Origin of the sequence: Bradyrhizobium sp. CW1 (genome assembly GCF_023100665.1) — a bacterium.
Taxonomy (GTDB): domain Bacteria; phylum Pseudomonadota; class Alphaproteobacteria; order Rhizobiales; family Xanthobacteraceae; genus Bradyrhizobium; species Bradyrhizobium canariense_D.
In genome coordinates, this window is record NZ_CP064684.1 from 280,369 (window position 1) to 338,039 (window position 57,671).

The window sequence follows — 57,671 nt, forward strand, 5'->3', positions numbered from 1 at the left end:
TCGGTCAGCTGTGTCTTGGTGGCGCGGTAGGAGATCCAGCTCTCCATCGCGCCGTTGACGGCAAGCACGAACACGACGAGGCCGACGAGAGAGACGACGTATTTGGCGAACAGGCCCTCGCGCAGAAACCGTGTCTTGTCGTTCGCTCCTGCCATCCCGATCCTCTCGCGCCGCCATCGGCGCCGGCGCTACGGGCCGCACGGACCCTGCGAGCCTTCTAGCACAATTTGGTCCCAGGGGACTGTGAAGGGACTGGTCAAGGGACGGCCGAGCACCCGGCGTGGTTACCGGCCTCGGTTACTCCCTTGGATGCTGGCAGGCGGAAGCATGGTGAATTGTCGCAGTCTCATCCGTTTGGAGGAAGCCGCGGCCGGGGACGCCGATGTAAGGGGATCGCCTTGGCAAGGGAGGGCTGGAGTCCAGCGCTTTGGTCCTGCAATCATCGATTAAAGAGCTGCCGCAGCACGTCGTTCATCGGCTGGCTGTCCTGCTGCGCCGCCGGCGGGTCCTCCAGGGCGGGGGACGCCGGCGAGGCTTGCGGCATCAGTGCGGATGGCGCTGCAGGCAGGCTGCGGCTGCGGCCGGTGGCAGTCCCGGTCCCGGTGCCGTTTCCCGCGCCACCGGAAAGTCCCTGCTGGATCAGATTGCCGAGCGCCTCCCCCAGGGGGCCGCCGAGCAAATTGTTCTGTCCGGCGGGCTGCTGGCTTTGCGGATTGGCAGTGCCGGCGGCATTACCGCCACCCGGCGCGGTGGCTCCCCCGAGACCAAGGCTGCCCAAAATATTGCCGAGCCCGGCCCCATCAGCGCCGAACAGCCCCCTGCCCATCTCGCGCAGCTTGGCATAGGCGGCGTCCGGATTGTCCAGCATGCCGGCCATGTCGGGATAGATTCGCGGCTGCGACCAGGTGCCCTGGATCATCACGGGAATGCCGAAGCCGACCGGCTCGGCGGCGCGGCCCTGGCCTTCGGTCGTCATCACCAGTTTCGGCTCGACGCGAAAGCCCATCATCTTGGTGTCGAGTGCGATCGTGCCGGCACCGGTCACGCGGACGAGCGGTCCGGTCAAGTTGAGATCGGTGGTCACCGCCTGGCCCTTGTCGATCCGGAACGACGCCGAGAGCTGCGACAAATCCGTGCTCTGCTCCCGACTGCTGTCTCCGTTTTCCTGCCAGCCGGACAGCGTGCCCGATGTCAGCGAGCGGATCATCTGTGCGACGTTGATGCCGCGAATGGCGCCGTCCTGGAAATTGACGAAGGCCGTGCCCTGCATGTTCGCCATCAGCGCGCGCTGGCTGCTGCCGGCGCTGCGCAGCGCGAGCTTGGCCTGCAGCTTGCCGTCGATCCGGTCGAATTCGGCGAGGCCCTGCAGCAGCGGCAGCGCGCGCACGCCGGCGAGGTCGGAATGCATGGCAAAGCTCGGCGCGCCGCTGGTCGCATCCAGGATCAATTCGCCCGTAACCTGGCCGCCATAGGCGCCGAGATTGGCGGTGCCGGCCTTCAGCACGCCGCCGGCGAGTTTTGCATCGACCGCCAGCGGCGCGAGGCGTGCCTCGCCGATCACCGCCTCATGCGCGGAGATCCTGATCTGCGCATCGACATAGTTGAGCCCGGAGACGTCGATCGGCGCATCGCTCCAGGGCTGCCCGGACGCGCCTTCCGGCGATTTCGCCAGCGGGATCGCGAGCCGCTGGAAGTCGAGATCGAGCTTGACGAGAGGCTTGCTCGCGATATCGACCGAGGCCCAGCCATTGAACGCGCCATCGCCGAGCGTGCCATTCAGGCCGTTGATCATCACGACATCGCCGCTCAGCCGCATCTCGGCATGGCCCGCGAGCCGGGACTTCAGCACGTCCGGCATGTCGATGGCGAAATCCACCGGAATGGTCGGTCGGTCGGCCGGCGGCGCTGGCGTGGTCGCCTTGATGTCGAATTTGGTCGGATGCTCGCCGACCCGTGCGGTGCCGGTGATGTTGAACTTGCGGTCGCGGCCGACGATCGCATCGGCATTGACGGCGCTGATGCGGCTCTCGACGCGATCGCGCACGCGCGCGAATGCGATCTCGCCATCGGTGACCTTGATGCGATCGATGGCGGCGCCGTCGAGATCGAGCGCGACCGGCTTCGACGTGCCGCCGGCATTCGGCAGGCGCTCACGCAGCAGCGGCTGGTAGAGCACGGGATGGGTGACGACGAGCTCGCTGATCTTCGGGCGGCCCGACCAGACGCTTGAGAGCGACATGTCGGCCCGCACGCTGTCGATGGACAGGCGCGTGATGCCGCTGCGGTCCTTGGGGTCGGCAAGCGTGAGGTCGTTCAGCGTCACGTTCAGCGTCGGCCACAAACTGATTCTAGTGGTGCCGTCGACCGACAGGCGATAGCCGGTCGCGCTCTCGACACGCGAGGCAATCGTCGAACTCAGGAAGCCCGAGGGGATCCCGACCACCAGCAGGAGTGCGATCACGATGACGATTGCGGCCACCGCCGCGCCGGCGAATTTCACGGCTCTCATATCGACTTTCCAGCGGCGGACGATCGGCGTCGAATCCGGCACATGACCGTCATTTGCACCCGTCCTTGGCTCCTGAGTTTATCCCGGGACGGGAAGCGGCTCCAAGCACGTAAAAATAGTCTGGGGGTGCTGCAAAGTTATGTGACTTATGGCACACTTCCCGGGCGCGGTTTTACGCGATCTTGATGTTGATGGTTCCAAGCGATTTGCCAACGAAATTCACAAGGATATTGAAATGAGCAAGCAGGCCGAATTTGCGGTCATCCTCAAGATGAATGCGATGTTCGCCGATCTCGGCGCAGACGAACTCCAGCGGCTGGCGAATCTCTGCCACACCCAGCATCTGGGGAATGGCGAGGTGCTGTTCCAGAAGGGCGACCCAGGCGATGCGCTGTTCGGCGTGCGCCGAGGCCAGGTCCGTATCGAGACCGGCGCCTCCGACGGCAGCCGCCTGACGCTGAACTTCATGGGGCCCGGCGACCTGTTCGGCGAGGTTGCGGTGCTGGATGGCCAGAGCCGCACTGCGGACGCCACCGCGGGCGAAGCCAGCGAGCTGTTCGTGCTGCGGCGCGAAGACTTTCTCGCCTTCCTCGAACGCGAGCCGAAAGTCGGGATCAAGATCATCGCGCTGCTCTGCCAGCGCATCCGCTGGCAGAGCGAGCGCATGGAAGAGTCCATGCTCCAGCCGCTGCCGGTTCGCCTCGCGCGGCGCCTCTGCGCGCTCGCCGCCGATTTCGGCTCGGAGGTGCACATCTCGCAGGAGCAACTCGGCGTCTTCGTCGGCGCCGCCCGCGAGAGCGTCAACCGCCAGCTTCAGGCCTGGCGCAAGGAAGCGATCCTCGATCTCCAGCGCGGCCGCATCCTGCTGCGGAACATGACCAAGCTGACGGCGATCGCGCGCAACGAGTAGGGGGGCCGTTAGGCTGGGTCGCTATCGGGGCGAAGGAGTTCGTCAGAAGAGTCTCAACTCGCGACCCACGCTTTAACGACCTCGATCGGCACAGCACGACCGGTACGTCTGAATGCCTGGTAGCGAAGACGATCCTCCGCTATGTCGGGTTCTCGGATGGCGCTCGCTGAACTGCCTCGTGTGCTTGACGCTGGTGCACATCTACTCCGCCGCAGGGTGCACGATGTTCTTCGGCCGCGGCCTCGCTTCGGCCGGCGCAGCTCCGTGATGACTTGCGCCCTCCGCATCTTCGCTGTGCACGACCAGCCGCTTGGCGAAGCGCCAGATCAGGGCGCCGAGATCGTCCATCACCATGAACATCGCGGGCACGAACACCAGCGACAGGATGGTCGAGAAGATCAGGCCACCGATCACCGCGAGCGCCATCGGCGAGCGGAACTCGCCGCCCGCGCCGACCGCGAGCGCGCTGGGCATCATGCCCGCGGCCATCGCGATCGTGGTCATCACGATCGGGCGAGCGCGTTTCATGCCTGCGTCGATCATGGCTTCTTCGCGCGGTGTGCCGGCGTGAATGGATTCGATGGCGAATTCCACCAGCATGATCGCGTTCTTGGTGACGATACCCATCAGCATCAGGATGCCGATCCACACCGGTGTCGTGAGCTGCTTGCCGGTGATCAGCAGGGCCGCGATCGCGCCGCCGATCGAGAGCGGCAGCGAGAACAGAATGGTGATCGGCTGCAGGAAGGTGCCGAACAGCAGCACCAGAACGGCGTAGACCATCATCAGGCCCGCCGTGATCGCGGTGGCAAAGCCTTCGGACAGTTCGTTCAGGCTTTCGGCGTCGCCGGAGGGGGAGACCTTCACGCCCTTCGGTCGGCTCTTCATGACCGGCAGATCGTAGATCTTCTTGGTGGCGTCGCCGAGCGCGGCGGAGCCGACGAGATCGGCCGCGACGGTCGCCTGTCGCTCGCGATCGTAACGGTTGATGCTGGTCGGACCCTGGTCGAGCTTGACGTCGGCGATGACGGACAGCGGCACGCCGCCCTTCTCGCCGTGCTCGCCGAGCGGCACGCGCAACTGTTCGAGCGTCTTCAGATTGCCGCGCGCGGCATCCTCGAGCTGCACTCGGATCGGCACCAGACGGTCGCCAACGTCGAACTTGGCAAGCGCGGGGCCGACGTCGCCGATGGTGGCGACGCGGATGGTCTGCGATAGGCTTTCGGTCGAGACGCCGAGCCGTGCGGCGAGATCGGCGCGCGGTTCGACGCGCAGCTCGGGCCGCTCCAGCGTGGTTTCCGAGATCACGTTGGAGATGGTGGGAATCCGCTTCATCTGCGTCGCGAGTTCGCTGGCGACGTTGTTGACGATGTTGGCGTCTGCGCCGGTCACGACCAGCGAGATGGCGCGCAGGCCGTTCTCGTCGAGGAACCAGAAGCGGATGTCTGGAATGTTCTCCAGCTCCTGGCTGATCGAGAATTCGAGCTCGCGCTGGGTGATGTCGCGGCTGTCCTTGGGCGTGTAATTGATGATCAAGGCGGCGCGCCGGACTTCCTGGGTCCCCGGTGGAACGCGGCCGCCGTCGACGAAGATGCTCTTCACCTCGGGCCGCTTGCGCAGGCGCGCCACGATGTCTTCGGTGACTTTTTCGGTGTAGGCGAGCTGCGTGCCCGGCGGCAGCTCGAGCGCAACCAACGAGCGCGAGCTGTCCTGCGCCGGCAGGAAACCCTGCGGCAGCAGCGTAATGCTCCAGATCGAGGCGGCGAAGACGCCGAAGCCGACCAGCACCGTAATGAAATAGTGCTTCACCGACCAGGCCACGAGCCTGTGATAGGACCGCAGCACGCGGCCGGGCGGCGGCTCTTGGTGATTGCTATGTTTGAGGAAGTAGGCGGCGAGCACCGGCGTGACGAAGCGCGCCGCGAGCAGCGAGAAGAACACCTGTACCGAGACGGTGATGCCGAACTGCTTGAAGAACTGTCCGGCGATGCCCGACATGAAGCTCGCGGGCGCGAAGATTGCGATGATCGTCAGCGAGATCGCGATCACCGCGAGGCCGATCTCGTCGGCGGCTTCCAGGGCGGCACGATAGGGCGACTTGCCCATGTTCATGTGCCTGACGATGTTCTCGATCTCGACGATGGCGTCGTCGACCAGAATACCCGTCGACAGCGTGATGGCGAGGAAGCTGACGAGGTTGAGCGAGAAGCCGAGCAGGTCCATCGCCCAGAATGCCGGGAAGATCGACAACGGCAGCGAGATCGCGGCGATGATGGTGGCGCGCAGGTCGCGCAGGAACAACAGCACGATGACGACGGCGAGGATGGCGCCTTCGAACAGGGTCGAGATCGCCGCGTGGTAATTGCCATTGGTATATTCGACCGAGGTGTCGATCACCTTCAGGTCGACGTCGGGATAAGTGGCCTTGAGCGTGTCGATGCGCTTCTGCACGGCCTCGGCGACCTTCACGTCGCTGGCACCCTTGGAGCGCTTGATGCCGAGCGCGACGATCGGCTCGCCGTTGAAGCGGGCGAAGGTACGGCGGTCTGCGATGGTGTCGGTGACGGTGCCGAGATCGTCGAGCCGGACCTCGCCGCCGCCGAACAGCGGAATCATGGTGCCGGCGAGATCGCTCAGCGTCTTGGCGCCGGCGAGGGTGCGGATCGCCTGGTCGTTCTTGCCGATCTCGGCGCGGCCGCCGGCGACGTCGACATTGGTGCCGCGCAGGCTCTGGCTGACGTTGACGGCCGTCAGCCCCATCGACTGCAGGCGGTCGGGATCGAGCGAGACCAGGATCTCGCGCTCGACACCGCCGATGCGCTCGACCTGGGCGACGCCGCGCACGCCTTGCAGCGCGCGCTTGACCACGTCGTCGACGAAATAGGAGAGCTGCTCCGGCGTCTTGCCGGGCGAGATCGCGGCATAGGTGACGATCGGCAGGCCGATGACATCGACGCGCTGGATCAGCGGCTCGGTGACGTTCTGCGGCAGGTTCGAGCGCACGCGCGTCACCGCGTCCTTGACGTCGTTGAGCGCGCGGTCGGTGTTGGTTTCCAGCGCGAACTGGATTGTCGTCACCGACAGGCCGTCGGTGATCTGCGAGGTGATGTGCCTGACCCCTTCGACACCGGAGACGGCGTCTTCAACCGTCTTGGTGACCTGGGATTCGAGCTCGGCGGGTGCCGCGCCGAACTGCGATACCGCGACCGAGATCACGGGAATGTCGGCCGAGGGTAGCCGCGTCACCGCGAGCTTGGTGAAGGACACCCAGCCGAGGATCAGGAGGATGATGGAAAATACGACCGACGGCAGCGGATTGCGGATCGACCATGCCGAGATATTGAGAGCCATCAGCGTACCCGCGTGCGATCGAGTTCATCAGCGAACATGGTCTTGATCTGGTCGCCGTCATGCAGCGAAGAGCCGGCGTCGGCGACGACGATCTCGCCGACATTGAGGCCTTCCAGGATTTCCGTCGCGCTGTCCGAAGACAGCCCGACCCGTACCTTGCGCGTCTCGACAATGTTGCTCTTGACGACCTGCACGGTGAGATGGTCGATCGCGGTCTTGGGAACCGCGACGCCGCAGCTTCGCTTGGCGTCGATCGAGGCGCGGGCGAACACGCCGACTTTCAGCGAGGGATTGTTGGTGACGCTGATGCGCACGCGGCCGAGCTGGGTGGCGCGATCGATTTCGGGCGCGACTAGCCTGACCCGCCCGATCAAATCGGGCGCGTCGTCGCGGCTGATGCGCACGGTCGCGCCGGAGCTGAGCTTGGCCATGTGCACCGCGGGCACCTGCGCGTCCAGTTCGATCTCGTTGTTGACGGCGATACGGAACATCGGGCCGGCCTGCGGCGAGGCCGGCGCGCCGACGATGGTGCGGACCTCGGTGACGAGGCCCGGCGCAGAGGCCTTCAGCGAGACCGGACCTTGCGGGCCGGGCCGCGGCGGCTGGCCCGGAATCTGGGGCGGTGCGGTCAGGCGCGCCAGCTCCTGATTGTCGGTGACGAGGGTGCCTTCGGTGACGAAGAGGTCGGTGACCCTGGATCCCTCCTGGTCGGCGACGACCACGGCTTCGCGGCGCGGCACGAAGAAGCCGGTCACCCGGACCAGGTCGGAGAAGCAGGCATTGGTCGACTTGGTCACGATGACCAGCGCCTCGCTCGGCGTTTCCTTGGGCTCGGCGCGGTGCCGGTGCTCGAACAGATAATAGCCGACGCCGAGCGCGACGACGAAGATCACCGTTCCGGCTGGCTTGAGATATTGGGAGAGGTTCATTGCCGGATCGTCCTGGCCTGGCTCACGGCCATCCGCGCGCGGCCCATGGAGAGCGTTTCCCTGAAATAAAGCAGCGTCCCGCAAGGCTGCGGGACGCGCGCTGGGAGCGAGACTTTACACCACATCACGACTTGTCACTTCAAAGGATTACGTCGTGGTCACTTCGATGCGGTAGTCTTGTTTTCCATGTTGACGACCTGCACGCGACGATTGACTTCCGCCATCGGCTGGGCCGGGTCCTTCAGCTTGCTCTTGCCGTAGCCGACCGTGACGAGGTCGGTCGCGGAGATGCTGTATTTGTCGACCAAATAGCGCTTGATCGAATCCGCGCGGCGCTCCGACAGATCCTGATTATAGCTCTCGCTTCCGGCGGCGTCAGTATGGCCGGCGACCACGAAGGTCGAGCCTTTCAGGTCGGGGCTGGTCAGCGCGCGGCCGAGCGCCTGGACCGAGGCAAGCGATTTGGCGCTGATATTGGCCGAGTTGTAGTCGAACGTGATTTCCAGATCGATGTTCGGCTTGTCCTTGGCCGCCGACGCGATTTCTTCACGCTCGGTCGACGACAGCGACCGTGTCGAGCGGCCGCGCACGGACTGGATCAGCTTGGTCTCCGTGGCACTCGGTGCGGGATCGGCCTGCGGAGCGATCGAGAGGCCGCGGGTCAGCGGCTTCTTCGGCGGCGGCGCCAGCGCGCGGACGATCTCGTCCTCGGTGACGTTCTTGCTGTTGCCGTCGTCGGCTGCGAATGCCAGCGGGATCGTCAGCGACAGCGCGGCGCCGACGGTGATGATGGACAGGATTGCGGTAAGTCCCTTTGCAGCCAATCTCATAGCCAGTCCCTCCTGCGCAGCCAGCTGGTGCGGTTCGAAAATCCTGCAATAAGCCTCCCGAAAGGACGGCCTGCGGCATCCGTTCGATTAGTCTTCGCCGGGCCGTCGCGGGTTCGAGGCACATCGGCCCCGATTCAAAAAAATATCAACGCACTCCGTAGCTTGCGAATTCCTGAACAATGTTCGGGTCCATCGCCTTGGCATTGGCGATGTCGAGCGCGCCCTCTTGGGCCGAGCCGTTGCGCTGCTTGGCGATCCCGCGTCCGAACAGCGAGGAGGTCAAGCGCGGATTGATCCTCAGGGCGGCCTCGAAATCGGCGATGGCGTTCTTGACCGCCCCCGATTTCAGATTGACGAGCCCCCGGCTGTCCAGCGCGTCGACGAAGTTCGGTCGCAGCCGCAGGGCCTCGTTGCAATCCTTCAGCGCGCCCTGGAGGTCGCCGACCACGGTGCGGGTCCAGCAGCGATTGTTCAGCGCCTCGACGTCCTTCGGGTTGATCCGGAGCGTCTCGTCAAAATCCTTGATGGCCAGGCTGTAGGCGCCCTTGCTGGCATAGACCTGACCGCGCCGGTAAAGCGCGTTCACGTCATCCGGATTGGCCGCGATCTTGGCGGTCAGCCCCTTGATGGTGGGGTCCTCGGCCAGGGCGGCCGCACTCGGCCCGCTCTCCATGGTCGGAGCGGTGGCGGGATCGGCCGGAATCACAGGCGGAGGCGGCGGCGGTGCCGGCGGCAAGGCAGCCTCGACCTGCGGCTTCGGTGACGGAGCGGGCGCAGCCACCGTCTCGGCCGGTTTCGGCGGCGGAGGCGGTGAAGGTGCGGGTGGAGTCGGCGGCGGGTTGTTGGCGACGACCGGCGGCGGGGGAGGCGCAGGTGGCGGCGTGGTGGTCGGGCGCGACCCGCCGGCCCCTGGAATGAAGGAGAAATCCTCGGCCAGCGACGAGGATATCCACGGCACCTGCTCGCCCCGGGAGGCGCGGGTGACGCCCATCTTGGTGCGGTTCAGCGTCTCCTCGGCCATCAGGTCGGGGACGCGGATTTCCTTGAGGAGTTCCTGGACGAACAGGCTGTGCTCGCCGCCGGCGTCCGAGACCACCGAGGCCAGTGCCGCCGAATACATCACCAGCGTGCCGTTCGGCGCGATGACGGGCGTGAGGCCGGCCGAGAAGCTGCGGAACCGGCGCTCGAACGGGTTGCGCCTGGAGGCATCGACCAGCGCGATCTTGACGCCGGCGCCGCGGGTGTTGAGCTCGCCGAGCACGGTTTCGAGGCTGATGCCGTCGCGCCGCACGTCGGATTCGGTCCAGATCTGCGCATCGATCGGCAGCAAATAGCTCTGCCGCGCGGACTGGATGCCGAAGCCGCTGAAGAACACCAGTGCCACCGACCCCGGCTTGATCTTGCCGTAGAGCTTGTCGAAGGCGCGGCGCATGCCGTCGCCGGTCAGGTTCTCACCGATCTCGACGGAAAAGCCGTCGCGCTTGAGCTCGTCGGCGACGTCGCGCGCGTCGTTGAGCGGTTCCTTCAGGGGAGCGTCGGCGTCCGGATATTTGGCATTGCCGATGACCAGCGCAAAGCGATCGCCGGCCGCAAGTGACGGAGCGGTCGGGATGAGCGACACGAGCAAGGATAGAACGAAAAGCAGGCGAATTTTCATAATTAGCGCGATCCAGCCAAAAAGGCGCCGTTTCCAGCTTGCGCCGCGGCGACCTTAACTTACGCAATGTGCATTATCAAACCGGGGGAGGGGGGCGTCAACCGCTTGCGGATTCGGCGCTATCGCGACAATTGACCGCGACGCATGGGCATGTTGCGGGGGAATAAACGGGCGGTCATGATTGCACGCGATGCATTCTGGTTGTCATGCTGGTTGTCATTGCGGCTGCAAATTAGGGCAGCCATGGCGACAACAATGTGATTGGTCTCACATTGCGGACGGGCCTCCTTCAACCTGCGGTGTTTGACCTTTGCGGTGGACGATGGCTTGGTGCGGTCGATCGCCCCTGAAGGTGCATCCACAAAAAGAGCAAGATCAAACTATGGGAAACGCCTCCGAAATCTACGCACTGCGCTACGCGACGATGTCGCCGCGCACGCCCCACATGAACTTCCTCGCGCCCGACCCGCATGACAGCGCGGCGCAGGATCTCGACTATTTCGTCTGGCTGATCCGCGGCAACGGCCGCGACATCCTGGTCGATACCGGCTTCAATGCCGAGGAAGCGTCCGCGCGGGCGCGCAAGCTGACGCTCAATCCGGTCGACGCGCTGGAGCGCTTTGGTGTCGCGGCAGCGAGCATTCGCGACATCATCGTGACGCATCTGCATTACGACCATGCCGGCAATCTCGACCGCTTCCCGAACGCCCGCTTCCATCTCCAGGAGCGCGAGATGGCCTACGCGACGGGGCGCTGCATGTGCAACGGACTGCTGCGACATCCGTTCTCGGTCGAGCACGTCACCCAGATGGTCCGCCATGTCTATGGCGAGCGCGTCAATTTCTATTCCGGCGACGGCGAGGTCGCGCCCGGCGTCACCTTGCACCGCGTCGGCGGCCATTCCGACGGCTTGCAGGTGGTCAGAGTCGAGACCGCGCGCGGACCGGTGGTGCTGGCGTCCGATGCCGCGCATTATTACGCCAATCTCCAGCGCAGAAGCCCATTCCCGATCGTCTACAATGTCGGCGACATGGCGGTTGGCTGGGAGACCATCGAGCGCCTCGCCGGCCATCCTGACCGGTTCATTCCCGGCCATGATCCGATCGTGACGGAGATCTATCCGCGCGCCAGCGACAAGGTCGATGTCTGGGCGCTGCATTTGCCGCCGTCGCGATCATTTGCGAAGTGATCAATACGCCTGCTTGGCGTCGGCCTCTTCGCTGGTCTGGATCAAATCGAGGCTCTGTTCGATCTTGCCGAGCAGCGTCGATAGCTGTTTGCGCTCCTGCGCGGTGAGGCAGGCGAGGATCTCGTCTTCCCGCCGCAGCAATTGCGGAAACAGCTCCTCGTAGAGCGTGCGGCCTTTCCTGGTCAGTCGCAGACGGAATTCGCGGCGGTCGGCTTCGTTCTCGACGCGCTCGATCAAACCCTGATGCAGCAACATGGTCACCGCGCGGCTGATCGTGGATTTGTGCGTGCGGGTGCATTGCGCGACGTACTGCGCGCTGCAGGCATCGTTGCGGAAGCCGAGCGTCGCGATCACGCGCCAGGCGGGGATGTCGAGGCCGTGACGCTCCTGATATTCGACGGCGAGTGCGGAACTCACCTCCGCGGCGAGCCGGTTGAGGCGGAACGGCACGAACCTGAACAGGTCGAGCCGTGTTTTTGGCCGCGGTGAAGCCTCATCGGCCTCGCGTGTCTTCAGCGCGATGTCGCTGGATGTCCTCGCCAAGGAGAGCGCTCCGAATTCCAGTTGACGGCCGGCCGGCTCCGGTCCAAAATAGTTGCACGTGAGACTATTAGCAGATCAGGCCTCTCCTGACCAGAGCCGAGGTTAGCGCATGGCGAAGGCCAATACGCATCAGGCCAAAACCCAGTTCGGCTATCGCCGCCACCCCGATCAGGATCGTCCCGGCCAGAGCTCGGCCGAGCATCCCGTGGTGATCGTGGGCGCTGGCCCGGTCGGGCTGTCGCTTGCGATCGACCTTGCCCAACGCGGCCAGCGCGTCGTTCTTCTGGATGACGCCGACCGCATCGGAGAGGGCTCCCGCGCGATCTGCTTCTCGAAACGCTCGCTGGAATATTGGGACCGGCTCGGCGTCGGCGACCGCATGGTCGACAAGGGCGTGGTCTGGAGCGTCGGCCGCATCTTCCACGGCGAGCAGCAGCTCTACCAGTTCAATCTACTGCCGGAGGACGGTCACAAGCGGCCGGCCTTCATCAATCTCCAGCAATATTACGCCGAAGCCTATCTGGTCGACCGCATCAGCGAGCTGCCCGAGATCAATCTGCGCTGGCGCAACAAGGTGACGGCGCTGGAGAGCCGCAACGCTTCCGTCGCGCTGACGATCGAGACGCCGGAGGGCGCCTATCGCCTGCACGCGCAATATGTCGTCGCCTGCGACGGCGCGCGCTCGTCGCTGCGGCAGATGGTGGGCGCCGACTTCGCCGGACAGGTGTTCGAGGACCAGTTCCTGATCGCCGATGTCAAGATGACCGCGGAATTCCCGACCGAGCGCTGGTTCTGGTTCGATCCGCCGTTTCATGCGGGACGTTCGGCGCTGCTGCACCGACAGCCCGACGATGTCTGGCGCATCGACCTTCAGCTCAATCGCTATGCCGACCCCGTCGTCGAGAAGAAGCCCGAGAACGTGCGGCCGCGGATTGCGCGCATGCTCGGCCACGACAAGTTCGAGTTCGAGTGGATCTCGCTTTACAAATTCCAGTGCCGGCGGATGGATCGCTTCGTCCATGGCCGCGTGATCTTTGCAGGCGATTCCGCGCACCAGGTCTCGCCCTTCGGCGCGCGCGGCGCCAATTCGGGACTCGAGGACGCCGAGAATCTCTCCTGGAAGCTCGACCGCGTGCTGCGCGGCGCCTCACCCGCGAGCCTGCTCGAGAGCTATCACGTCGAGCGCAGTCTGGCGGCCGACGAGAACATCCGCGAATCCACCCGCTCGACCGATTTCATGGCGCCGAACTCGCATCAGGAAGCGCGGCTGCGCAAGGCGGTGCTGTCGCTGGCCAAGGAAACGGAATTCGGCAAGCGCATGGTCAATGGCGGGCGGCTCTCGGTGCCGTGCAGCTATGACTCGCCGCTGTCATCGCCGGATGCGGATGCGTGGCGCGGTGGCCCGCTCCCGGGTTGTTCGATGCTCGATGCTCCCGTTACGACGCGCGCGGGCGAGCAAGCCTATTTGACGGATGCATTCCGCAAGGGTGGAACAGACTTCACCTTGCTGTCGTTCGGCAACGGCGCGGCGATCGATGCGCCTGTTGGTGTGAAGGACATCTGCATCGGCGGTGAGGACGGGCTCGCAGATCCGGCAGGGCTCACTGCAAAGCGCTATGATGCGGAACCAGGCTCAGCCTACCTATTAAGGCCGGACGGTTACGTTGCGGCGCGCTTCCGCCACCCCACGCGCGCTGGCGTCGCGGCAGCGCTGTCACGGGCGCAGGGCTTGAATCAAGAATTTGCTTGAATTGAGGATTCGCATGCCGCTCTCCACCAGCTCCAACTTCGCGCGACCCGACGACGCCTTTCGCGCCATTGTGGAGGCGCATCGTGGCTTCACCGACGAGCAGAGCGCGGACTTCGACGCGGCGCTGGTGCTGATCCTCGCCAACCATATCGGCGATATCGTCGTGCTGCGGGAGGCGATTCTCCTCGCCAAGCGGCGCATGATCGACGGCCAGCAGCAGCAACAGCAACAACAATAGCCCCAAAGACTTGAAGGATGAATTGATGGCGAAGAACTTCGCATCCACCGGCGACCTCTCCGAGAAGAAGATCACCTTCTCCGAGATTGGCACCGATCTCTACGCCTTCACCGCGGAGGGCGATCCGAACACCGCGATCATCGTCGGCGACGACGGCTGCCTGGTGTTCGACGCGCAATCGACGCCGGCGATGGCCAACAAGGTGATCGAGCGCGTCCGTGCCGTCACCGACAAACCGATCAAATATGTCGTGCTGTCGCATTATCACGCCGTGCGCGTGCTCGGCGCCTCCGCCTACAAGGCGCAGGGCATCGTCGCCTCGCAGGAGACCTATCGCCTCATCGAGGAGCGTGGCCAGCAGGATTGGGATTCCGAGTACGGCCGCTTCCCGCGCCTGTTTCAGGACGCATCGAGCATACCCGGCCTGACCTGGCCGACGCTGACCTTCGAAGGCGAGATGTCGATCTATCTCGGCAAGCGCGAGGTACGCCTGATGCAGCTTGGCGCCGGCCATACCTCGGGCGACATCGTCGCCTGGGTGCCGGATGCCGAGGTGATGTTCTCCGGTGACCTGATCGAATACCACTCGGCCTGCTATTGTGGCGACGCACACCTGCGCGAATGGCCGCTGACGCTGAACGAGATCCGCAACTTCAATCCCAAGGCGATCGCGCCGGGCCGCGGCGATGCGTTGAAGGGTGTCGCCACGGTGCGCGAAGCCATCGCGATGACGCGCGACTTCGTCACCTCGCTCTACGGCGCCGCCGAAATCTCGGTCGCCAAGGGCCGCACGCTGAAGGAATCGATGGCCGCGACGCGCGAGGTCATGGATCCGAAATTTTCGAGCTTCGCCATCTACGAGCACTGTCTGCCGTTCAACGTATCTCGCGCCTATGACGAGGCGTCGGGGATCGACGACCCCGTGATCTGGACCGACAAGCGCGACCAGGAGATGTGGGCCGCCCTGCAAGGAGGAGGATCATCATGAACATCAACACCTCGCCCGATCAGATCATTCGCAGCACGGCCCAGGTCACGCCGGGCTACATGTCCGGCTTCGGCAACAGTTTCGAGACCGAAGCGCTGCCGGGCGCGCTGCCGATCGGACGCAACTCGCCGCAGCGCTGTGCCTACGGCCTCTATGCCGAGCAGCTCTCCGGCTCGCCCTTCACGGCGCCGCGCGGCAGCAACGAGCGCTCATGGCTCTATCGCATTCGCCCGTCGGTGAAACACTCGGGTCGTTTCGAGAAGGTCGACGGCGGCCTGTGGCGTTCGGCACCGTGCCACGAAAACGACCTGCCGATCGCGCAATTGCGCTGGGATCCGGCGCCGATCCCGAAGGAGGACATGACCTTCCTTCAGGGCGTGCAGACCATGACCACCGCCGGTGACGTCAACACCCAGGCCGGCATGGCCGCCCACGTCTATCTCATCACCAAATCGATGGTGGACCAGCACTTCTACAATGCCGACGGCGAGCTGATGTTCGTGCTGCAGCAGGGCAATCTTCGCATCGTCACGGAGTTCGGCCGCATCGACGCCGAGCCCGGCGAGATCGTGGTGATCCCGCGCGGCGTCAAGTTCCGGGTGGAGATTCCGAGCGGACCGGCGCGTGGCTATCTCTGCGAAAACTACGGCGGCGCCTTCACGCTGCCGGAGCGCGGACCGATCGGCGCCAACTGCCTCGCCAATGCCCGCGACTTCCTGACGCCGGTCGCGCACTACGAGGACAAGGACACACCGACCGAGCTTTACGTGAAATGGGGCGGATCGTTGTTCAGGACGCAGTTGCCCCACTCGCCGATCGACGTCGTCGCCTGGCACGGCAATTATGCGCCGTATAAATATGATCTGCGCACCTTCTCGCCGGTCGGCGCGATCGGCTTCGATCATCCCGATCCCTCGATCTTCACCGTGCTGACCTCGCCGTCGGAGACCGCGGGCACGGCGAATATCGACTTCGTGATCTTCCCCGAGCGCTGGATGGTCGCCGACAACACCTTCCGCCCGCCGTGGTATCACATGAACATCATGAGCGAGTTCATGGGCCTGATCTACGGCGTGTACGACGCCAAGCCGCAAGGTTTTGTGCCGGGCGGCATGAGTTTGCACAATTGCATGCTGCCGCACGGCCCCGATCGCGATGCCTTCGAGCACGCCAGCAACGGCGAGCTGAAGCCGGTCAAGCTGACCGGCACCATGGCCTTCATGTTCGAGACCCGCTACGCGCAGCGCGTCACCGCGCACGCCGCGAATTCCGCGACGTTGCAGCATGACTACGCGGATTGCTGGAAGGGCCTCGCGAAGCGGTTCGATCCGAGCAAGCCGTAAGCTTCTTACCCTCTCCCCTTGTGGGAGAGGGTGGCTCGCCGCATAGCGGCGAGACGGGTGAGGGGTTCTATCCGCGCGTGAACCTCTCCTTCGGACTCGCGGACAGATACCCCTCATCCGGCGCTTCGCGCCACCTTCTCCCACAAGGGGAGAAGGGAAAGACCGAGCCAAGTGATGCCCCATCCCAACGACCCCAGCCTCCGCTCCTTCATCGGCGTCGATCCCGCCTCCGATTTTCCGATCCAGAACCTGCCTTATGGTGTGTTCTCGACCGCGGCCAATCCGACGCCGCGCGTCGGCGTGGCGATCGGCGACTATGTGCTCGATCTCTGGGAGCTTGAGCAGGACTCGCGGCTCGACGTGGGGCCGCTCGGCGTGTTCTCGACGCCGTCGCTCAATGCTTTCATGGCCTTGGGGCCAAAGGTCTGGACGAAGACGCGGGCGCGGATCAGCGAACTCCTGCGCGCCGATCATCCCGAGCTGCGCGACAACGAGGAGTTGCGCAAGCAGGCCTTGGTGCCGATACGCGACGCAAGATTGCATCTGCCGTTTGCGGTCTCCGGCTACACCGATTTCTATTCGTCGAAAGAACACGCCACCAATGTCGGCGTCATGTTCCGTGGCAAGGACAATGCACTGCAGCCGAATTGGCTGCATATGCCGATCGCTTACAACGGCCGTGCCTCGACTGTCGTGGTCTCCGGCACGAAGGTGAAGCGCCCGCGCGGGCAGCTCAAGCCGCCGAATGTGGAGGCGCCGAGCTTCGGACCGTGCAAGCGGCTCGATTTCGAGCTGGAGATGGGCGTGGTGGTCGGCCAGCCGTCGCCAATGGGCGGCATGCTCACGGAGCCGCAAGCCGAGGAGATGATCTTCGGCTTCGTGCTGCTCAACGACTGGAGCGCGCGCGATATCCAGCAATGGGAATATGTGCCGCTCGGGCCGTTCCTCGCCAAGGCGTTCGCGACCTCGATCAGTCCGTGGGTGGTGACGCGCGAGGCGCTGGAGCCATTCCGCCTCAACGGGCCGCAGCAGGAGCCGGTGCCGCTCGACTACCTCAAGCAGGGCAAGCCGCAGAACTACGATCTCGAACTCGACGTCTCCTTGCGCGCCGCCGGAGCCAACGCGCCCGCCGGCATCAGCCGCACCAATTTCAAATACATGTACTGGTCGTCGGTGCAGCAGCTGATGCACCACGCCTCCTCCGGCTGCGCCATGAATGTCGGCGATCTCCTCGGCAGCGGCACCATTTCCGGTCCGGAGAAGAACCAGCGCGGCAGCCTGCTGGAGATCAGCTGGAACGGCACCGAGCCGATCGAATTGCCCGGCGGCGCCAAGCGGTCGTTCCTGGAAGACGGCGACAGCCTCGTCATGCGCGGCTGGTGCCAGGGCGAAGGCTATCGCGTTGGTTTTGGCGAGGTCGAGGGGACGATTTTGCCGGCGGAGTGATTGCTGGGAAGCGATGCGACCTCTATCCACATTCTCCGTCATTGCGAGCGTAGCGAAGCAATCCAGAGTCTTTCCGCAGTGGCAGTCTGGATTGCTTCGTCGCAAGGGCTCCTCGCAATGACATGGTGAGAGTCTACCGCTTCTCCGGCGGCACCTCACGTAACCGCGCGCAATGCGTCGCGACGTCCTCCAGACTGTACTTCAGATGCACCCGCTTGTCCGACGGCGCCTGGTTGGTCGTGCACACGCCCGGTCGCCATTCCTGCGTGGGCCTGATCGGGCGCGGCGCAAAACCGCCGCCGCAGTTCGGGCAGACGTTGGAGAGTTTCGTCTCCACGCAGTCCGCACAGAACGTGCATTCATAGGAACAGATCCGCGCATCGGTTGCGTTCGGGGGCAGATCGCGGTCGCAATATTCGCAGTTCGGTCGAAGCTGGAGGGCCATGGCTCAATCTCCGCAGATTGGCCGGGATCATCGCAGATCGCGCGCGCAGCGCGAATGCCGGATTTCCCTCGATTTCAGCCGGGCTTGATTTCCTTCAGCGGCAGACGCGTGCTTTCCTTCAGCCTGTCGAGCACGATCGAGGAGCGCACATGCGCGACGCTCTGGTGCGGCATCAGCACGTCGTTGACGAGGTTGGAGAGGCCCTTGAGGTCGTGCAGCACGGCCTTGAGCACGTAGTCGGCGTCGCCTGTCAGCGAGTAGGCCTCCTGGATCTCGTCGATGCGGTTGACCAGAGTCCGAAACCGCTTGGAATTGTCCGGCGAGTGGGTCGCCAGCGTCACCTGGATGAAGGCGACCACGCCGAAGCCGAGCGCCTCGCTGGAGAGATCGGCATGATAGCCCGCAATGACCTTCTCCTCTTCCAGCCGCATCCGTCGCCGCGAGCATTGCGAGGCCGAGAGCCCGGCGAGGTCGGCGAGCTCCTGGTTGGTGAGACGGCCGTCGTCCTGGAGCGCGCCCAGGATCTTGAGGTCGAAGGCATCCACCAAAGTCATGCGCGTTTCACCCACTTCATGCACAAACTGTGCATATGTTAATCAAAAGCCGTCTCATTTGCACGCCCCTTGCGCGTCCCATGAAGGATAGTTCCTCTCAGCAGCAATTTGGGAGAACACCATGGGTCCGTTTCCGCACGATGCACCGCCGGCCACGATCAGCGCCGAGAATCCGATGGGCACCGACGGGTTCGAGTTCGTCGAATATGCGCATCCCAATCCGCAAGAGCTGCACGCCTTGTTCAAGCTGATGGGCTATGTGCCCGTCGCGCGGCACAGAACGAAGAAGATCACGGTTTATCGCCAGGGCGACATCAATTACCTCGTCAACGAGGAGCCCGGCACCCAGGGTCACGATTTCGTCGCCGCGCACGGCCCCTGTGCGCCGTCGATGGCGTTTCGCGTCGTCGATGCGAAGAAGGCCTATGACCGCGCGATTTCGCTCGGTGCCGAACCTGCCGATGCGTCCTCCGCGCAGAAGACGCTCGACGTCCCCGCGATCAAGGGCATCGGCGGCAGCCTGCTCTATTTCGCTGATCGCTATGGCGCCAAGGGATCGGCCTATGACAGCGAGTTCGAATGGCTGGGTGCGCGCGATCCGCGTCCTGCCGGCGCCGGCCTGTTCTATCTCGATCACCTCACCCACAACGTCCACCGCGGCCGCATGGACGTGTGGACGGGCTTCTACGAGAAGCTCTTCAATTTCCGCCAGATCCGCTTCTTCGACATCGAGGGCCGCGCCTCGGGCCTGTTCTCGCGCGCGCTGACCAGCCCCGACGGCAAGATCCGGATTCCGATCAACGAGGACGCCGGCGATTCCGGGCAGATCGAGGAATATCTCAATATCTATCGCGGCGAGGGCATCCAGCACATCGCCTGCGGCTGCCGCGACATCTACCGCACCATCGAGGACTTGCGCGAGGCCGGTCTGCCCTTCATGCCAGCGCCGCCCGCGACCTATTTCGAGCGGATCGACGCGCGGTTGCCGAAGCATGGCGAGGACATCGCGCGGCTGCAGAAGAACGGCATCCTGATCGACGGCGAAGGCGTGGTCGACGGCGGCCAGACCAAGGTGCTGCTGCAGATCTTCTCGGCCAACGCGATCGGCCCGATCTTCTTCGAGTTCATCCAGCGCAAGGGCGACGACGGTTTCGGCGAAGGCAATTTCAAGGCGCTGTTCGAATCGATCGAGGAGGACCAGATCCGGCGCGGGGTGCTGAAGGTGGATGCGGCGTAGGCGGCCGTTGTCTGGAACGCGGTGGCATTAAGTGCCGCCGTCGTCCTGGCGAAAGCCAGGACCAATTACCCCAGGGAGCGGTCATTGGGCGAACTGGTAACTCCGAGTCTTCGTCAAACCGCGTTGGTGGCTATGGGTCTTGGCCCCCGTGCGCAATTGCGCACTAGGCCAGGACGACCCGGAGTGTGATGCGACAGCGGAGGACTTAACGCTCCGCCTTCCAGGCTTTGGTCACCGCGCCGATCTCCGCCACTTCCGGCTCGCGCACCGCCGATGGAGTCCGCGAAAAGCGCGGCGCCGGCGCCGGCTGCTTCACGCCGTGGCGCTCGACGAAGACGTTGCGGGCGACCATGTGCGGATGCTCGGTCGCTTCCGACATGGTCAGCACCGGCGCGAAGCAGATGTCGGTGCCTTCCATAATCTTGCACCAGTCCTCGCGCGTCTTGCTCTTGAACACCGTCTTCAGTTTTTCCTTCAGCGCGGGCCAAGCCTTGCGGTCCATCTGCGCATCGAAATCGGGGTCGGTCAGGCCGGCGTGCTCGCGCAGCAGCGCGTAGAATTGCGGCTCGATCGAGCCGATCGAGACGAAATGGCCGCAGGCGCATTCGTAGACGCCGTAGAAATGTGCGCCGCCGTCGAGAAAGTTCTCGTTGCGGCCTTCGGTCCAGCGGCCGAGCGTGGTCATGTCGAAGAAGAACGACATCAGCGATGCCGCGCCGTCGCACATCGCGGCATCGACGACCTGGCCCTTGCCTGACCGCGAGGCCTCCAGCAGCGCCGCGAGCACGCCGACCACGAGATAGAGCGCGCCGCCGCCGAAATCGCCGACCAGGTTGAGCGGCGGCACCGGCGCTTCCTTCGTGCCGATCGCGGCGAGCGCGCCGGTGATGGAGATGTAGTTGATGTCGTGGCCGGCGGCATTGGCGAGCGGGCCTTGCTGGCCCCAGCCGGTCATGCGGCCGTAGACCAGCTTTGGATTGCGCGCGAGCACCACGTCAGGCCCGAGACCGAGCCGCTCCATCACGCCGGGACGGAAACCCTCGACCAGCGCGTCGGCATTCGCAAGCAGATCGAGTACCTCCGCGATCGCCGCCTGGTCCTTGAGGTCGAGCTCGACCACCTTGCGGCCGCGGCCTGCGACCGACTTCATGTTCTTCCTGGCGCCGACCCGATCGAGCGTGACGATTTCGGCGCCCATGTCGGCCAGCATCATGCAGGCAAACGGGCCCGGTCCAATGCCGGCGAATTCAACGATGCGGAAGCCCGACAGCGGGCCGGAGGTGCGGACGGAGGAGTTTTGGGCTGATTGATCGAGCACGTGTTTGTTTCCTCGGATCCAAGGCGCATATTGCCGATGGTCGGCAAGCGCCAAGGCGTTCCTCTGCGGGGCGAGTTAATTGGCCGATTAACTTTTCTCGCCTTCACGCCAGTGAGGCAAGCGGTTTTCATGTCGCGTGGCTAAAATAAAACGGCGCGCACCGAAGTGCGCGCCGTGGAAAATTGCGTCGAGGCGCTAAGGCCCGATGGTCAGCGAGCGGCAGCCACCGCGCGCTGCGCCATCACCTTGATCAGGTTGGCGCGGTACTCCGCCGTGCCGTGGATGTCGGCCAGCAGATTGCTCGCCGAAATGCTCACGCCGTCGATCGCCGACGGTGACCAGTTCGCCTTCAGCGCCGTTTCGATGGCCGGGACCCGCATCACGCCGCTTTGCGAGGCGCCGGTGGCGGCCACCCGAACCTCGCCCGACTTCGTCTGCGCGACGAACACGCCGGTCAGCGCAAAGCGAGACGCAGGATGGCGCATCTTTTCGTAGCCAGCCTTCGCCGGAACCGGGAACGACACGGCGGTGATGAGCTCGCCCTCCTCCAGCGCGGTCGTGAACATGCCCTGGAAAAAGTCATCCGCCGTAATCGACCGCCTGTTGGTCTTCACGGTGGCGCCGAGCGCGAGCAGTGCGGCGGGAAAATCCGCGGCGGGATCGTTGTTGGCGATCGAGCCGCCGATCGTGCCGCGATAGCGCACGGCGGGGTCGCCGAGCACCGAAGTGAGATAGGCAATTGCGGGAATCGCCTTCTTCACGTCGGCATTCTGCATGATGTCGAAATAGGTCGTGCCGGCCTTGATGGTCAGCACGTCGCCCGAGAGCTCGACGCCCTGCAGCTCCTTGATCTTGCCGAGGTCGATGACGTCGGACGGACTGGCGAGGCGTTGCTTCATCACCGGCAGCAGCGTCTGGCCGCCGGCGAGGAACTTGGCTTCGCTGCTCTTGGAGAACAGGCTGACGGCTTCGTCAACCGAGGACGCGCGATGATAAACGGTCTGGTACATCTTCGTTCCTCCCTTAAGCCGCGTGGATCGTGCGCCACACCCTGTCCGGGGTTGCGGGCATTTCCAGATTGTTCTTGCCGATCGCATCCGTGATCGCATTGATCACGGCCGCTGACGCCCCGATCGCACCGGCCTCACCGCAACCCTTGATGCCGAGCGGATTGCCCGGGCACAGCGTCGTGGTGTGGGAGAGGTTGAACGAGGGAACGTCGTCGGCGCGCGGCATGGCGTAGTCCATGAACGAGGCCGTGACCGGCTGCCCGTTGGCGTCGTAGATCGCGTGCTCGAGCAACGCTTGTCCGATGCCTTGCACAAGACCGCCATGGACCTGGCCCTCGACGATCATCGGGTTGATCAAACGGCCGAAATCGTCGGCCGCGACGAAGTTGACGAAGGAGGTCTTGCCGGTGCCGGGATCGACCTCGAGCTCGCAGATATATGTGCCGGCCGGGAAGGTGAAGTTGGTCGGATCGTAGAAGGCGCTTTCCTTCAGGCCCGGCTCCATCCCGTCGGGCAGATTGTGCGCGGTATAGGCCGCGAGTGCGACCATCGGGAAGGCGATCGCCTTGTCGGTGCCGGCGACCTTGAACTCGCCGTTCTCGATGACGATGTCGCCTTCCGAGGCTTCCAGCGCATGCGCGGCGATCTTCTTGGCCTTGGATTCCATCTTCTCCATGGCCTTCAGGATCGCGGTGAGGCCGACGGCGGCCGAGCGCGAGCCATAGGTGCCCATGCCGAACTGCACCTTGTCGGTGTCGCCATGGACGATCGAGACCTGACTGATGGGAACGCCGAGGCGTTCGGCTACGAGCTGGCAGAACGTGGTCTCGTGACCCTGGCCGTGGCTGTGTGATCCCGTCAGGACCTCGATGGTGCCGACCGGGTTGACGCGGACTTCGGCGGACTCCCACAGACCGACGCCGGCGCCCAGGCTGCCGACGGCCTTCGACGGCGCGATGCCGCAGGCCTCGATGTAGCAGGACACGCCGATGCCGCGCAGCTTGCCGTCGGCCTTCGCCTTGGCCTTGCGCCCGGCAAAGCCGGCATAGTCGATCGCCTTCATCGCGGCGTCGAGCGAGGCGTTAAAGTCGCCGGTGTCATAAGCCATGATCACCGGCGTCTGGTGCGGGAACTGGGTGATGAAGTTGGTCCGGCGCAGCGCGGCCGGATCGACCTTCAACTGCCGCGCCGCCGTCTCCATCAGACGTTCGATCAGATAGCTCGCCTCGGGGCGGCCGGCGCCGCGATAGGCGTCGACCGGCGTGGTGTTGGTGTAGACCCCGACCACCTCGGCATGGATCGCCGGGATGTTGTACTGGCCCGACAGCAGCGTCGCGTACAGATAGGTCGGCACCGACGACGAGAACAGCGACATGTAGGCGCCGAAATTGGCGTAAGTCTTCACCTTCAACCCGGTGATCTTGTTGTTGGCGTCGAACGCCATCTCGGCATGGGTGACGTGGTCGCGGCCATGCGCATCGGTGAGGAAGGCTTCGGTGCGGTCGCCGGTCCATTTTACGGGGCGGCCGACCTTCTTCGAGGCCCACAGCGCCACCATCTCTTCGGGATAGATGAAGATCTTGGAGCCGAAGCCGCCGCCGACGTCGGGTGCGATCACGCGCAGCTTGTGCTCGGGTGCAATGTTGTAGAACGCCGACAGCACGAGGCGGGCGACGTGCGGATTCTGCGACGTCGTGTAGAGCGTGAAATGCTCTTCCGCCGAATCGTAATCGGCAATTGCCGCGCGCGGCTCCATCGCGTTCGGCGCGAGACGGTTGTTGGTGACGTCGAGCTTCACCACGTTGGCGGCCTTGGCGAAGGCCGCATCGGTGGCGCCTTCGTCGCCGATCACCCAGTCATAAACCTGGTTGCCTGGAGCTTCGGGATGTAGCTGCGGCGCGCCGGACTTGATCGCGGCGTGGACGTCGGCGACCGCGGGCAGCTCTTCGTAGTTCACGACCACGGCTTCGGCCGCGTCGCGTGCGAGATTCTTGGTCTCGGCGATCACGACTGCGACGGCCTGACCGACGAAGCGCACCGTCTCCGGCGCCATTGCCGGCCATGCGCCCATCTTCATCGGGCTGCCGTCCTTGGAGGTGATGGCCCAGCCGCAGATCAGGTTGCCGACCTTGTCGTCGACGATTTGCTGACCGGTCAGCACAGCGACCACGCCCGGCATCTTCAGCGCCTCGGCGGGATCGATCCCCTTCACCTTGGCATGCGCGTGCGGGCTGCGGATGAAATGGGCATGGGTCATGCCCTGCAATTTGATGTCGTCGACGTAGCGGCCCTTGCCGGTAATGAAACGCTTGTCTTCCTTGCGCACGACGCTCGCGCCAATGCCTTCAACGCCCATGTCTGGTCCTCCCGACCGGAATTTGTCTTGACCGCGCTTTCCCTCGAAAGCGGCGGCGATCGTTCTTGTTTCGAGGCGGGCCGCTTACTCGGCCGCCTGCGAGACCTTCATGCGGCCTGCCGCATCCAGCACGGCTTTGACGATGTTGTGGTACCCAGTGCAGCGACAGATATTGCCTTCGAGCTCGTGGCGGACGGTGGCCTCGTCGAGCTGGCCACCATAGCGGTGCACGATGTCGATCGCCGACATGATCATGCCCGGCGTGCAATAGCCGCACTGCAGGCCGTGATTGTCGCGGAAGGCCGCCTGCATCGGGTGCAGCTCGTCGCCCTTGGCGATGCCTTCGATCGTGGTGATGCTGGCGCCGTCGGCCTGTCCTGCCAGCATGGTGCAGGATTTGATCGCCTTGCCGTCCATATGGACGACGCAGGCGCCGCACTGGCTGGTGTCGCAGCCGACATGGGTTCCGGTGAGGTTGAGGTGGTCGCGCAGCAGCTGAACCAGCAGCGTGCGGTCCTCGACGTCGACAGCAACGGCCTTGCCGTTCACCGTCAGTTTGACTGTAGACACGGTTGAAGTCCTCCCGGGATCGATTTTGATTGTTTCTAATTAGAGACAGCGACCCGGAACTTTGCAACTACGATTTTGGCCGCCCGTGTCATGGAAAAGTCATTGATCCAGAATGCCCAACATTGGTTTGGGGGGCGAGTCGGCCGGATCGGGTTGCGGCTCCGGGGCGCCAGCTGGGATGCCAGCCTCTATATCCCTATCCGGCTCGCCTTTGCAGTCCGCCTTGGCCGATAGAGCCGGAAGCTCTGCGGACGCACCGAATTTACCGCCCCTTATCGATTCTGCCTTAGTTTTGCGCAGCCAGGTCAGGGGGCGGGGCGCCACCGGATCTCGGCTGAATGAAAATGGGGGTGGGAATGTCCGGGCGTATCGCGTCGTCGTCGAAGCGCACAATAATGCCGACCCTCAGGTTCCGCGCCAAGATCATTCTGGGCTTTGCCGCGGTGCTGGTGATCTCCGCCGGCAGCATGGCCTTCTCCTATTTTGGCTTCGAGCGGGTCTCGTCCGGGGTCGGGTCCTACCGCACCAGTGTCACCGAGGCCGATCTCGCCCGTAACATCGACCGGGAGCTGCTCGCCTATCGCTCGGCCGTCAGATATTTCGTCGTCACCGGCAAGGAGGACGACGCCAAGACGGCGCTGGACGCGGAGACCGGCCTGAAGAGCGCCATCGACCAGGCGGTCAAGAGCGCCAAGAAGCCGGCGCGGCAGGAAAGTCTGGACAAGCTCGCCAAGGAGTTTTCCAACTTCTCCGCGACCTTCGCGAAAGTCCTCCAGGCCAAGCGTGACAGCGCGCTGCTGGTGCAGAACCAGCTCATGCGCAACGCCAACCTCCTGAAATACAAGCTCGACGACATCGGCAACAATGCCTCCGATTCCGAGGCGCAGGCGATCGAGTTCGGGACCAAGCAGGTCAACGCCCAATTCCAGACCGCGAGCGGGGCGGCGACCAATTTCGTGCTGACGTCCGACCAGGCGATCGCGACCAGCGCGCTGGCGCGGTTGAAATTCGTCGAGAACTCGCTCAACGCGGTCTATTCCATGGACGACAAGATCGTCGCCGGCCTGAAGGACGCCAAGGGATTGCTCGGTGCCTATCGGGAATCGCTGGAGAAACTGATCGCCAACGCCAAGATGATCGACGAGCTCGTCACCGAGATGAGCGGCTCGGCCAGCGCGATCCTTCAGGGTGCCACCACCATGAAGGCGGACCTCGTTGCCGAGCAGCAGCGGTTGGAGTCCGAATCGGAAGCGACCATCGGGAAGACCGAGCAACTGGTGCTGATGCTGGCCGTCGGCGGTACGCTGCTCGGCGCGGTCCTCGCTTTCCTGCTCGGCACCGGCATTTCGCGTCCGATGATCGCGATGTGCAAGGCGATGCGCGAGCTTGCCGCGGGCAATTTCGACGTCGTGCTGCCGGGCCTCGGCCGCAGGGACGAGATCGGCGAGATGGCCGGCGCGGTCGAAGAATTCAAGGTGCAGGCCGTGGCCAAGGCCGAGCGCGATGCCGCCGCCAACGAACTTCAGAACAGGGAGCAGGCCGCAAGCCGTCGTTCCGAGCTGATTCGTTTCGCCGATGATTTCGAGAGCGCGGTTGGTGCCATCGTCTCCAACGTCTCGGCTTCCGCCGTGCAGCTGGAATCGGCGGCCTCGACGCTGACCCGCACCGCCGAGACCACGCAGAGCCTGTCGAGCCAGGTCGCCGACGTCTCCGAGCAGGCCTCCAGCAACATGCAGTCGGTCGCGACCGCGACCGAAGAGCTCTCGGCCTCGGTCGAGGAGATCGGCCGTCAGGTCCGCGATTCCAGCCGCATTGCCGAAGCTGCCGTGGTGCAGGCAAAGGAGACCGATAATCGCATCGGCAAGCTCTCGCATGCCGCCCAGCAGATCGGCGAAGTCGTCAAGCTCATCACGGCGATCGCCGAGCAGACCAATCTTCTGGCGCTGAACGCGACCATCGAGGCGGCACGCGCCGGCGAAGCCGGCCGCGGCTTTGCAGTGGTCGCCAGCGAAGTGAAGTCGCTCGCGAGCCAGACCGCGAAGGCCACCGACGAGATCTCCTCGCACATCACGGGCATGCAAGGCGCCACGGCCGAGTCGGTTGCGGCGATCAAGGAGATCGGCGCCACCATCGGCCAGATCTCGTCGATCTCGACCTCGATTGCGAGCGCGGTGGAGCAGCAAGGCGCCGCGACGCAGGAAATCGCGCGCAGCGTCCAGACCGTCGCACAGGGCACTCAGACCGCCGCCACCGACATCGGCCAGGTCAACCGCGGCGCCGCCGAAACCGGCTCGGCCTCGGAAGAGGTGCTGCATTCGGCCAAGACGCTGTCGTCCGAAAGCACCCGTCTGCGCGCCGAGCTCGACCGCTTCATGGGGAATATCCGGGCGGCGTAAGCGCTCAGCCGTCCCGGCCCCCCGTGCGCGATTGCGCACGAGGCCAGGACGACGAGACCCTGCGTCACGTAACCGCCGGTTGCGGCGCCACAAATTTACCGCAGCTTATCCTTTGCCATTTACCGTGCTCACGCGTCAGGAAGCGGGCTGCTTCCGGGCTGCGCCTGGTTTTCCGCGAATGGAATGGGGTGGGGAATGCCCGTCAAGTCGAAGCCGACCAGATCGAAGCTGCTCACCTTGCGTTTTCGCGCAAAAATCATCCTCGGCTTCGTGGCGGTGCTCGCCATCCTCGCCGTCAGCATGGCTTTCGCGTATTTCGGCTTCGAGCGGATTCAGGCCGCCGTGGCCTCCTACCGCTCCAGCGTCGCCGAAGCGGACCTTGCGCGGACGGTCGATCGCGAGCTGATCGCTTACCAGGGCTTGGCGCGGGCCTACACGCTGACCGGCGCGGCGGATGATGAGACCGCAGCCAAAGCAGCTGAAGAGAATTTGAGGGCCGCGATCGCCAAGTCGGCGGCGGCCACCACGGGCGCAGCCCGCCGCGAGCAGGTCGGCAGGCTCGAGGCCGACTTCAAGAGCTTCACCAAGGTGTTCGGCGAGATCATCACGTTGACGCGCGAGAACGGCAAGATCGCGACCGAGGAGCTCAACAGCGTCGGCAACAAGATCCGGTTCAAGTTCGACGATCTTGCCGATACCGCGGCATTGGCGGGCCTGAACTCGGTTCAGGGTACGGCCAAGGATATCACATCGCAATATCTGGCGGTCTCCACCTCGGTCAGCGCCTTCGTCGCCAAGCCGGAGCCGAAGACCGCCGACGGCGTGACCGCCCGCATCAAATTCCTGGAGACCCTGCTGGTCTCGATCTATGCCAACGACCAGAAGATCACCGACCGCGTCACCGAGATCAGCAATCTCCTCAAGCAGTACCGCGCCTCTTTTTCAAAGCTCACCGAGAACGTGAAGGTCATCGTCAAGCTGAACGGCGAGATGACCAAGACAGCCGCGTCCATTCTCAAGCTCTCGGGTGAGCTGCGATCGGAGCTGACGGCGGATCAGCAGCGCATCGAGGTCAACGCCAATGCCACCATCGGCGAGACCGAGCGGCTGATGCTGATGATGGCGCTGGGCGGCCTTGCCGTCGGCGCTGCGCTCGCCCTGATGCTGGGCAATGGCATTTCGCGTCCGATGATCGCGATGTGCAAGGCGATGCGCGAGCTTGCCGCGGGCAATTTCGACGTCGTGCTGCCGGGCCTCGGCCGCAGGGACGAGATCGGCGAGATGGCCGGCGCGGTCGAAGAATTCAAGGTGCAGGCCGTGGCCAAGGCCGAGCGCGATGCCGCCGCCAACGAACTTCAGAACAGGGAGCAGGCCGCAAGCCGTCGTTCCGAGCTGATTCGTTTCGCCGATGATTTCGAGAGCGCGGTTGGTGCCATCGTCTCCAACGTCTCGGCTTCCGCCGTGCAGCTGGAATCGGCGGCCTCGACGCTGACCCGCACCGCCGAGACCACGCAGAGCCTGTCGAGCCAGGTCGCCGACGTCTCCGAGCAGGCCTCCAGCAACATGCAGTCGGTCGCGACCGCGACCGAAGAGCTCTCGGCCTCGGTCGAGGAGATCGGCCGTCAGGTCCGCGATTCCAGCCGCATTGCCGAAGCTGCCGTGGTGCAGGCAAAGGAGACCGATAATCGCATCGGCAAGCTCTCGCATGCCGCCCAGCAGATCGGCGAAGTCGTCAAGCTCATCACGGCGATCGCCGAGCAGACCAATCTTCTGGCGCTGAACGCGACCATCGAGGCGGCACGCGCCGGCGAAGCCGGCCGCGGCTTTGCAGTGGTCGCCAGCGAAGTGAAGTCGCTCGCGAGCCAGACCGCGAAGGCCACCGACGAGATCTCCTCGCACATCACGGGCATGCAAGGCGCCACGGCCGAGTCGGTTGCGGCGATCAAGGAGATCGGCGCCACCATCGGCCAGATCTCGTCGATCTCGACCTCGATTGCGAGCGCGGTGGAGCAGCAAGGCGCCGCGACGCAGGAAATCGCGCGCAGCGTCCAGACCGTCGCGCAGGGCACCCAGACCGCGGCCACCGACATCGGCCAGGTCAACCGCGGCGCCGCCGAAACCGGCTCGGCCTCGGAAGAGGTGCTGCATTCGGCCAAGACGCTGTCGTCCGAAAGCACCCGCCTGCGCGCCGAGCTCGACCGCTTCATGGGGAATATCCGGGCGGCGTAGCGCTCGACCTTCGCGCCACGCCTCCGCCGTCGTCCTGGACAAGCGCAGCGCCGATCCAGGACCCATTACCCAAGGCGGAGTTGCCGGGCGAACTGCCAACTCCGAGTCATCGCCAAACCGCTCCCTGGGGTAATAGGTCCTGGATCGGCGCTGCGCTTGTCCAGGACGACCTGGCGCTCACTCCCTCCCGAACGCCCGCTTCAGCTCCACCTTTGCCCGCTCCAGCCGCGTGCGCTGCGTCTGCGGCAGCGTCTTGCCGGCGCGGTTGATGTAGAACGTCAGCATCGACAGCGCCGAGCGGTAGGCGCCGGTCTTGCGACGCGCGCTGTGCTCGGCCGAGCGCTTCAACGAAGCCGCGATCTCCTTCGCACTGGTCAGCTTGAACACGCCTTGTTTGAGGTCGAGCGCGTCGCTCTCTTTCGTCACGCGCTGTGACCAGCGCTTCGGTGCGGCGCGTCTGGTGCTCTTGCGCGCCGATGTTTTGCGAGAATGTGTCGTCTTTCTGGCATGAGCCATGCGTCAACTCCTTGCGGCTCCACCGAAAACCAGCGCCGTCAGCGGTCGTTCCTGCTGGAACCCGCCCCTGCCGCAGACGTTGTCGCAGGTGGCAGGCGGAATGCCGCACCCCCTTGATCGGATCGCCCCCATCCACGCCATGTGAACCGGGGCCATGTCCATTGGTCAGATGCAACAACGCGATGGAATTGCAGCGAAGCCCAGCGCCGAACGATGGACCTGTGGTCTCCACGGTGGCCGCGGCCGATCGCATCATCGAAACCAGCATTCCTGCACGGCTTGACGCGCTGCCGTGGAGCGGATTTCACACCCGCGTCGTGCTTGCGCTCGGCATCACCTGGATTCTGGATGGCCTCGAGGTGACCTTGGCCGGCGCGCTCTCCGGCGCGCTGAAGCAAAGCCCCTCCCTGCATTTCTCCAATCTCGATCTCGGCATTGCCAATTCCGCCTATCTCGCGGGCGCGGTGCTCGGCGCGCTCGGCTTCGGCTGGCTGACCGATCGCATCGGTCGCAAGAAGCTGTTCTTCATCACGCTCGCGCTCTATCTCTCGGCGACGGCCGCGACCGCTCTGTCATGGAATGTCGCGAGCTACGCGCTGTTTCGCTTCCTCACCGGCGCCGGCATCGGCGGCGAATATACTGCGATCAATTCGACCATCCAGGAACTGGTGCCGGCGCGCTATCGCGGCTGGACCGATCTCGTCATCAACGGCAGCTTCTGGATCGGTGCCGCCATGGGCGCCGTGGCGGCCATCGTGCTGCTCGATCCCGCGGTGATCGGCCCCGATCTCGGCTGGCGCCTCGCTTATCTCATCGGCGCGGCCATCGGCCTCGTCGTGCTCTTGATGCGGATGTGGATTCCGGAGAGTCCGCGCTGGCTGATGATCCACGGCCGTCCCGACCAGGCCCACGCGATCGTCGACGAGGTCGAGCGCTCGGTGCTCGGACACGGCCAGGAGACGAGCCACGCGCGTTTCGCCAGGATCCGCCTGAAAATGCGGACTCACACGCCGATCCGCGAGGTGGTGCACACGCTGTTCTCGGTCTATCGCCAGCGCGCGATGGTCGGCCTCGTGCTGATGATCGCGCAGGCCTTCTTCTACAACGCCATCTTCTTCACCTTTGCGCTGGTGTTGACCGATTTTTACGGGATCAGCGCCGATCATGTCGGCTGGTATCTGCTTCCCTTCGCCGCCGGCAATTTCCTTGGTCCGCTGCTGCTCGGCCGCCTGTTCGATACGCTCGGCCGCCGGACCATGATCATGTTCACCTACGGCGCGTCGGGCGTGTTGCTGGCGCTGTCGGGTTATCTGTTCTCGATCGGCGCCTTGAGCGCGCAAGGGCAGACCATCGCCTGGATGGTGATCTTCTTCTTTGCCTCGCCCGCCGCGAGCGCCGCCTATCTCACCGTCAGCGAGACTTTTCCCTTGGAAGTCCGCGCGCTCGCGATCGCGGTGTTCTATGCGGTGGGCACCGGCATCGGCGGCGTGATCGGCCCCGCATTGTTCGGGGCGCTGATCGACACGGGATCACGCACGAGCGTGTTCGCAGGCTATTTGCTGGGGGCGTTCCTGATGATCGCGGCCGCGATCGTGGCGTGGCGCTATGCCATCTCGGCGGAACGCAGATCGCTCGAAGAAATCGCGCGGCCGCTTGCGTCCATGGAGTAGACTATGAAATCGGAACTGGCTGAATTGGATCTAAAGCGCACCATGGTCGACGATGAAGCGCCCGATGCGGTGCCGGTGCCCCACGCACTCGTGCCGCATCTCAATGAAACAGCGATCCTGCTCGACATCGACGGGACACTGCTCGACCTGATGCCGACGCCGCGTGAGGTGTGGGTGCCGCCAGGCCTGTCGGAAACGCTGAACCGGCTGACGGAGCGCACGTCGGGCGCGCTGGCGATGGTCAGCGGGCGTTCGCTCAACGACATCGACCTGATCTTCGCGCCCGATGTCTTTCGCGCCGTCGCCGGCCACGGCGCCGAGATGCGGCTTTCCATTGACAACGAAGCCGATGCCGTCAGCGCGCCGCCGCTGGATAAGGAGCTGAAGCGGCGGCTCGCGGCGGTGGCCAAGCTCAGTCCCGGCATTCTGCTCGAAGACAAGGGCTATTCGCTGGCGCTGCACTACCGCCTTGCGCCGCATGCGGAGAAAGCGATCTACGAAGCCGTTTCGCTGATCCGCGCCGACCTGCCCAATGCGCCGATCGAGGTGCTGCCCGGAAAGTTCGTTTGCGAGATCAAGCATTCCGGTTTTACCAAGGCGACCGGCGTGCGCGAGTTGATGAAGCACGAGCCTTTCAAGGGGCGCCGTCCGATCTTCATCGGTGATGACGTCACCGACGAAACCGTGTTCGCGATCATGCCCGACATGAATGGGCTCGCCTTTTCGGTTGGTCGCCGCGCTATGGGGGTCAACGGGCACTTCGACGCCCCGAACGATGTGCGCACGTTCCTTGCGCGGCTGCTCGACGACTCAAGGTTGGAATAAGGCACCGACATCTCGGAGCCACATATCGCGTGCGTAATTCCTCCAGCGCGTCGCTTCATGCTGCGCGCGCCACGGTTCCAAATCCGGCTTTGTGTAGCGAAATCGTCAGGTTGCCTGGAGGTAAACCGGTTCCAACGCGCACGCCCGATTTTGGTTTCAATTGGTGCAAAGGATGATCAGGAACCATATTGATGAACGGCAGTTAAATGGGGTGGAATGAAACAGGAGGGGACGACCTGTGAACTTAGTCGTCGTTTCGAATCGCGTCGCGCGCGGCAAGCCCAATGAGCCCATGACGGGCGGTCTCGCGGCGGCCTTGCTACCCGTTGTGGAACATTCGGGCGCGATCTGGGTGGGTTCCTCGGGCCGTGTGCGTGACGGTCATCAGAAGGAGCCGTTTGCCGAGATCGAAGCACTGGGTTCGGGCGCGATTGCGACGCTGGACCTGCCGGCGGCGCACTATGGCGGCTATTACGAGGGCTTTGCCAATTCGGCGCTGTGGCCGGCGCTGCACTCGCGCAGCGATCTGATCCGCGTCTCGCGCGACGACTATGTCAGCTATCGCGAGGTCAACGCCTTCATGGCGCGCGCCTTGATGCGCTTCCGGAAAGCGCAAACCGCGTTCTGGGTGCAGGATTATCATTTCCTCGCGCTCGGTGCGGAGCTGCGGGATCTCGGCGTCGACGATCCGATCGGCTTCTTCCTCCATACGCCATGGCCTGTCGCCGCGGTGATGCAGGGCGTGCCCAATCATCGTGAGCTGATCACGGCGATGCTGGCCTACGACCTGATCGGCTTCCAGACCAATGACGATTGCCAGAATTTTCTCAGCTATGTCGCGGGCGAACTCGGCCTCGCCGTCGAAGACGGCGTTGCGATCTCGCAGCATGGCCGAACACGCTGCGAGGTGTTTCCGATCGGCATCGACGCCGAGAAGTTCGCGCAATACGCGGCGAAGTCGGCGTCGCATCCGGACGTGTCGCGGCTGCGCCGCAGTCTCAACGGCGAGCGGCTCGCGATCGGCGTCGACCGGCTTGACTATTCCAAGGGCCTCGTCAACCGCATCAGCGCGTTCGATCGGCTCTGGACCGAGCATCCGCACTTTGCGCGCAGCATTTCGCTGCTACAGATCGCAAATCCCTCGCGCGGTGCCATCGAAGCCTATGGCAATTTGCAGAACGAGGTCGCGCGGCTCGTGTCCGACGTCAACGGCCGCCACGGCGAGGCCGACTGGACACCGATCCGCTATCTCAACAAGGGCTTTAGCCAGGCCGTGCTCGCGGGCCTCTATCGCACCGCGCAGATCGGCGTGGTGACCCCGCTGCACGACGGCATGAACCTTGTCGCCAAGGAATACGTCGCTGCGCAAAATCCGGCTGATCCCGGCGTGCTGGTGCTGTCGAAATTCGCCGGCGCGGCCAACGAGCTCGACGCCGCGCTGCTGGTCAATCCGCATGACATCGACGGCATGGCGCGCGCGATCGCGGTCGCGGCGGCGATGCCGCTCACCGAGCGCAAGATGCGCTGGGATGCGATGATGAAGAAGCTGCGCGGCCACACCATCCAGCAATGGTCGGCGGATTTCGTCGCTGAACTGGAGAAGTGCCGGACGGAGAAGGCTGCAGTCGCGCCGCTCGCCAACCAGCCGCCGCAAGCGCTGCGCTGGCTCAAGTCGGCGATCTCAGGCGTGCGGTTGATCTAGTCTTCTTCTCCCCCGTTCTTTACAGCGAGGGCAGGGGCGAAGACGACAGCCTCAATAGCAGTACGACACGCCCTCCAGAATCGCACACTGCCGCTTGTTCGGCGCGTTCGGATCGTCGAGCGGCACCATGCCCTTGCCCTGGCCGACGAACACGCCGGGCCCGACATGCACTGAGCTCTTGTGGCCGATGATGACGCTTTGATGCGGCGTCGCGCTCGAGCGCGTGCCGTCCGGCCAGAGGATGGCATCGCCCGAAAGCATCCCGCGCCGTCCGTCGTCACAGCTGACATCAACCCCGTGCCGGGTGCAGACCTGGGCGGCGGCCGGTCCCGCGAAGGCAGCGGCAAGGGCCCAAATCAGGCTCAGCGCGGCAATGGTGTTGCGGATGGTCATGGTGCCCCCGGACGTGTTTGACGGTCTTGAGTGAATCGTCGCGGCAAACCCGCCGCCGGTTCAGCGGGCGGCCGGTTCCAAGCGTCGCCGTGGCGCCTGATATTGTCTATAAAGTACAATATCTTACGGAAAAATCATCCGATTTCCCCGCGATCCCTTGCAAAATCACCGGCGCCCCTTCAAGAGAGTGCGCTCCGGAGAGATGGCCGAGTGGCTTAAGGCGCACGCTTGGAAAGCGTGTGTGCGGGAAACCGTACCGTGGGTTCGAATCCCACTCTCTCCGCCAGCCTCATCGCAGCCAAGTAATTCTCCGGGGGGACTGGCTGGCAATTGAACCCAAAAGAAACAGCGATTTCTGATCGGAGCTCAAGGCTTCGGATCGGTATAGCTGGCGTATTTTTTCTCCGAAAGGCTCGCTTTTCTCCAAACCTCTGGACTCCGCAGCTTCCGTACGGTTCTCGAAATTCGAACCTTTCGAGGCAACTCATGAAAGTCGATGGAAAGTGGTTCGATCGCTTCTTTCGGATAGGCGAGTGTCCGATTTCACCATCTGATCCCAATCCACGATGTCGAGGTTCGGATCCTCCCGCCCGACCAGACCGTCCGACAGCCTGATCCATCATTCGTAATGACGGGGCATAGGTTTGACTGCTGTTTGCGGCACCAGTTTTTTCAAACCCTTGGTGGTAGAGTTTGTAGCCTTGCCGATCAGTTAGGTACGGCATAGGTACGGTCGCGCGTCGGGCCGGCCGCGCGCGACCATTCGATCGGAAGGAATGGCAATGCTAGGGTTTGGGGCTATCGGCGCGCAGCCGCTTGGGACATCGGCGGTTACCAGACCAGAGCTTTGACCTCAGACATCCTTCAAGAGGTCATTACTGAGTTAGTTGACAAGCGGGGCTTGTTACCTGTGCTGCCCCGGCATCTTCATCATTTCACGGCACTCGGAACCGCCGCACAGATCATCGAATATGACAATGTCCGTCTTTCCCACGCCGAATATTCGAATGATCAACGTGAACTCGCGCAGGCGAAGGAAACTATTTCGGCGCGATTGCTGCGTCGATTGCCTGACCCATTCTTTGATACGGTTCTTGCGGAGTATCAAAATCGAGCCAGTGAGCTTGATGCTTACATATTCTGCATGTGCATGGACAAGGCAGGAGGCCCGGCTCAAGACATCCTGAGTCAATGGCGCGCTTATGGACAAGATGGTCGCGGCGCAGCACTAACATTGGACACAGGGCATCTCTCTCGCATCGTGGCGCATGTCCCCACCATGCGTATCAACCCTGTCATGTATAGCGATACCACGAAGGAAACCTTTGTCGACCTGATATTGGATTCGGGACTGGCATCGTCCAATTCCAACCCAAATGCAGCGGATGCGACCGTGGCTGCCTTGGTCTTTGCAACCCCGTTGATGAAGGCTGCCGGATTCGAGGAAGAACGGGAGTGGCGATTGATCTTCATGCCGCCATTGCTCGATCCCCTTCCTAAGCTTCACTTTCATCCGCGGCGTGATTTTTTGGCGCCTTATTTCGATCTAAGCTACGTTTGGGAAGATCTTCGGCCGCGGCTACTCGCGATACCCGAATTGCAAGCCACTCTACCCAGCCCGCAACGCTCGATCACGGTTCCTCCGTTGCTTCCTATTGAAGGGATCATGGTTGGCCCGTCCGGCCACCAGGACCTGAACGTGAGAGCGCTTGGTAAGCTGCTGACTCAGAACTGGAATTGCGATCGAACGCTCAGGGATCCCATATCGAAGCCTCGGGTAAGACTAGAAGCTGGGTTTGCCCATCATGGTTACGAAACTGGGCCTTACATCCCAACGACTGTCGCTCGCCAGCCGGCCCGTCTTACCAATCGTCACGAACAAGAACATACAAGAGTGTAGCAGCCAAGACGAGATAGACGCCCTTCGAGCATGTACGCTAGATCGGGTACAAGTTCGTCTATAGAACTAGTCAGTGGCGGGAGGCGTGCTGGTGTTTGCTCTTCTGAAGGCCATCGTGTTTGTAATTGTGGGCTACGCCAAGCCTAACCAAAGAAGCGGAACACCGCGCGTTAGTCGGTTGGCTCACGATGTTTTCCGATGGTGCGCAAACCTCAGAAGTCAATATGGAGTCGATACCATATGAGCTCGGATGATCTAACAGCGTGGCCCCACGTTGGCCTGGAACGTCATGTCGAATATTCCAGTAGGTTTTTCCATCTCAACGTGAATCTCGGAAGCGCGGAAGCTTGCTCTAATTACTTTAGCGGATGGATAGCCCGTTACCGGAATTTGATGTTGACGTGGCAATCGGAGGATATCGCAATTTGGTGCGTGCGCTTGCGGCGATCGTTAAAGGCTGCCTTCACGGCAGCTCACTACGCCACGTCGGCGCAACATGCCCGGACAGCGGGCCTGCAGGAATCCTACTATTTTCTGTCGTACTACGCGGCGTTTCACGGCATGTGGTCGGTTCTTTTTCTTCATCCCGCCGAACATGCGGAAAAGATCGCTGAGGTGACGCATTCCAAATGCTTAAACGTATTCTCAAGCGAGTTCGCGAGCGGCAAGAAACCCATTATCGCTTACGATGTAAGAAAAATCGTGGAAGACCTCAAATTCATGCGGGAGTATTATTCGTACAATATGCCGATGAACTATCCGTTCGCGGAAGCCGGCGATCTGGCCAGAGCAGCGAACAGCACATCTGGCGTCGTAAAGCAATTTATCCAGCTTTCCAATCTGCACTCGCACATGATTCAGATAGCATCCGGTCGTTTGGGTAAATCGTCAACTGACGTTGCGCACGACTTTCGTGCGGAATTCGAGCGAATTTTCAAGGTGATGAACTGTCCACAGCACCCTAGCAGGCCGCCGATGAAGCTTGAGCCTTCGGATGAAAACGCGCTGTCCGAGTTGGTTAGGAGTGGATGTGAGATATGGCCTCACTCGGTCATGTACGAGCACTTCACAGACGAGTACATGACTTATTGGTCTGATCAGCAGGTGAATTCACCCGTGACGAAAGAAGTGTGGTCCTTGGTGTGGCACGCTTTTGAATAGGTTGGAGATTCAACGAAGATCTGAGGGCGCTGTGGTTTTCCAACGCCAAGCGCAAGTAGAGCAAATTGCGTTGTCACGCCCTGTAGCGCCAACCCGGCGACGCGGTATGTGAGCGAGCCAGTTAGGTTTTATCCTATCGAGGGGCGGGAGCGCGTCGGTTTTGTGCAGAAATAGCCGGCGAAATTCCATAGCCATGGATAAGCGAATCGCGGTCTCACGGCTTTTGCGACCGGCTACTGCGGAATGCGTAGCTTGGAGCGCTGTTGGCTCCACGCCGCGGGCAGAGGTTTAAGCAACTCATCAAGTTGAAGCGTGGTGGGTTGGCGTCCAGTCAGGATCGCCTCGATGACGTCTGGCGCGAGCAGGGTTAATCGCAAAATGCGGCTCAGATAAGAATCGTTGACCTTCTCCGCTTTGGCCAGTTCTGCGGACGAGGCGTATTTGCCGCTCTCGATCATTTGGCGCCACCGGTGCGCGCGGACGACTGCCTTGACTAGCGCGCTGTCCACACGTGGGGCGGGCGACCAGGGAGCCGCTCCCGAAGGAGACAGGATCTGCTTGCGACCGGCCCGCTGAAGAAAACTCACCGCAATGCTGACCATCGCGGTGCGCCCATCCTGGCTGATGAGGGCTTTGCTGGCTCGATGGCTGGTCGTCATGCGGCATCCTGCTGGGTGGCGGAATTGCCGGCTAGCTCGCCGATCAGTGATGTCACGCCCGCGATCCGGAGCTTGATATCAACGCGGTCGGGCCGGATATCAACCCGCTCGACGAGGAGTTCAATGATACGAGACTGTTCAGCAGGAAAGAGTTCATTCCAGAGCGGTTCGAAGGCCAGCAGCGAGTTGCGGACGTCAGACTCGGTCAGGCCCTTTATGGATTTGCGAGCGCTGCGCCAAGTCTGGACGATGATTTCGGGGGAGAGAAGGAGAAGGCGGACCTGATCGATCACGATCCTCTCGACCTCAGCGGCGGGAACGCGTGCGACGGGACAATCGCTGGCGCCCTGCTTTAAGACGGCCTGGCTCAGATAATAGCGATAGAGCTTGCCATTCTTACGCGTATGCGTCGGCGACATCGCGACGCCAGTGGGACCGAAGATGATCCCCTTCAGCAGGGCGGGCGTCTGTGTCCTTGTACCAGCAGCTCGTTTGCGAGGGTTTTCCTGAAATTTTGCCTGTACCTTGTCCCAGATCTTGCGATCGATGATGCCGCTGTGCTCACCGGCGTATGAGACGCCCTTGTGCAGGGCCAAACCGACATAGACGGGGTTATTGAGCATCTTATAGAGCATGCCCTTGTCGATCAGCTTGCCGTATTTGTTGCGGATGTTTTCTGCGACTAACTGCTGCGCTAACGTGGTGGCCGACCCTACCTTCAGGAAGCGGTCGAAGATCGAGCGCACGAGCTTGGCATCCTTGTCATTGACGATCAGCTTGCGGTCTTTGACCTCGTAGCCCAGCGGAGCCCACCCGCCCATCCACATGCCTCGCTTACGGGATGCGGCGAATTTGTCCCGGATGCGCTCGCCAATTACCTCGCGCTCGAATTGCGCAAAGGATAGCAGAATGTTTAGCGTCAGACGGCCCATCGACGTGGTGGTATTGAAGGACTGCGTCACTGAAACAAACGTGACCTTGTGCTGATCGAAGACCTCGACCAGCCGGGAAAAATCCATCAGTGAGCGTGACAGCCGATCGATCTTGTAGACTACGACGATGTCGATCTTGCCGGCCTCGATATCCGCGAGCAGTCGCTTCAGCGCAGGCCGGTCCAGGGTGCCACCGGAGAACCCGCCGTCGTCATATCGGTCGGGCACGAGGAGCCAGCCCTCGGCGCGCTGGCTGGACACGTAAGCCTCACAAGAGGCCCGCTGGGCCTCAAGCGAGTTGAACTCCATCTCGAGACCTTCTTCGCTGGACTTGCGGGTGTAGACGGCGCACCGGAGCTTTTGCAGCGGCGCCGGCGTAGCGGGCTGTGGCTTTCTGGTCATGCAGCACCGCGGTGGTTCTTTAGCCCGAAGAACACCCAGCCGTTCCAGCGAACGCCTGTGATCTCCCGGGCAATGGCGGAGAGGGACCTGTAGGGGCGTCCCTGGTACTCAAAATCGTCAGCGCGGACGGTGACCGAATGCCCGATTCCCTGCCACTCCCGGATCAGACGGGTCCCGGCGATCGGCAGGCGTAGACTCCGCCCGCTCGGCCTCTCGCCTGGCTTGCCGTCATATTGCTTTGAAAGCACCCGAAGCCGCTCGACGGTTTCCTTTTTCAGTCCGCCATAGGCCAGTTCTTGAATGCGGTAGGCCAGCCGGCTCTCCAGGAAGCGCCGGTTATAGGGTGGCGGCTCTGTGTCGAACAATGTGCGCCATTTCGCCTTCAGGGCGGACGCGGGCGCATTCTTGAGGGCGGCCAATTGGGCTAGAACGGGATCAGTCATGAAGAGCCTCAGGGGGAGTAGGGAGGACACCACCGCTCTGGTCGGGGGAGAAGTGAAGCGAACTTTCTCCGCAATCGGTGGGTTTTCGACTGGACTTCCGGCCTTCAAGGCGCAAGAGGGCGGTTGCGAGCACCTGGGCAATTTCTACGATGTGGTCTGGGGTTTGGCTGATCATGTTGGTGTCCAACCTGTTCGGCAGAAATCCTAAAATCTAGCGCCAGCATCGCTCGCCGAAGACAAACGGGCTCAGGCGCAAATGGTGGAGGTCCGTCGAGCCACTAACACTGTGCAAAAACGGCGAGCGACCCGGCCACGAAGTGCTCAAAGTGTGAAAATAGACCGAATGATTCGGCCAGCAGATATGACGCACGGACTGCAGAGTCACGGATGGACGCTGGATGAAGCGATCAGGCGGGTGACAAATTCGACCAATGGGCGTCCGGAAATCGTTTCGCTGTTGGCCGCCGGGAAGCTGGTTGCTTACAACTGCGGTGAAACCGGTCGGTGGAGCAGACTGTTGAGTTCCGATTTCGGCGATGACTGGCTTGATGACGAAAAGCGACTTTCGAAAGTTCTCATTTTTCCAATTTTGCATTCACCCGACGTTTGTGCGCTCATCAGCGGCAGTGCATTGAGAGACATCTTTCAGAACTATGTTCTCGACGACCCCGAAGTGCGGCAACTCAGTATTGAGGCCATTCGGGCTGATCCCGACACCGTGCGTGTTCTCGAAGGTAACTGGCAGCCCCGCGGCGCGGCCGAATGGCCCGTGAATGACGGAATTTTGGACGAGAACGATTCTTATGAGTGGACCGAAAGTGAATTAGGCCGGTTGATGAGCCGAGACACTCCGGACGAGGTTCGAAAATTTCGGCATGTGCTGCGACTTCGTTTCGGTACACTGCTCAAGCTGCTTCAAAGTGGAAAATTGCGTGCCCGGGGTGATCCGGTAAGAGGCGACAACCAGGAGATACTGCCAACCATTTGGTCACATCACGATTTCCTGCTCGACGCCAAAGCCGGAGATCTTGTGCAGTGGAATGACGGCTCCGATCCCGTCCACCGAACGAGCAGACTTCTCGGGCGGTGGCGTGCGATTTACTTAGCTCCCACCGTAACCGACCCCGACATCTCAGGCCACATGTCAGACCAGTTCATGGGCCCCTCCGCAGTGGTGACTACGTCCAATACCGCGGTGGTGCCCACGTCCAAGACGACCAGCAGAGATGCTTGCAGGAAATGGCTTATCGAGGAGATGCGTCAGAGCCCCGATCAGAGACCTGCTCCGAAAGAAGCGTATCGGAAGCAAGCCCTTGACAAATGGCGGGGATCACTCAGCAGCCGCATGTTTGATCGAGTTTGGACCGATGCGATCAATCAAGCTCCGGCGGAAAAGTGGTCCTCGCCGGGACGTCCCATTAAATCCCTGCAGCCATAAATCCCCGCACCAATAATTCGTGGCATCTATTTCCAAACTACAATTGCCGTCAGTTTCGTCGCTATCGAAACCGATAGTGGATGATACCGATGCTAGCCGCTCAGAGCCCCATTGATCCCGATGCCCTGATTGCCGAGGTGCAAGCTGCGGATTTTCTAAAAATTTCTATTAGGACGCTGCAGGCGTGGCGTTGCCGAGGCGCGGGACCTGCCTATGTTCGCGTCGGGCGAGCCATTCGATACCGCCGACGCGATCTTCTCGCTTGGATCGAAGTGAACACCGTCACGTCTGCGCGCTGATTCGCGATGAGGTCGCCCGGTCGCCTGTTCGTCTTCGAGACATCTATGGATTGTACGCATGGCTCACGTTTGTTTGCGACTAGATGCGCGCCCGAAATCTGAGGTGTCAATCGGCGTTCAAATTTGACCCCGTATCGGCGTCCAATTTTGACCCCTTCGAGCGGCGGGTTTTGGCGGTAGCGCTCGCACCGTCGGAGCTGGTCGGGGTTGCGGAGACGGTGCGAGCGCGGGTTGCGTGATCGTCGTCGCGGCTTTTGAAGCGCCAGCTGTCGTTGCCGGTCTCGACGATGTCGCAATGGTGGGTCAGGCGATCTAGAAGCGCGGTGGTCATTTTGGCGTCGCCGAAGACGCTGGGCCATTCACCGAACGCGAGATTGGTGGTGACGACGATGGACGTGCGCTCGTAGAGCCGGCTGACGAGGTGGAACAGGAGCTGGCCGCCGGATTGGGCGAACGGTAGATAACCGAGTTCGTCGAGGACGATGAAGTCCATCCGGGTCAAATGCTCGGCAATCCGACCTTGCCGTCCATTGCGGGTCTCGATCTCCAGACGGTTGACGAGGTCGACCACGTTGTAGAAGCGGCCGCGGGCACCGGATCGGATGCAGCTTCTGGCGATTGCGATGGCCATATGTGTTTTGCCGGTGCCGGTACCGCCGATCAGCACGGCGTTACGTTGCTGGGCGATGAAGCCGCCGCCGGCGAGATCATTGACCAGCGTCTGGTTGATGGGTGTGCCTTCGAACTGGAAGTCCTCGAGATCCTTGGCCAGCGGCAGCTTGGCGATGGTGAGCTGGTACTTAATCGAGCGGGCCTGCTTCTCGTTGATCTCGGCGTTGAGCAGGTCGCCGACAATGCGCTGGGGTTCGTGCTGGCGTTTGACAGCGGTCGCCATGATCTCGTCGAAGGCAGCCTTCATGCCGTAGAGTTTGAGCTCGCCCATGAGGTCGAAGAGTTGAGTACGTTCCATCAGATGGTTCTCCTGAGGTTGTCGTAACGGGCACAGTCGGCGATCGGGGCGTGGCGCAATGTCAGTGCGGCCGGGGTGAGAATGTTGGCTGGCGGCGCAGGATCACGCTGGCGGGCCAGGATGTTGAGCACGACATCGGCGGAATGAACGCCGTGAGCGATCGCCTCGGCGCAGGCTGCTTCGACGGCCGGCAAGCCGTCGGTCAGAACCGCGTTGAGGATATCGACCATCTGCCGGTTGCCATCGTCGGCACTGGTAAGCTTACGCCGCACACGTTCGATCGCAGCCGGAAGCACCCAGTCCTTGAAGGGAGCGCCGTTGCGCAAGGCACCGGGTTTGCGAGCCAGTACCGGCACGTAATGCCAGGGATCATAGGTCGTCTCGCCGCGGCCGAACGAGCGAGCATGCTCGGCAACGATGCGTCCGTCCTGACGGATCACAATGCGGTCGGCGTAGGCGTGAACCTCGACAGGCCGCCCGACAGCGTTGGCCGTGACCGAGTATTTATTGTTGTCGAACCGCACCAGACAGGTCGTCGAGACCGATGCCGGCACCGCGTGGAATCCGTCGAACCGGCCGGCATAGGGAACGAGCTTCGGCCGCTCGGCTTCGAACACCTCCCAGACCGTCTGTTCGGCCAGTTCTGGATGCCGGTGCGCCTTGGCGTAGGCGATGCACTTGTCCAGCAGCCACGCGTTCAACTCGTCGAGGGTTTTGAACCGCAGCCGCGGCGTGAAGAAGCGCTCCCGGACAAGCCCAACCTGGTTCTCGACCTGGCCCTTCTCCCAACCCGACGCTGGCGTGCAGGCAACCGGATCGACCAGGTAGTGGCTGCACATCTGCATGAAGCGGCGATTGTAGAGACGCCCTTTGCCGACGAAGATCGTCTCCACCGCCGTCTTCATGTTGTCGTAGATGCCGCGCACGCAGGTGCCCTTGAACAGGGCGAACGCCCGGTCGTGGGCGTCGAACACCATCTCCTGTGTCTCGCGCGGATAGCAACGCACGAACAGCATCCGGCTGTGGCAGAGCCGGACATGGGCGGCCTTCACCATCACCGTCACGCCATTGAGCAGGACGACCTCGTGGCTCCAGTCAAACTGGTAAGCTTCTCCGGGCGCAAAGCTAAGCGGGACGTAGGCAGCGGCCGTGGATTGTCCGCGCTCCTTGCTCCATCGCCTGGCGTAGCGCCGCACGGCGTCGTAACCGCCGTCATAGCCGCGCTCACGCAGCTCCTCGAACATCCGGATCAATGTCAGTTGCTCGCGAGCGGACTTGCCCGCGTTCCCTGACAACAACCCGTCGAGTTCTGCTGCCCATCGTCCCAGCTTCGGCCGCGGCTGGACAACACGCTCGTACTCGAATGAGGTCTCTCCCGATCTCAGCACCTTCCGGACTGTGTTCCGCGACACCTTCAGGTCACGGGCGATCTCCTTGATCGTCTTGCCCTTGATGAAGTGCTCGCGCCGTATCCGGGCGATTGTCTCCACGATCAGCATCCCCGACCACCTGCTTCATGACGAAGCAGGCAGCGCAACAGACCAACCTGTAGGGGGTCAATTTTGGACGCCGATCCCCCGGCTTAGGGGGTCAATATTGCAGGCCGAATGACAAAGACCCGCGAGAAGCTAGCGTCGAGGGTCAGTCATGAGAATGTTTCGGTTGAGACGATGGCAAAGATAAAGCGGTTTTTGAGGCCAAATTTCGAAAGGGTGATTTCCCGGTCAAGCTCAATCAGGGCGACAGAAGAACAAATAGTCTCGCTCACTGAAGAGCAATACGACTATCTCGATGTCGCTGACGTAAATGATCGGGCAGTGGTGACTGGTGCTGCGGGGACTGGAAAAACTTTGTTAGCACTTGAGCACGCCAGAAGAGAATCCCGGGCCGGACGTTCTGTGCTGCTTCTATGCTACAATAAATTGCTCGCCGATTGGATGCAGCAGGAAGTCAGGCGAACCTCAATTGAGAAAGTCGAGTGCAAAACGTACCATGGCTACCTGCATTCGCTAATCAGCAGATCAACCTATGCGGCAGAGTTCGAAAGTCGACAGACAGGTGCGGAGCCGTCCAAAATATTTTCAGAACTTTTCCCGCTCTACGGAGAATTCGCGATTGCGGAACTTGGAATTGAATTTGACTCGTTGATCGTTGACGAAGCACAGGATCTTATTTCGGACGTCAATCTAAAGCTCTTCAGTGTTATTTTGCGTGGGGCGCTTGTTGGCGGCAGATGGTTGATGCTCGGAGATTTTCAACGGCAGGCAATCTATAAAAGCCATTCTGGCCTTGGGGGACAGAAGGAAGCCTTGGCAAGAATATACGACGTGGGAACAAGGTTTGCGATCGTCCCCCTGAGAGTCAATTGCAGAAATACACGACAGATTGGCGAGGAGACTGCCCTTCTCTCTGGTTTCGACTCGCTGCCGTACAGGTTGGCCCACGTTAGTGGGCTTGCCGTCGATTACAGATACTGGAAAAGCCAGGCCGAAGAAACACAGCACCTTGAAGCAGTATTATCAAAGCTGTTAAGCGAAGGCGTAGACCCAGCCGATATCATCGTTCTCTCGCCAAATCGCTTTGAAAACTCGGTGGCCTCCAGATTGAATGGCAGGCTGGCTGTTGAGATTGTTGATATTCGCGATACCAACAAGGCAACTAAACAGCAAATCAAGTTCGCGACCGTCCATGCCTTCAAAGGAATGGAAAGTCCAATCATCGTTCTGTGTGGTTTCTCAGAGGTATCCAGCGAGGAACAGCGGTCCCTGCTGTACGTCGGAATGTCCCGCGCCCGAAGTCATCTTGTTCTTCTGCTTTCTGAGAAAGCAAAGCAGCTTGTGCCTGCCCTCGTTGCGAAGCGCCTTTCGGAGGACTGGAAGCATTGACCCTCAGGAGCGACCTTATTGAGTTTTTGCATCAGGAGCTCGTTGGGCCTCGGCCAGGGCTGCCAATGACACAGTTAAACGGTGAGGAAGTGCTCGCTCCTCAGGATCCACCACGCCTCCGTTACGGTGCTGGCATTCTTTTTCCGTCAGCCCGCCCGTTGGATGATCAGGAAGATGATCTGGAAGCCGTTGAGGCTGGCTCCGTCGTTGACGAGGGAGATGCCGCTAGCGCGCCGGAAGGTGTAACTGGCGAGACAGACACGCGGGCGGATGAGAGAGGCGATGGTCAGACGGAGACCGACCGCGAACTCAACAGAGCCAATGAATTTCTCCCGAGCGCGCTGGGCCTGACAGCTCTGATTGACCTGCCCGCCAATCTCGAAATATTGATCAAAGCTGCCAGATACGACAAAGTGGTGTTTCCGGAAGAGGGCTACAGAAATAGGAAAGGCGAGTGGGTGTCGACGCCATACTGGTTTCGTCGACCAATAGACAAAAGCATTGCAATAAATTGCAGCGAACTGCTCAATGAAAAGTCGTGCGTTATTGAGCGTGACATTGAGACAGGAAGTTCAGTTTCGAAGCTGGCACTTCATATCTATTCCAGGTCGACCAGGGAAATTGAAGTTCGGGGCGAGCGAAGCCGATTTGTTACATTTACCTTGATAAACCGGACTCCGGGAAAGGAGCGTACTCCCGATGAGGAGTGCTTCTTTCAATGTTCAATTGAGGTGAGAAGCGACGATCGTTCTCCCTGTTTCCTGGAGTATCCCGAGAAGAGCGCAGACGGCCTGGAAACCTCGGAAGAGCTCGGTCTAGAACTGCTTTACCGGCATAAAAAGGTATTTGCCGTCGGCCATGGGTGTGCTGCGGAATGGGAGAGTGCAGGCCAAAAATGTAGCGCGGTAAGCTCAAGCGCGTTACCCGTTTATGATATCCCGCCAATTCTCCCTGCTGAAATAGTCGGGCTCGAAATGAATATGCTTCGTCTCAGTGACGAAGCCGGCGAGGAACCAATCAAACTTTGTTCCAGTTTGGCGGACAATTACGAAAGCTGGATCAAAGGACAGAAAACTGAAGCCCTAAAGCCAGGAAGCGTTCCAGCACATCTCAAGGCCGCGGCCGAAGCCAATCTTGAAAACTGCACAATATGTCTCAGGCGCATACGGCGCGGGATCGAGATCCTTAAAGACAATCGGCTTGCGCGAAAAGCATTCTCATTGATGAACAGTGCAATGTTGATGCAGCAGGTTCATTACAGTCTCTCGACCGAAAAAAAGCGAAAGTGGCAGAGAGCGGCGGGGGGGCTGCGCCTTGAGGCCCCGTTCGAGAAGCCGGACTATACAGCGGCAAATCGTGTCTGGAGGCCGTTTCAAATCGCATTTGTTTTGATGTCGATCAGTTCGATAGTTGCTGACAAGGATGAGGATCTTGACGAGCGAAAAATCGTTGACCTGATCTGGTTTCCGACTGGTGGCGGCAAAACAGAAGCCTATCTGGGGCTCTGCGCGTTTACGATATTCTGGCGAAGGCTGCTTGACCCGGACAATACGGGTACAACGGCTTTGATGCGCTACACTCTGCGCCTTCTTACAACCCAGCAATATCAGCGAGCAGCATCGTTGATTTGTGCCTGCGAGAAACTAAGAAGGGAAGCACCGGCTAGTTTAGGTGTTGCACCAATAACGATAGGTCTTTGGGTCGGCGGCAGCGTTACACCAAATTCTGAAAATCAGGCGCAAGCAGACCTCTCAAAGATACTCCGCGGAGACAAGGAGAACCCCTTTCTCATCCTTTCATGTCCCTGGTGCGGGGCACAGATGGGACCGGTCAGGGACGGCACTGTGTTTCGGGCAAAGGGCTATCGCAAGCTCACGAATCCCAATCGTGTTCGCCTTGTATGTGAGGACGGAGATTGCGACTTTAGATCAGGCGATGGCCTTCCGTTGCAGATTGTAGACGAGCACATTTACAAGGAGCCGCCGACTCTCTTGGTCGCGACCGTCGACAAATTCGCGCTGTTGCCGTGGAACCCGGCTGCCAGGGCCATATTCGGCTTGGGAGACAAAAAGGTTGATCCGCCTGATCTCATTATCCAGGATGAGTTGCACCTGATTTCAGGGCCGCTTGGCTCCATGGTGGGTCATTACGAAACAGCGATAGAAGCGCTATCGAGGCGAACCCGGGACGGCCAAATAATTCCGGCAAAGATTGTTGCATCAACCGCGACGATCTCACGATCTGCCGAGCAGATTAAGGCGCTCTACGGTGGGCGCCATAGTTCGCTTTTTCCGCCACAAGGCTTGGTTGCCGGAAATTCGTTTTTCGCCGAGGAGCAGTCCAAACGCGTTGGCCGCACTTACGTGGGGGTTTTCGCTTCGGGACTGCCGTCTCAGACGACTACCGAAGTAAGGGTGCTTTCGACCCTTCTGCAGGCGCCACTTTCGTTTGGGGGCTATCATCCGGCAGATTTAGATCCGTACTGGACTGCGATGGTTTATTTCAACAGCATCCGGGAATTAGGACATGCAGCAACTCTTCTTCGGGCTGACATACCGGAATATCTGAGTGTGATTTGGCGTCGATTGGGCTTTGAATCACGATGGAACGAGGAAGCAGGGAAACGACGAAGATTCATTAATGTGGACATGGAGCTCACAAGCCGCGTCCAGAACAGTGAAATTACGGAATATATGGAGCGGCTGTTTACGAAATATCCCAAGCAGAACGATGCACTTCCGGTAGACGTCTGTCTTGCCACGAATATGATACAGGTTGGGCTCGATGTTCAGCGGCTAAGCCTCATGGCCATCGTTGGTCAGCCGAAAACGACATCCGAATATATTCAGGCGTCCAGCCGCGTCGGAAGATCTGGTGAGGGGCCCGGGTTGGTCGTAACACTGCTGAGTCCTTCCAAGCCTCGGGATAGATCGCATTTTGAGCATTTCCGTGCCTTTCACCAAAGTATCTATCGCTACGTAGAGCCGACCAGCGTTACGCCTTTTGCTGTTCCAGTCACCGAGCGTGCGTTGCATGCACTGGTAGTCATACTTGCTCGTTACTGGGGGAGCGATCAACAGCGCAGCTTTCCCGAAGTACCGTCAAGCGTGCTCGAAAACAGGATACGTGCCGAAATACGGGATCGCGTTTCCCGAGTTGAGCCTGCGGAAGTTGTTCGTGTCGACGCTCTTCTCGATCGCATTTTTGGTGAATGGCGAAAGTTGCCACCAGAGCGATATGGGGGATTCAATTCATCGACGGAGAGCGTCCCGTTCATGTACCCCAGTGGATCCCATCCGAGTGAGAGCTGGGACGATCGCGCATACCAGACGCCGTCATCAATGAGAAATGTTGATGCGAACTGTCAGGCGGCGACGATCAGCGTGTTCCCGAATCTCGCTGCCGACATTGGAGAGAGCGAAAATGCCGAGTGAAGGATTTCGCCCGGTAAGGAGAGCTCAGTTGATCTCGCCGTTTGGAGTGGGAGCAATGGTCGACTTTCCCCGCGATGAGGCGCTTATGACGGCCGGCCTCGATGCGTGGCCATTCGCGAGTGAACCGTGCCCACCGGAGTGGAAGATCGTCGAGGAGCGGTTGCAGCAAAGACTCGGTGTTTCACATTTCAGGTTGCCGCCCGATTATCGGGTAGAAGATGTCGATAACCGATATGTTCGGCAGCAGGTCCCCTACGTAAGATTTCCTCGTTGGCATTTTTGCCCGGCACATGGCTGCGGAACAATGGTCAAGCGCAATCTCCTAGGTGGCGGCGTTTTTCATTGCAGAGATCCCAGGCATTCAGGACTCCCGGAGCGTAAATTGCCGCGTGTCGTTCCTGTCCGATTCGTCGCTGTTTGTCCGAAGGGGCACATCGAAGATTTTCCATTCATGGAATGGGTCCATCGCGATCAGAGGGTCAGCGATCCGGAGCGTCACATTCTTCGTTTCAAGGCCGGTCGTTCGGCTGCTTTGTCCGGTGTGACGATCGAGTGTTCCTGCGGAAGGAGCGAAAACCTTGGGGGGGCCTTCAACTACGATCCTGAAACAGGCGGCGCCCTCCATAGCATTGGATACGACTGCCGTGGCGATCAGCCGTGGCTGGGAATCACTGATGGCCGAGGGCAGAGTTGCAACGGTTTCCTCCGCGCAGTCCAGCGAGGTGGATCAAATGTCTACTTCGCCAATACATTCAGCTCGATCTATTTGCCGCTCTGGGGCGAAAAGACGGATCCTCGCATTGTAAAGGCGCTTGAGGATCCAAGAATCTGGGACCTTTTGAGTAACGGGTTAGATGAGGGGCGCTTTATATCGAGTGAGCGAATAAAGGCCGTGGCTCTGCTCAGGGGCTTGAGCGAAACAGAGTTGAAAGCGGTTGCGCAACGCAAGCTTGACGGCTCAAAAGATGAAGTGGAAGCCAGCGAAGAGGAATACCGACGTGCGGAGTATCGCGCGTTTCAAGCCAAGAGAGGTGGGGAGGGCACAGATCTCTTCGTCGAGGAATTCCCAATTGCTAGCTATCAGGACTGGCTCGCTCCGTTTCTTGAGAGAATCTGTATTGTGAGAAAGCTTCGGGAGACCAGAGCTCTATCTGGATTCTCGCGCCTTCTGCCGCCTGGGGCGGAGGGCGTCGGGGGCGATCTGCAGCCGTTAGCCCTGGGCCGTCACCTTCGATGGCTGCCTGCCATGATTGTCAGGGGAGAGGGCATTTTTCTGGAGTTTCGAAAGGACGCAATCCTGCAATGGATCGAGAACTCAAAGATATCCGTGCGAGTGGGTGGTCTTGAGGAGAAATATAACGCGGGACTTCGCCGTCGGGGACTTCCCCATGTCAGCGTCTCCGCCAAGTTTGTTCTTATACATACCTTCGCCCATCTTCTGATCAGGCAGCTTAGTTACGATTGCGGATATGGAAGTGCATCGCTTCGGGAGCGCATCTACTGTGATCGCGACGACAACGCGGAGCCCATGCAGGGAGTTCTCATCTATACCGCTGCTGGAGATTCAGAAGGAACGCTCGGAGGGTTAGCCCGCGCCGGGGAGCCGGGCAATTTGGAGCCCAGTATACGGCAGGCCATCCGAAGCTCCGGCTGGTGTTCGTCTGACCCCGTCTGTGTCGAAAGTGTCGGCCAGGGAACCGATAACGCAAATCTCGCCTGCTGCCACGGATGCGGCTTGCTACCGGAAACCTCGTGCGAGGAGGGAAATCGCCTCCTTGACAGAGCAACAATTCTGGGCAGACCGGGCGAGCTATCGCTCGGCTTCTATAACGATCTCTTCCAAAGGAGAAAATCCACAACACTCTGATCGTACCAGTTTGCGTTCGATCTGCCCGACCCCGGGAAGCTCAGGATCATCATCGCGATCCGTTCTCGCCTTGCGGAAGGCAGGGACATGTTGATTCAAGGAAGGTAGGCCACTGGCTAATGTGTTCCGTAACAACGCATCTGCGAAGGTGGATAGTCGACTTCTTCCACAGTCGTTGGCGAGCGCTTCCATTTGGTAAGCGCGGCAGATGCGACAATTCCACTGCGCGCATCTGGACTGCCTCTTCAGCGCTCCGGTTGAGAGCCTGTGACGGTCAGCAAGCGCCGCTGCAACCTCGCTGCGCAGGGTTGGAAGTTTCCTCCACGGACCCCTCTTTCTAGCTCGTCGGACCGAAAGAAGGCACTGTAGGCGCCCTGCGAGGCGGCTGTGCGACAAGCCTCATCTTGAAGTTCATCATAACTCAGAGCTTTAATCACCTCAGCACGTTTCAGATCCCATACGCGGACACGAGCTCTCTCTCCCCATCGATTCTGCAACGCTGTAAGATATCTGCCAGTGTCGTCAAAGGAGAGATGGGTGACGCCTTCAAGTCCTGACAACAAAGAGCCTCTAGCACTCAAATTAGTGTTCGCAGCTTCAGTCAGCTGGATGCGAGGCGTTTCGGCTTGATCAGGCCAAGCAAGCAACAGGGTTTCCTTGAGCTTGACCGCTGCAAGAGGCGGACGCAAAAATGGTGTGAGGCTGGGAGCAAAGGACCGAAGCTCTGCGGGGAGTTGATAGGTCTGACGAACGCCCGCGGTCTGACCAACGCCCGCTCCGGCGTCGGCAACGGCTATGGATTCTGGGGTTAACCGAACGACTATTTGAGCAGCATTTCTTGTGAATCCTATCGACGGTACAAAGCTGTTTGCCACGTCCGACTGCAATTGTACATGGACGGGCGCTGACGATGAGTTATCAAACGATCCCGCGACCACTGATTGCAATCGATATTGCTCATCACGTTCAAGGTAAGCGTACCGGCCGTCGTGAGAGAACACCGGGCTGACGCGATCACCCTTTAGTTGGATCTTGGTCACGTGCGGCGGTGATTTCATATCTTGAGAGACGAGATGTTCGGCTCCAAGAAGGACTATTGTGTACTCGGGGTTAACCTGTCGAAATGCAGGAATAGTCACCTTGACGCGGTCGTCGACGAACTCGACCCAAAGCATCTGTTGGCCGGCTTTGGTCTTTATCTCATCTGGGAGATGCTCAAGTATCGAAGTTGACGTCGGCCTGTGGTCATTTGACCAGTAGGTGAGCGAGCCGCCGCGATACACGACAGGTCCCAGGCCTGCTACAAAACCAACGCTGATAAATCCGGCATCTTGCGGCTGGCCCACCGGGGGAAGTTCGCCCACAAACTCCACAGCTACTCTCGAATAGCTCGCTTCCTTTCGAAGATATCCTCCTGGCCTGTGGAGATCTAGAGTGCTCACTCGGGTGCCCTCTGACGAGAGCATTACAAGTTTAGTTCCGTCCTTGCTAAGACCTGCCGCCGTTAGCGTCTCCCCGTAAATTGGCGACCGAGAAAGTAGGTCAACCAAATCTTTGCGCGGATCCATCGCTATAACAGGCAGTAGTAAGCTTTCTGGTTTGTGCATCGAAGAAAGCAGCAATAGTATACTGTGGGGGTAGTTTCTTATGTCTTTTTGAACCGCCTCGTTGTGCGCGTGACGGGCGAACATGAGCTGTTTGTAGCTGAGCGCTATTACTGCGAGGACTAGCGCTGTAACTACGACCCCAAGGCCCGCTCGGGCGAGCTTAAGTAACTTCCGTCGGCTCTCGGATGAACGTTCGGATTCACTACTCGCATTCAAGAAAGCTCTATCCAGATCGGACAAGCCTGCATGCGTTTGTGCAAACTCTTGTGCCTCCTTGAGACGAGGTCCGCGCAAAAGGGCCGTTGGATCTCTCTTGAGGGATTGCCAATAAGCCGCTGCGTCAGACAGTCTAATATATTGCCTCGTAGCTGCGCGGGCGTCTTCAAGCCAGCCTACGAGCCGCGGCCAGTTTCGAATTAGAGCTTCATGAGCAACCTCTACCGTTATGCCAGTATCTCTCTCGTCCTTTTTCAATAGGCGAGCCTGTACAAATTTCTGGACCACTGCCTGCATGCGACCCGGGTAGATCGTCTCTAGCTCCAATATTCCTACTCGTCGGCTCGTGACCTCCATTGTTTCGCTGAAGCGCGCCAGACGAACGAATAATTGCTTCGTAGCATCTTGGTCTTGCAAAAGCATCGAATCGAAGATCTCGTCTGCGCGACGTCCCAGCGCGTCTCTTACCCGGCCAAGCCCCTTGTAAGCCTTCCACGTGATGACATTTCGTGAACGCTTGTTCCAAAGCTCGAACAGCGTGAATTGCAGCAGCGGAAGAGCGGCTGGATCACCAAGGACTTGGCCGACTAAGTCTTCAACGATCCCATCCTCGAACCGAAGGCCGACCAACTCAGCGGGCTCCCGTATAACTTGATTTAGAGCTTCGGCTCCTAGAGGGCCCAGCCGAACTTGGCCCATCTCAAACCGCTTGTAAAACTCGGCGTCTCGAACCATGAAGTCAGTGTAATCTTCTCTGATAGCGACTACGACGCGGTGATTGGAGTTGTCAGTAACCGCGGCAAGGATATTCCTCAGAAAAGATGCTTGATCGTCCTGGCGCAGGCACAAAGTGAAGAGCTCTTCGAATTGATCGATGATCAAAACCGATGACTTGCCTCCAGTCCTGCTTAGCGCCTCGCTAAGGTATGCGCTGTTGCGCCTACAGTTCTCTGCGAATGCGGTCTTGTCAGAATAGCCGAGGGCGTCAGCAAGAGAACTCAAGGGGTCGGTCCCGGGGACCATTGGATCCAGCGTTCGCCACCCATTTATCGCGTTCAAGGCGGGCAATAGACCGGCGCGCACGATTGAGGACTTGCCGCTGCCAGACGCCCCTACGATGGCCACAAACCTGTCGCGCCCCAATCTGCTTGCAATTTCCGCGACCAGCAGTTCTCTCCCAAAGAAGAGCTTCCTGTCAGCAACCTGGAATGCTTGTAGGCCCAAATATGGACACGTCTCGTCGGGCAGTTCGGGCGCCGCATCGAGATCGAAGTTGTCAATTTGAGACTCGCCTCCGGGCGCTCCCGCCCGATCAAGGAAGCTCAACCAATAATCCAGTAGACCCTCAAGAATGCCCCGCTCTCTGTCATCCCAGACAACTCTGCCCGTCATCTGCAATCTCGTTGTCAGCTCTTGGGCGCGGCGGACGAGTTCAACGTGATCCTGTTTAGTGCTCGATTTTTCTCTTAGCAGCGAGAGATGCTGGTGATGAGCTTCGGCAAAGGATCGAAATGGAGTGGTATCGGTGGCTTCGGCCGCGAGCTGATGAGGCGTTTCAGTGGTCAACATCACGAATGATCCCACAATCGGGTCAATTCAGTTGCCAACGTTGGAAGCTGCTCGCATTGGGCTTTCAATCGCTTGTCCACCCCAAAGAAGATGTCGCCAGCTAACTTCCGATAACGTCGAAAGCTCTTCCCGATTGCGTCACTGTCTGGCTGATCTAACGCTCTTCCCAGGCTGTCGTGCAAGGTCAGCAGAGGTTGGCACCACTTCTCGGCGGGTTCTGCCAGTAGCTTTATTAATTCTTCCAAGAGAGGCCAGGAAGCTAACAATTCATCGACCACGTCTGGTAAGAATTCTGCGATGCGTCGCATCTCATTGTCCACCTCCTGCCAGCGGTGATGTTTCTCCACAAGTGGATCGAACTTCTGACTCAACTGGTGAAGCCGGGACAATCCTTGCCGAAGTTCCAGCTCCGTGGCCGGTGCGATCTCCATTACAGCGACGGTTACGGCATCGAGCAGTTTGATAAGATCCGGAAGCATGTCTGCGGCTGACCGATGCAGCAGCGTGTTGACTTGACTTAGATTCCCCAAAGCGCCTCTCAGCTGCATTTCAGCTTTTTCGATCCTTCTTAAGTTTCGTTCTTTTAGACCCGCTTCCCATTCCTGAGCGACGAGTGACATACGCCGTTCTATCCAGGCAAACTCGCCCTTTTCTATACAGGCGGCTTGGGCGATGTCCTTTAATTGGTCCCAGTATACGCAATAGGTGACATAGTAATCCTGCAATGGCTCGAAGCTGAGTTCTGACTTTCGTACAAACTCGAGAGCCATCAACTCGTGACATTCTTTTTGTATTTCGTGCAGCGTATCATGTATGTCTTTGTACGCGCGCACTCGGTGAAGGCGCTGCGAAATGATTTCAAGCTGCGGACGCCTGGCCTTGAGGATCTCTCTTACCTCCGATTGCGCGCTTACGCGCGGAACCGCAATGAATTTGCTTGATTCGCGAGGTTGGCAGTGTTTTTCAGGTGTATTTAAATACGAAACCACTTTCGAGCGGTTCTCGGCCAAGAGAGCGTTAAAGAACGGCTCAAGACCTTTCGGCTGTTCATTCTGATCAATCAAGGTGCTCAACAGCGTCGTTTTAAAATTGCTGGATGGTGTGGCGTGGCTGGCAAATTCAATATCGACCTTTGCGAGCAAAAAGACTATTTGCTGCTGACCTTGCAGTTGAGGGTACGCGTCTTCAATGACGCTCACTAAACCGGCAAGAAATTCGCGCGTAAAGGTCGCCATCTTAGCACTCAATCAAACCCGGGATACGCTGTTTAACGTTGGACAATATGAGTTGCAGCGGAATTGCAGAATTTCGTCCCGCAAATCCACCGTTGTGCAAGCCCACTACTTTAAGATCCATTGACAAACATGGCGAGCCAGATGAGCCATGTTGCGTCGTTGCAGTATGGAATAGCCGGGTGCGAGATTCGTTGGGACGATCAAACGCGCCGAGGCAAACCTGGAGATTGGCTCCGGCTGGATGCTGAAGAACGATGAGAGGGGAAAACTGAGAAGCGGCCGATGTGCTGGAAGCGAGAGGGGCATGTCCCCGTAACTGGTTCAAAATGCGATCGCGGCCGACGGGTTCTCTCAACCTCAACAGGACGAAATCGAGCTGCTCAGAACTTGGATCTCCGGCCCCACCCCACTCTCGTCCCCCCGGAGGACTCTCCACAAGCAACCAATCATCAGCCAGGTCAGCCGGTCTTCCCGCGGAGCCGCCTATCAGATCAAACCTGGCGCGAATTCGGGCGGGTTCGGAAAGACCTGGAGGAGCGGTACCATAGAGGACGTGGTAGTTCGTAAAAAGTAGATCGTCGCCTACCAGAAAGCCCGTTCCTAAGCTTGCACCGCTCTCGGCCCCCTCTATTCTGCCGACCCAATGAAAAGCCTTTGCCAACTCAGTAAGCCATGCGTTAGCGGGCGCGTAGTTCAGCTGAGCCATAACCATGGCCTCCAGCTGTGGTACCTCCTCGGCGGACACCGTCTTTAGAAGGGTCACCTCTAAAGCGGATAGCCGCTTGTTCTCCGGAGCTGCACGCCGCACGGCGCCAAGCACGCTCGCGACTTGGCCTCTTTCGTTCTCCTGTTCGATGAGCGAGAACAAAATGCCTTCCATGTCAGAAAAGAGCGTAGCGTACCGCGACGCATCAATTCCCGCGTCGGCAAGTGCGATAATGGCCTTGTTTAGACCGGCTACTCCAGGATATGCGGCCAAAATTGCCGATCTAAGATCTGCTTTTTGAGCATCGTTTAGGTACATGCCAAAATTCCTCTCGGCATTCCCAATATATACGGCATTCCCAATATGAAGATGATGCGCCCTAGGATTGTAAGAGTCAAATCCTCCCCGCTAACCTGAAGGAAGGAAGGTTTCATCGTCCTACGTTTTGCATAAGCGAGGACAGTTTCGTCTCGCCGGTAGTTGACTCAGTCGAGCGTTGTTCATGAGCATATCGCAGCGTTCTGCTAGTTCGGACTTGGAGCCGCGTCTCGCGGTTCCAGGAAGACCTTATTGCTCGAAATCAAAATGTTCATTCTAAAAGAATTGTGCGCGTTTGCTTGGAGCTATTTCACTATGAGGCCAGTTTACTCCATCACTGCTGCTCGAGTGTGAGGCATTTCACAATTGCGACGGGATACTCTTCTCTGCACCCCACCTTCGCATTGCTTTGCGTCTCATCTTGATCGGCTTTAACGGGTCGCCCGACTCTTCGTTGCGGCAAGATTTAAAACGAATAACGTTTGCCGTGCGGCCAGCAATCGTGTTGCGGCCCGTCAGGTCGCATTACTGGTGAGGCAATGGTACCGGCCGTGCAACCATTCAACTTTCTAGTTAAATCGCCGACACGATTCCAATGGCCACGCGCCACCATGGCGACCTGTTTTGTAACCACCCACGCTAGACTGCCGCTGCATCCTACGCGGACTGAGTGCCCAACGTGGGCATTATACGCCATAACGTCCCGCGACCTAAGGCTGCACTTTT

42 protein-coding genes, 1 tRNA gene and 1 pseudogene (1 of these 44 running past the window's edge) are annotated in these 57,671 nt (G+C 60.8%); 21 read left to right on the forward strand and 23 right to left on the reverse strand.

The window, feature by feature from the left end; translation table 11 throughout:
* A protein-coding gene (locus IVB54_RS01325; RefSeq protein WP_018456599.1) for an adenylate/guanylate cyclase domain-containing protein crosses the window boundary here: on the reverse strand, positions 1-155 show its 5' portion. 2,293 nt of this gene lie to the left of the window's left edge; only the first 155 of its 2,448 coding nucleotides appear in the window; it begins with the start codon at positions 153-155; the stop codon falls past the left edge of the window.
* Between the two features lie 284 nt (positions 156-439).
* Complete coding sequence (locus IVB54_RS01330) at positions 440-2,509, reverse strand: AsmA family protein (RefSeq protein WP_026233203.1); 2,070 nt, start codon at positions 2,507-2,509, stop codon at positions 440-442.
* Between the two features lie 235 nt (positions 2,510-2,744).
* On the opposite strand from IVB54_RS01330, the gene IVB54_RS01335 reads away from it, so the two are divergent.
* Positions 2,745-3,419, forward strand: a complete 675-nt coding sequence (locus IVB54_RS01335; protein ID WP_018456597.1) for a Crp/Fnr family transcriptional regulator — start codon at positions 2,745-2,747, stop codon at positions 3,417-3,419.
* A 201-nt stretch (positions 3,420-3,620) separates the two neighbouring features.
* On the opposite strand, the gene IVB54_RS01340 is transcribed toward IVB54_RS01335, so the two are convergent.
* The 4 genes from IVB54_RS01340 to IVB54_RS01355 form a co-directional block, all read right to left on the reverse strand.
* Positions 3,621-6,770: an efflux RND transporter permease subunit gene (locus tag IVB54_RS01340; RefSeq protein WP_018456596.1), complete on the reverse strand. Its 3,150-nt coding sequence runs from the start codon at positions 6,768-6,770 to the stop codon at positions 3,621-3,623.
* Complete coding sequence (locus IVB54_RS01345; protein WP_018456595.1) at positions 6,770-7,699, reverse strand: efflux RND transporter periplasmic adaptor subunit; 930 nt, start codon at positions 7,697-7,699, stop codon at positions 6,770-6,772. Before IVB54_RS01345 ends, IVB54_RS01340 begins: the two co-directional genes overlap by 1 nt.
* A 158-nt stretch (positions 7,700-7,857) precedes the next feature.
* On the reverse strand, positions 7,858-8,529 hold the full coding sequence (locus tag IVB54_RS01350) for an OmpA family protein (RefSeq protein WP_026233202.1): 672 nt from the start codon (positions 8,527-8,529) through the stop codon (positions 7,858-7,860).
* Between the two features lie 145 nt (positions 8,530-8,674).
* Positions 8,675-10,186, reverse strand: coding sequence for a caspase family protein (locus IVB54_RS01355; RefSeq protein WP_018456593.1), 1,512 nt, complete (start codon positions 10,184-10,186; stop codon positions 8,675-8,677).
* A gap of 382 nt (positions 10,187-10,568) precedes the next feature.
* Between IVB54_RS01355 and IVB54_RS01360 the strand changes: the two genes are divergently transcribed.
* A complete protein-coding gene (locus IVB54_RS01360) occupies positions 10,569-11,375 on the forward strand; it encodes an N-acyl homoserine lactonase family protein (RefSeq protein WP_018456592.1) in 807 nt (268 codons plus the stop codon).
* Here the strand turns inward: IVB54_RS01360 and IVB54_RS01365 are convergent, their stop codons facing one another.
* Positions 11,376-11,918 carry a MarR family transcriptional regulator gene (locus tag IVB54_RS01365; protein ID WP_018456591.1) on the reverse strand — a complete coding sequence of 181 codons (543 nt, stop codon included), beginning with the start codon at positions 11,916-11,918 and terminating at the stop codon, positions 11,376-11,378.
* A gap of 109 nt (positions 11,919-12,027) precedes the next feature.
* Here IVB54_RS01365 and IVB54_RS01370 point away from each other — a divergent pair, with 109 nt between their 5' ends.
* From IVB54_RS01370 to fahA, 5 genes are all read left to right on the forward strand, one after another.
* Positions 12,028-13,668 (forward strand): FAD-dependent oxidoreductase, encoded by a 1,641-nt coding sequence (locus IVB54_RS01370; RefSeq protein ID WP_247298120.1) that lies wholly within the window; start codon positions 12,028-12,030, stop codon positions 13,666-13,668.
* 13 nt (positions 13,669-13,681) lie between these two features.
* Positions 13,682-13,906 (forward strand): DUF2783 domain-containing protein, encoded by a 225-nt coding sequence (locus IVB54_RS01375; RefSeq protein WP_018456589.1) that lies wholly within the window; start codon positions 13,682-13,684, stop codon positions 13,904-13,906.
* A 25-nt stretch (positions 13,907-13,931) separates the two neighbouring features.
* Positions 13,932-14,894 (forward strand): MBL fold metallo-hydrolase, encoded by a 963-nt coding sequence (locus IVB54_RS01380; protein ID WP_018456588.1) that lies wholly within the window; start codon positions 13,932-13,934, stop codon positions 14,892-14,894.
* Entirely contained in the window at positions 14,891-16,237 is a 1,347-nt protein-coding gene (gene hmgA / locus IVB54_RS01385) for a homogentisate 1,2-dioxygenase (protein WP_018456587.1), read from the forward strand. The genes IVB54_RS01380 and hmgA overlap by 4 nt, the downstream gene beginning before the upstream one ends.
* 174 nt (positions 16,238-16,411) lie before the next feature.
* Entirely contained in the window at positions 16,412-17,683 is a 1,272-nt protein-coding gene (gene fahA, locus IVB54_RS01390; RefSeq protein WP_026233201.1) for a fumarylacetoacetase, read from the forward strand.
* A gap of 133 nt (positions 17,684-17,816) precedes the next feature.
* On the opposite strand, the gene IVB54_RS01395 is transcribed toward fahA, so the two are convergent.
* Positions 17,817-18,128 (reverse strand): DUF1272 domain-containing protein, encoded by a 312-nt coding sequence (locus tag IVB54_RS01395; protein ID WP_018456585.1) that lies wholly within the window; start codon positions 18,126-18,128, stop codon positions 17,817-17,819.
* A gap of 74 nt (positions 18,129-18,202) precedes the next feature.
* Positions 18,203-18,682 carry an Lrp/AsnC family transcriptional regulator gene (locus IVB54_RS01400; RefSeq protein WP_018456584.1) on the reverse strand — a complete coding sequence of 160 codons (480 nt, stop codon included), beginning with the start codon at positions 18,680-18,682 and terminating at the stop codon, positions 18,203-18,205.
* 121 nt (positions 18,683-18,803) lie between these two features.
* Here IVB54_RS01400 and hppD point away from each other — a divergent pair, with 121 nt between their 5' ends.
* A complete protein-coding gene (gene hppD / locus IVB54_RS01405; protein ID WP_018456583.1) occupies positions 18,804-19,919 on the forward strand; it encodes a 4-hydroxyphenylpyruvate dioxygenase in 1,116 nt (371 codons plus the stop codon).
* 205 nt (positions 19,920-20,124) lie between these two features.
* Here the strand turns inward: hppD and IVB54_RS01410 are convergent, their stop codons facing one another.
* From IVB54_RS01410 to IVB54_RS01425, 4 genes are all read right to left on the reverse strand, one after another.
* Entirely contained in the window at positions 20,125-21,237 is a 1,113-nt protein-coding gene (locus IVB54_RS01410) for a CaiB/BaiF CoA-transferase family protein (RefSeq protein ID WP_026233200.1), read from the reverse strand.
* A gap of 209 nt (positions 21,238-21,446) precedes the next feature.
* On the reverse strand, positions 21,447-22,247 hold the full coding sequence (locus tag IVB54_RS01415) for a xanthine dehydrogenase family protein subunit M (protein ID WP_018456581.1): 801 nt from the start codon (positions 22,245-22,247) through the stop codon (positions 21,447-21,449).
* Positions 22,248-22,260: 13 nt separating this feature from the next.
* Positions 22,261-24,603, reverse strand: a complete 2,343-nt coding sequence (locus tag IVB54_RS01420) for a xanthine dehydrogenase family protein molybdopterin-binding subunit (protein ID WP_018456580.1) — start codon at positions 24,601-24,603, stop codon at positions 22,261-22,263.
* A gap of 84 nt (positions 24,604-24,687) precedes the next feature.
* Positions 24,688-25,173 (reverse strand): (2Fe-2S)-binding protein, encoded by a 486-nt coding sequence (locus IVB54_RS01425; RefSeq protein WP_026233199.1) that lies wholly within the window; start codon positions 25,171-25,173, stop codon positions 24,688-24,690.
* Between the two features lie 356 nt (positions 25,174-25,529).
* Between IVB54_RS01425 and IVB54_RS01430 the strand changes: the two genes are divergently transcribed.
* Together IVB54_RS01430 and IVB54_RS01435 are read left to right on the forward strand one after the other, a co-directional pair.
* Positions 25,530-27,569, forward strand: a complete 2,040-nt coding sequence (locus IVB54_RS01430) for a HAMP domain-containing methyl-accepting chemotaxis protein (RefSeq protein ID WP_247338801.1) — start codon at positions 25,530-25,532, stop codon at positions 27,567-27,569.
* Positions 27,570-27,764: 195 nt separating this feature from the next.
* Entirely contained in the window at positions 27,765-29,798 is a 2,034-nt protein-coding gene (locus IVB54_RS01435; RefSeq protein ID WP_247298112.1) for a HAMP domain-containing methyl-accepting chemotaxis protein, read from the forward strand.
* 177 nt (positions 29,799-29,975) lie between these two features.
* Here the strand turns inward: IVB54_RS01435 and IVB54_RS01440 are convergent, their stop codons facing one another.
* The gene (locus tag IVB54_RS01440) at positions 29,976-30,314 is read right to left on the reverse strand and encodes a DUF3175 domain-containing protein (protein WP_018452857.1); all 339 of its coding nucleotides are present in this window, start codon (positions 30,312-30,314) and stop codon (positions 29,976-29,978) included.
* A gap of 182 nt (positions 30,315-30,496) precedes the next feature.
* On the opposite strand from IVB54_RS01440, the gene IVB54_RS01445 reads away from it, so the two are divergent.
* From IVB54_RS01445 to IVB54_RS01455, 3 genes are all read left to right on the forward strand, one after another.
* Positions 30,497-31,984, forward strand: a complete 1,488-nt coding sequence (locus tag IVB54_RS01445; protein WP_026232409.1) for an MFS transporter — start codon at positions 30,497-30,499, stop codon at positions 31,982-31,984.
* A 3-nt stretch (positions 31,985-31,987) separates the two neighbouring features.
* Complete coding sequence (gene otsB / locus IVB54_RS01450) at positions 31,988-32,809, forward strand: trehalose-phosphatase (protein ID WP_018452859.1); 822 nt, start codon at positions 31,988-31,990, stop codon at positions 32,807-32,809.
* 238 nt (positions 32,810-33,047) lie between these two features.
* Positions 33,048-34,511: a trehalose-6-phosphate synthase gene (locus IVB54_RS01455; protein ID WP_018452860.1), complete on the forward strand. Its 1,464-nt coding sequence runs from the start codon at positions 33,048-33,050 to the stop codon at positions 34,509-34,511.
* Between the two features lie 51 nt (positions 34,512-34,562).
* Here the strand turns inward: IVB54_RS01455 and IVB54_RS01460 are convergent, their stop codons facing one another.
* Positions 34,563-34,904, reverse strand: a complete 342-nt coding sequence (locus tag IVB54_RS01460) for a hypothetical protein (RefSeq protein WP_018452861.1) — start codon at positions 34,902-34,904, stop codon at positions 34,563-34,565.
* Between the two features lie 196 nt (positions 34,905-35,100).
* On the opposite strand from IVB54_RS01460, the gene IVB54_RS01465 reads away from it, so the two are divergent.
* The 3 genes from IVB54_RS01465 to IVB54_RS01475 all read left to right on the forward strand — a co-directional run bounded on the left by IVB54_RS01465 (position 35,101) and on the right by IVB54_RS01475 (position 37,965).
* Positions 35,101-35,190, forward strand: a tRNA-Ser gene (locus IVB54_RS01465).
* Positions 35,191-35,751: 561 nt separating this feature from the next.
* Positions 35,752-36,804, forward strand: coding sequence for a DUF2971 domain-containing protein (locus IVB54_RS01470; RefSeq protein ID WP_247777031.1), 1,053 nt, complete (start codon positions 35,752-35,754; stop codon positions 36,802-36,804).
* Between the two features lie 393 nt (positions 36,805-37,197).
* Complete coding sequence (locus IVB54_RS01475; RefSeq protein ID WP_247777032.1) at positions 37,198-37,965, forward strand: hypothetical protein; 768 nt, start codon at positions 37,198-37,200, stop codon at positions 37,963-37,965.
* A 233-nt stretch (positions 37,966-38,198) separates the two neighbouring features.
* Here IVB54_RS01475 and IVB54_RS01480 read toward each other — a convergent pair whose 3' ends face one another.
* From IVB54_RS01480 to IVB54_RS01490, 3 genes are read right to left on the reverse strand one after another with little or no spacing between them, the layout of a single operon-like run.
* Positions 38,199-38,624, reverse strand: a complete 426-nt coding sequence (locus tag IVB54_RS01480; protein ID WP_231189657.1) for a hypothetical protein — start codon at positions 38,622-38,624, stop codon at positions 38,199-38,201.
* Positions 38,621-39,958, reverse strand: coding sequence for a recombinase family protein (locus tag IVB54_RS01485; protein WP_247777033.1), 1,338 nt, complete (start codon positions 39,956-39,958; stop codon positions 38,621-38,623). Before IVB54_RS01485 ends, IVB54_RS01480 begins: the two co-directional genes overlap by 4 nt.
* Entirely contained in the window at positions 39,955-40,401 is a 447-nt protein-coding gene (locus IVB54_RS01490; RefSeq protein WP_247456993.1) for a DUF2924 domain-containing protein, read from the reverse strand. Before IVB54_RS01490 ends, IVB54_RS01485 begins: the two co-directional genes overlap by 4 nt.
* A 361-nt stretch (positions 40,402-40,762) precedes the next feature.
* Here IVB54_RS01490 and IVB54_RS01495 point away from each other — a divergent pair, with 361 nt between their 5' ends.
* Complete coding sequence (locus IVB54_RS01495) at positions 40,763-41,839, forward strand: hypothetical protein (RefSeq protein WP_247777034.1); 1,077 nt, start codon at positions 40,763-40,765, stop codon at positions 41,837-41,839.
* A gap of 89 nt (positions 41,840-41,928) precedes the next feature.
* Positions 41,929-42,138: a helix-turn-helix domain-containing protein gene (locus IVB54_RS01500; protein WP_231189685.1), complete on the forward strand. Its 210-nt coding sequence runs from the start codon at positions 41,929-41,931 to the stop codon at positions 42,136-42,138.
* 106 nt (positions 42,139-42,244) lie between these two features.
* On the opposite strand, the gene istB is transcribed toward IVB54_RS01500, so the two are convergent.
* Positions 42,245-43,108, reverse strand: a complete 864-nt coding sequence (istB, locus tag IVB54_RS01505) for an IS21-like element helper ATPase IstB (protein ID WP_346658833.1) — start codon at positions 43,106-43,108, stop codon at positions 42,245-42,247.
* Between the two features lie 8 nt (positions 43,109-43,116).
* A pseudogene (gene istA, locus IVB54_RS01510) lies at positions 43,117-44,607 on the reverse strand (IS21 family transposase); the annotation flags it as partial.
* 108 nt (positions 44,608-44,715) lie between these two features.
* Here istA and IVB54_RS01515 point away from each other — a divergent pair.
* The 3 genes from IVB54_RS01515 to IVB54_RS01525 all read left to right on the forward strand — a co-directional run bounded on the left by IVB54_RS01515 (position 44,716) and on the right by IVB54_RS01525 (position 51,294).
* Complete coding sequence (locus tag IVB54_RS01515) at positions 44,716-45,993, forward strand: ATP-binding domain-containing protein (protein WP_247777035.1); 1,278 nt, start codon at positions 44,716-44,718, stop codon at positions 45,991-45,993.
* 65 nt (positions 45,994-46,058) lie between these two features.
* Positions 46,059-49,427 carry a helicase-related protein gene (locus tag IVB54_RS01520; protein ID WP_247777036.1) on the forward strand — a complete coding sequence of 1,123 codons (3,369 nt, stop codon included), beginning with the start codon at positions 46,059-46,061 and terminating at the stop codon, positions 49,425-49,427.
* Entirely contained in the window at positions 49,417-51,294 is a 1,878-nt protein-coding gene (locus IVB54_RS01525; protein WP_256465317.1) for a DUF1998 domain-containing protein, read from the forward strand. The genes IVB54_RS01520 and IVB54_RS01525 overlap by 11 nt, the downstream gene beginning before the upstream one ends.
* Before the next feature lie 245 nt (positions 51,295-51,539).
* Here IVB54_RS01525 and IVB54_RS01530 read toward each other — a convergent pair whose 3' ends face one another.
* Genes IVB54_RS01530 through IVB54_RS01540 form a run of 3 tightly spaced genes read right to left on the reverse strand, consistent with a single transcriptional unit; the run spans position 51,540 to position 56,945 of the window.
* On the reverse strand, positions 51,540-54,686 hold the full coding sequence (locus IVB54_RS01530) for an ATP-binding protein (RefSeq protein ID WP_247777038.1): 3,147 nt from the start codon (positions 54,684-54,686) through the stop codon (positions 51,540-51,542).
* Positions 54,686-55,921 carry a hypothetical protein gene (locus IVB54_RS01535; protein ID WP_247777039.1) on the reverse strand — a complete coding sequence of 412 codons (1,236 nt, stop codon included), beginning with the start codon at positions 55,919-55,921 and terminating at the stop codon, positions 54,686-54,688. Before IVB54_RS01535 ends, IVB54_RS01530 begins: the two co-directional genes overlap by 1 nt.
* A 1-nt stretch (position 55,922) precedes the next feature.
* Positions 55,923-56,945, reverse strand: a complete 1,023-nt coding sequence (locus tag IVB54_RS01540) for a serine protease (RefSeq protein ID WP_247777040.1) — start codon at positions 56,943-56,945, stop codon at positions 55,923-55,925.
* Positions 56,946-57,671: the final 726 nt, after the last annotated feature.

What these genes read in the sequence shown, in the direction of transcription:
- IVB54_RS01330 (WP_026233203.1), bottom strand. Translation starts at nt 2,509, where the DNA reads ATGAGAGCCGTGAAATTCGCCGGCGCGGCGGTGGCCGCAATCGTCATC.
- IVB54_RS01335 (WP_018456597.1), top strand. Translation starts at nt 2,745, where the DNA reads ATGAGCAAGCAGGCCGAATTTGCGGTCATCCTCAAGATGAATGCGATG.
- IVB54_RS01340 (WP_018456596.1), bottom strand. Translation starts at nt 6,770, where the DNA reads ATGGCTCTCAATATCTCGGCATGGTCGATCCGCAATCCGCTGCCGTCG.
- IVB54_RS01345 (WP_018456595.1), bottom strand. Translation starts at nt 7,699, where the DNA reads ATGAACCTCTCCCAATATCTCAAGCCAGCCGGAACGGTGATCTTCGTC.
- IVB54_RS01350 (WP_026233202.1), bottom strand. Translation starts at nt 8,529, where the DNA reads ATGAGATTGGCTGCAAAGGGACTTACCGCAATCCTGTCCATCATCACC.
- IVB54_RS01355 (WP_018456593.1), bottom strand. Translation starts at nt 10,186, where the DNA reads ATGAAAATTCGCCTGCTTTTCGTTCTATCCTTGCTCGTGTCGCTCATC.
- IVB54_RS01360 (WP_018456592.1), top strand. Translation starts at nt 10,569, where the DNA reads ATGGGAAACGCCTCCGAAATCTACGCACTGCGCTACGCGACGATGTCG.
- IVB54_RS01370 (WP_247298120.1), top strand. Translation starts at nt 12,028, where the DNA reads ATGGCGAAGGCCAATACGCATCAGGCCAAAACCCAGTTCGGCTATCGC.
- IVB54_RS01375 (WP_018456589.1), top strand. Translation starts at nt 13,682, where the DNA reads ATGCCGCTCTCCACCAGCTCCAACTTCGCGCGACCCGACGACGCCTTT.
- IVB54_RS01380 (WP_018456588.1), top strand. Translation starts at nt 13,932, where the DNA reads ATGGCGAAGAACTTCGCATCCACCGGCGACCTCTCCGAGAAGAAGATC.
- hmgA (WP_018456587.1), top strand. Translation starts at nt 14,891, where the DNA reads ATGAACATCAACACCTCGCCCGATCAGATCATTCGCAGCACGGCCCAG.
- fahA (WP_026233201.1), top strand. Translation starts at nt 16,412, where the DNA reads ATGCCCCATCCCAACGACCCCAGCCTCCGCTCCTTCATCGGCGTCGAT.
- IVB54_RS01395 (WP_018456585.1), bottom strand. Translation starts at nt 18,128, where the DNA reads ATGGCCCTCCAGCTTCGACCGAACTGCGAATATTGCGACCGCGATCTG.
- IVB54_RS01400 (WP_018456584.1), bottom strand. Translation starts at nt 18,682, where the DNA reads ATGACTTTGGTGGATGCCTTCGACCTCAAGATCCTGGGCGCGCTCCAG.
- hppD (WP_018456583.1), top strand. Translation starts at nt 18,804, where the DNA reads ATGGGTCCGTTTCCGCACGATGCACCGCCGGCCACGATCAGCGCCGAG.
- IVB54_RS01415 (WP_018456581.1), bottom strand. Translation starts at nt 22,247, where the DNA reads ATGTACCAGACCGTTTATCATCGCGCGTCCTCGGTTGACGAAGCCGTC.
- IVB54_RS01420 (WP_018456580.1), bottom strand. Translation starts at nt 24,603, where the DNA reads ATGGGCGTTGAAGGCATTGGCGCGAGCGTCGTGCGCAAGGAAGACAAG.
- IVB54_RS01430 (WP_247338801.1), top strand. Translation starts at nt 25,530, where the DNA reads ATGTCCGGGCGTATCGCGTCGTCGTCGAAGCGCACAATAATGCCGACC.
- IVB54_RS01435 (WP_247298112.1), top strand. Translation starts at nt 27,765, where the DNA reads ATGCCCGTCAAGTCGAAGCCGACCAGATCGAAGCTGCTCACCTTGCGT.
- IVB54_RS01440 (WP_018452857.1), bottom strand. Translation starts at nt 30,314, where the DNA reads ATGGCTCATGCCAGAAAGACGACACATTCTCGCAAAACATCGGCGCGC.
- IVB54_RS01445 (WP_026232409.1), top strand. Translation starts at nt 30,497, where the DNA reads ATGGAATTGCAGCGAAGCCCAGCGCCGAACGATGGACCTGTGGTCTCC.
- otsB (WP_018452859.1), top strand. Translation starts at nt 31,988, where the DNA reads ATGAAATCGGAACTGGCTGAATTGGATCTAAAGCGCACCATGGTCGAC.
- IVB54_RS01460 (WP_018452861.1), bottom strand. Translation starts at nt 34,904, where the DNA reads ATGACCATCCGCAACACCATTGCCGCGCTGAGCCTGATTTGGGCCCTT.
- IVB54_RS01475 (WP_247777032.1), top strand. Translation starts at nt 37,198, where the DNA reads ATGTTGACGTGGCAATCGGAGGATATCGCAATTTGGTGCGTGCGCTTG.
- IVB54_RS01480 (WP_231189657.1), bottom strand. Translation starts at nt 38,624, where the DNA reads ATGACGACCAGCCATCGAGCCAGCAAAGCCCTCATCAGCCAGGATGGG.
- IVB54_RS01485 (WP_247777033.1), bottom strand. Translation starts at nt 39,958, where the DNA reads ATGACCAGAAAGCCACAGCCCGCTACGCCGGCGCCGCTGCAAAAGCTC.
- IVB54_RS01490 (WP_247456993.1), bottom strand. Translation starts at nt 40,401, where the DNA reads ATGACTGATCCCGTTCTAGCCCAATTGGCCGCCCTCAAGAATGCGCCC.
- IVB54_RS01495 (WP_247777034.1), top strand. Translation starts at nt 40,763, where the DNA reads ATGACGCACGGACTGCAGAGTCACGGATGGACGCTGGATGAAGCGATC.
- IVB54_RS01500 (WP_231189685.1), top strand. Translation starts at nt 41,929, where the DNA reads ATGCTAGCCGCTCAGAGCCCCATTGATCCCGATGCCCTGATTGCCGAG.
- istB (WP_346658833.1), bottom strand. Translation starts at nt 43,108, where the DNA reads ATGGAACGTACTCAACTCTTCGACCTCATGGGCGAGCTCAAACTCTAC.
- IVB54_RS01515 (WP_247777035.1), top strand. Translation starts at nt 44,716, where the DNA reads ATGACAAAGACCCGCGAGAAGCTAGCGTCGAGGGTCAGTCATGAGAAT.
- IVB54_RS01520 (WP_247777036.1), top strand. Translation starts at nt 46,059, where the DNA reads ATGACACAGTTAAACGGTGAGGAAGTGCTCGCTCCTCAGGATCCACCA.
- IVB54_RS01525 (WP_256465317.1), top strand. Translation starts at nt 49,417, where the DNA reads ATGCCGAGTGAAGGATTTCGCCCGGTAAGGAGAGCTCAGTTGATCTCG.
- IVB54_RS01530 (WP_247777038.1), bottom strand. Translation starts at nt 54,686, where the DNA reads ATGTTGACCACTGAAACGCCTCATCAGCTCGCGGCCGAAGCCACCGAT.
- IVB54_RS01535 (WP_247777039.1), bottom strand. Translation starts at nt 55,921, where the DNA reads ATGGCGACCTTTACGCGCGAATTTCTTGCCGGTTTAGTGAGCGTCATT.
- IVB54_RS01540 (WP_247777040.1), bottom strand. Translation starts at nt 56,945, where the DNA reads ATGTACCTAAACGATGCTCAAAAAGCAGATCTTAGATCGGCAATTTTG.